Source organism: Methylocystis sp. IM3, from assembly GCF_038070105.1.
GTDB lineage: Bacteria > Pseudomonadota > Alphaproteobacteria > Rhizobiales > Beijerinckiaceae > Methylocystis.
This window is the reverse complement of sequence record NZ_JBBPBZ010000002.1, coordinates 302,501-358,984: the sequence shown is the minus strand read 5'-3', so window position 1 is coordinate 358,984 and position 56,484 is coordinate 302,501. Positions and strand designations below refer to the sequence as shown.

General features: G+C 62.7%; 52 protein-coding genes, 2 tRNA genes and 2 rRNA genes (2 of these 56 only partly in view). 33 read left to right on the top strand and 23 right to left on the bottom strand.

The window, feature by feature from the left end:
• The 4 genes in view from WOC76_RS03490 to WOC76_RS03475 are tightly spaced (at most 20 nt apart) and all read left to right on the top strand, a layout consistent with a single transcriptional unit that may run on beyond the window.
• A protein-coding gene (locus WOC76_RS03490; RefSeq protein ID WP_341103860.1) for a cytochrome c oxidase subunit I crosses the window boundary here: on the top strand, positions 1-848 show its end. It extends 919 nt beyond the left edge of the window; 848 of the gene's 1,767 nt are visible here — the last part of the coding sequence; the start codon falls outside the window, past its left edge; its stop codon occupies positions 846-848.
• Entirely contained in the window at positions 845-1,546 is a 702-nt protein-coding gene (locus WOC76_RS03485) for a cytochrome c oxidase subunit 3 (RefSeq protein ID WP_341389642.1), read from the top strand. The genes WOC76_RS03490 and WOC76_RS03485 overlap by 4 nt, the downstream gene beginning before the upstream one ends.
• A gap of 20 nt (positions 1,547-1,566) precedes the next feature.
• A complete protein-coding gene (locus tag WOC76_RS03480) occupies positions 1,567-2,286 on the top strand; it encodes a heme-copper oxidase subunit III family protein (protein WP_341103862.1) in 720 nt (239 codons plus the stop codon).
• A gap of 10 nt (positions 2,287-2,296) precedes the next feature.
• Positions 2,297-2,704, top strand: coding sequence for a cytochrome C oxidase subunit IV family protein (locus tag WOC76_RS03475; protein WP_341431271.1), 408 nt, complete (start codon positions 2,297-2,299; stop codon positions 2,702-2,704).
• A gap of 16 nt (positions 2,705-2,720) precedes the next feature.
• Here the strand turns inward: WOC76_RS03475 and WOC76_RS03470 are convergent, their stop codons facing one another.
• From WOC76_RS03470 to WOC76_RS03450, 5 genes are all read right to left on the bottom strand, one after another.
• A complete protein-coding gene (locus WOC76_RS03470) occupies positions 2,721-3,143 on the bottom strand; it encodes a universal stress protein (RefSeq protein ID WP_341431546.1) in 423 nt (140 codons plus the stop codon).
• An 89-nt stretch (positions 3,144-3,232) separates the two neighbouring features.
• The gene (locus WOC76_RS03465) at positions 3,233-5,809 is read right to left on the bottom strand and encodes a PAS domain S-box protein (protein WP_341103864.1); all 2,577 of its coding nucleotides are present in this window, start codon (positions 5,807-5,809) and stop codon (positions 3,233-3,235) included.
• 2 nt (positions 5,810-5,811) lie between these two features.
• On the bottom strand, positions 5,812-9,141 hold the full coding sequence (locus WOC76_RS03460) for an NAD-glutamate dehydrogenase domain-containing protein (protein ID WP_341431270.1): 3,330 nt from the start codon (positions 9,139-9,141) through the stop codon (positions 5,812-5,814).
• 34 nt (positions 9,142-9,175) lie between these two features.
• Complete coding sequence (locus tag WOC76_RS03455; RefSeq protein WP_341103867.1) at positions 9,176-9,586, bottom strand: ATP-binding protein; 411 nt, start codon at positions 9,584-9,586, stop codon at positions 9,176-9,178.
• A gap of 24 nt (positions 9,587-9,610) precedes the next feature.
• Positions 9,611-9,961, bottom strand: coding sequence for an STAS domain-containing protein (locus WOC76_RS03450; protein ID WP_341103868.1), 351 nt, complete (start codon positions 9,959-9,961; stop codon positions 9,611-9,613).
• 334 nt (positions 9,962-10,295) lie between these two features.
• On the opposite strand from WOC76_RS03450, the gene WOC76_RS03445 reads away from it, so the two are divergent.
• Positions 10,296-11,273: a metallophosphoesterase gene (locus tag WOC76_RS03445; RefSeq protein WP_341103869.1), complete on the top strand. Its 978-nt coding sequence runs from the start codon at positions 10,296-10,298 to the stop codon at positions 11,271-11,273.
• Here the strand turns inward: WOC76_RS03445 and WOC76_RS03440 are convergent.
• A complete protein-coding gene (locus WOC76_RS03440; protein ID WP_341103870.1) occupies positions 11,267-11,755 on the bottom strand; it encodes a CDP-archaeol synthase in 489 nt (162 codons plus the stop codon). The two genes, WOC76_RS03445 and WOC76_RS03440, sit on opposite strands and share 7 nt — an antisense overlap.
• An 85-nt stretch (positions 11,756-11,840) precedes the next feature.
• Positions 11,841-12,653 (bottom strand): aspartyl protease family protein, encoded by an 813-nt coding sequence (locus tag WOC76_RS03435; RefSeq protein WP_341431269.1) that lies wholly within the window; start codon positions 12,651-12,653, stop codon positions 11,841-11,843.
• An 80-nt stretch (positions 12,654-12,733) separates the two neighbouring features.
• Between WOC76_RS03435 and WOC76_RS03430 the strand changes: the two genes are divergently transcribed.
• Entirely contained in the window at positions 12,734-12,886 is a 153-nt protein-coding gene (locus WOC76_RS03430) for a hypothetical protein (protein WP_341103872.1), read from the top strand.
• Positions 12,883-13,392 (top strand): GNAT family N-acetyltransferase, encoded by a 510-nt coding sequence (locus tag WOC76_RS03425; protein WP_341103874.1) that lies wholly within the window; start codon positions 12,883-12,885, stop codon positions 13,390-13,392. The genes WOC76_RS03430 and WOC76_RS03425 overlap by 4 nt, the downstream gene beginning before the upstream one ends.
• Before the next feature lie 466 nt (positions 13,393-13,858).
• On the opposite strand, the gene WOC76_RS03420 is transcribed toward WOC76_RS03425, so the two are convergent.
• Positions 13,859-14,239 (bottom strand): HU family DNA-binding protein, encoded by a 381-nt coding sequence (locus WOC76_RS03420; protein WP_341103875.1) that lies wholly within the window; start codon positions 14,237-14,239, stop codon positions 13,859-13,861.
• A gap of 128 nt (positions 14,240-14,367) precedes the next feature.
• Complete coding sequence (locus WOC76_RS03415) at positions 14,368-15,402, bottom strand: helix-turn-helix domain-containing protein (RefSeq protein WP_341103876.1); 1,035 nt, start codon at positions 15,400-15,402, stop codon at positions 14,368-14,370.
• A gap of 159 nt (positions 15,403-15,561) precedes the next feature.
• Between WOC76_RS03415 and WOC76_RS03410 the strand changes: the two genes are divergently transcribed.
• On the top strand, positions 15,562-15,762 hold the full coding sequence (locus WOC76_RS03410) for a hypothetical protein (RefSeq protein WP_341103877.1): 201 nt from the start codon (positions 15,562-15,564) through the stop codon (positions 15,760-15,762).
• A 9-nt stretch (positions 15,763-15,771) separates the two neighbouring features.
• On the opposite strand, the gene WOC76_RS03405 is transcribed toward WOC76_RS03410, so the two are convergent.
• Positions 15,772-16,236, bottom strand: a complete 465-nt coding sequence (locus WOC76_RS03405; protein ID WP_341103879.1) for an NUDIX domain-containing protein — start codon at positions 16,234-16,236, stop codon at positions 15,772-15,774.
• Positions 16,237-16,367: 131 nt separating this feature from the next.
• Between WOC76_RS03405 and WOC76_RS03400 the strand changes: the two genes are divergently transcribed.
• Positions 16,368-16,940: a L,D-transpeptidase gene (locus WOC76_RS03400; RefSeq protein ID WP_341103881.1), complete on the top strand. Its 573-nt coding sequence runs from the start codon at positions 16,368-16,370 to the stop codon at positions 16,938-16,940.
• A 12-nt stretch (positions 16,941-16,952) separates the two neighbouring features.
• Here the strand turns inward: WOC76_RS03400 and WOC76_RS03395 are convergent, their stop codons facing one another.
• Positions 16,953-18,011 carry a S1C family serine protease gene (locus WOC76_RS03395; RefSeq protein WP_341389632.1) on the bottom strand — a complete coding sequence of 353 codons (1,059 nt, stop codon included), beginning with the start codon at positions 18,009-18,011 and terminating at the stop codon, positions 16,953-16,955.
• A 290-nt stretch (positions 18,012-18,301) separates the two neighbouring features.
• Between WOC76_RS03395 and WOC76_RS03390 the strand changes: the two genes are divergently transcribed.
• Both WOC76_RS03390 and bufA2 read left to right on the top strand, forming a co-directional pair.
• A complete protein-coding gene (locus tag WOC76_RS03390) occupies positions 18,302-18,571 on the top strand; it encodes an usg protein (RefSeq protein WP_341103886.1) in 270 nt (89 codons plus the stop codon).
• A 211-nt stretch (positions 18,572-18,782) separates the two neighbouring features.
• Complete coding sequence (gene bufA2 / locus WOC76_RS03385; protein WP_341103887.1) at positions 18,783-19,043, top strand: BufA2 family periplasmic bufferin-type metallophore; 261 nt, start codon at positions 18,783-18,785, stop codon at positions 19,041-19,043.
• A gap of 60 nt (positions 19,044-19,103) precedes the next feature.
• Here bufA2 and WOC76_RS03380 read toward each other — a convergent pair whose 3' ends face one another.
• The 4 genes from WOC76_RS03380 to WOC76_RS03365 form a co-directional block, all read right to left on the bottom strand.
• Positions 19,104-19,373, bottom strand: coding sequence for a hypothetical protein (locus WOC76_RS03380; RefSeq protein WP_341103888.1), 270 nt, complete (start codon positions 19,371-19,373; stop codon positions 19,104-19,106).
• Positions 19,374-19,517: 144 nt separating this feature from the next.
• Positions 19,518-19,766, bottom strand: a complete 249-nt coding sequence (locus WOC76_RS03375) for a hypothetical protein (protein WP_341103889.1) — start codon at positions 19,764-19,766, stop codon at positions 19,518-19,520.
• A gap of 110 nt (positions 19,767-19,876) precedes the next feature.
• A complete protein-coding gene (locus tag WOC76_RS03370; RefSeq protein WP_341103890.1) occupies positions 19,877-20,107 on the bottom strand; it encodes a hypothetical protein in 231 nt (76 codons plus the stop codon).
• Positions 20,108-20,243: 136 nt separating this feature from the next.
• The gene (locus WOC76_RS03365) at positions 20,244-20,660 is read right to left on the bottom strand and encodes an Lrp/AsnC family transcriptional regulator (RefSeq protein ID WP_341103891.1); all 417 of its coding nucleotides are present in this window, start codon (positions 20,658-20,660) and stop codon (positions 20,244-20,246) included.
• 135 nt (positions 20,661-20,795) lie between these two features.
• On the opposite strand from WOC76_RS03365, the gene WOC76_RS03360 reads away from it, so the two are divergent.
• Both WOC76_RS03360 and WOC76_RS03355 read left to right on the top strand, forming a co-directional pair.
• Positions 20,796-21,860: an ornithine cyclodeaminase gene (locus tag WOC76_RS03360; protein WP_341103892.1), complete on the top strand. Its 1,065-nt coding sequence runs from the start codon at positions 20,796-20,798 to the stop codon at positions 21,858-21,860.
• A gap of 25 nt (positions 21,861-21,885) precedes the next feature.
• Complete coding sequence (locus WOC76_RS03355) at positions 21,886-22,770, top strand: dimethylarginine dimethylaminohydrolase family protein (protein ID WP_341103893.1); 885 nt, start codon at positions 21,886-21,888, stop codon at positions 22,768-22,770.
• Between the two features lie 29 nt (positions 22,771-22,799).
• On the opposite strand, the gene WOC76_RS03350 is transcribed toward WOC76_RS03355, so the two are convergent.
• A complete protein-coding gene (locus WOC76_RS03350; protein ID WP_341389626.1) occupies positions 22,800-22,940 on the bottom strand; it encodes a hypothetical protein in 141 nt (46 codons plus the stop codon).
• Between the two features lie 183 nt (positions 22,941-23,123).
• On the opposite strand from WOC76_RS03350, the gene WOC76_RS03345 reads away from it, so the two are divergent.
• The 3 genes from WOC76_RS03345 (at position 23,124) to WOC76_RS03335 (ending at position 26,925) form a co-directional block, all read left to right on the top strand.
• Positions 23,124-23,399 carry a hypothetical protein gene (locus WOC76_RS03345; protein WP_341103894.1) on the top strand — a complete coding sequence of 92 codons (276 nt, stop codon included), beginning with the start codon at positions 23,124-23,126 and terminating at the stop codon, positions 23,397-23,399.
• A 254-nt stretch (positions 23,400-23,653) separates the two neighbouring features.
• Positions 23,654-25,483 carry a methyl-accepting chemotaxis protein gene (locus WOC76_RS03340; protein ID WP_341103895.1) on the top strand — a complete coding sequence of 610 codons (1,830 nt, stop codon included), beginning with the start codon at positions 23,654-23,656 and terminating at the stop codon, positions 25,481-25,483.
• A gap of 167 nt (positions 25,484-25,650) precedes the next feature.
• The gene (locus WOC76_RS03335) at positions 25,651-26,925 is read left to right on the top strand and encodes a dicarboxylate/amino acid:cation symporter (RefSeq protein WP_341103896.1); all 1,275 of its coding nucleotides are present in this window, start codon (positions 25,651-25,653) and stop codon (positions 26,923-26,925) included.
• Positions 26,926-26,938: 13 nt separating this feature from the next.
• Here the strand turns inward: WOC76_RS03335 and WOC76_RS03330 are convergent, their stop codons facing one another.
• Together WOC76_RS03330 and WOC76_RS03325 are read right to left on the bottom strand one after the other, a co-directional pair.
• Entirely contained in the window at positions 26,939-29,188 is a 2,250-nt protein-coding gene (locus tag WOC76_RS03330; protein ID WP_341103897.1) for a SulP family inorganic anion transporter, read from the bottom strand.
• A 63-nt stretch (positions 29,189-29,251) separates the two neighbouring features.
• A complete protein-coding gene (locus WOC76_RS03325) occupies positions 29,252-31,084 on the bottom strand; it encodes a M3 family oligoendopeptidase (protein WP_341103899.1) in 1,833 nt (610 codons plus the stop codon).
• A gap of 259 nt (positions 31,085-31,343) precedes the next feature.
• Here WOC76_RS03325 and WOC76_RS03320 point away from each other — a divergent pair, with 259 nt between their 5' ends.
• From WOC76_RS03320 to WOC76_RS03310, 3 genes are all read left to right on the top strand, one after another.
• Entirely contained in the window at positions 31,344-32,840 is a 1,497-nt protein-coding gene (locus tag WOC76_RS03320) for a sigma-54-dependent transcriptional regulator (RefSeq protein WP_341103900.1), read from the top strand.
• Positions 32,841-32,913: 73 nt separating this feature from the next.
• Positions 32,914-33,390, top strand: coding sequence for a glutathione peroxidase (locus WOC76_RS03315; RefSeq protein ID WP_341103901.1), 477 nt, complete (start codon positions 32,914-32,916; stop codon positions 33,388-33,390).
• Positions 33,387-33,671 carry a hypothetical protein gene (locus WOC76_RS03310; RefSeq protein WP_341103902.1) on the top strand — a complete coding sequence of 95 codons (285 nt, stop codon included), beginning with the start codon at positions 33,387-33,389 and terminating at the stop codon, positions 33,669-33,671. Before WOC76_RS03315 ends, WOC76_RS03310 begins: the two co-directional genes overlap by 4 nt.
• Before the next feature lie 3 nt (positions 33,672-33,674).
• Here the strand turns inward: WOC76_RS03310 and WOC76_RS03305 are convergent, their stop codons facing one another.
• Positions 33,675-35,810 carry a carbohydrate porin gene (locus WOC76_RS03305; protein WP_445928471.1) on the bottom strand — a complete coding sequence of 712 codons (2,136 nt, stop codon included), beginning with the start codon at positions 35,808-35,810 and terminating at the stop codon, positions 33,675-33,677.
• 207 nt (positions 35,811-36,017) lie between these two features.
• On the opposite strand from WOC76_RS03305, the gene WOC76_RS03300 reads away from it, so the two are divergent.
• The 3 genes from WOC76_RS03300 (at position 36,018) to WOC76_RS03290 (ending at position 39,427) form a co-directional block, all read left to right on the top strand.
• Positions 36,018-37,460: a circularly permuted type 2 ATP-grasp protein gene (locus tag WOC76_RS03300; RefSeq protein WP_341431267.1), complete on the top strand. Its 1,443-nt coding sequence runs from the start codon at positions 36,018-36,020 to the stop codon at positions 37,458-37,460.
• 140 nt (positions 37,461-37,600) lie between these two features.
• Positions 37,601-38,548 carry an alpha-E domain-containing protein gene (locus WOC76_RS03295; protein WP_341108704.1) on the top strand — a complete coding sequence of 316 codons (948 nt, stop codon included), beginning with the start codon at positions 37,601-37,603 and terminating at the stop codon, positions 38,546-38,548.
• 33 nt (positions 38,549-38,581) lie between these two features.
• Positions 38,582-39,427 (top strand): transglutaminase family protein, encoded by an 846-nt coding sequence (locus tag WOC76_RS03290; protein WP_341103905.1) that lies wholly within the window; start codon positions 38,582-38,584, stop codon positions 39,425-39,427.
• Positions 39,428-39,437: 10 nt separating this feature from the next.
• Here the strand turns inward: WOC76_RS03290 and WOC76_RS03285 are convergent, their stop codons facing one another.
• A complete protein-coding gene (locus WOC76_RS03285) occupies positions 39,438-39,791 on the bottom strand; it encodes a transposase (RefSeq protein ID WP_341103906.1) in 354 nt (117 codons plus the stop codon).
• 254 nt (positions 39,792-40,045) lie between these two features.
• On the opposite strand from WOC76_RS03285, the gene WOC76_RS03280 reads away from it, so the two are divergent.
• The 11 genes from WOC76_RS03280 (at position 40,046) to rfbD (ending at position 53,606) form a co-directional block, all read left to right on the top strand.
• A tRNA-Thr gene (locus tag WOC76_RS03280) sits at positions 40,046-40,120 on the top strand.
• A 165-nt stretch (positions 40,121-40,285) separates the two neighbouring features.
• Positions 40,286-40,858, top strand: a complete 573-nt coding sequence (locus tag WOC76_RS03275) for an ANTAR domain-containing response regulator (RefSeq protein ID WP_341103907.1) — start codon at positions 40,286-40,288, stop codon at positions 40,856-40,858.
• A complete protein-coding gene (locus tag WOC76_RS03270; RefSeq protein WP_341103909.1) occupies positions 40,855-42,009 on the top strand; it encodes a CmpA/NrtA family ABC transporter substrate-binding protein in 1,155 nt (384 codons plus the stop codon). The genes WOC76_RS03275 and WOC76_RS03270 overlap by 4 nt, the downstream gene beginning before the upstream one ends.
• Positions 42,010-42,312: 303 nt before the next feature.
• A complete protein-coding gene (locus WOC76_RS03265; RefSeq protein WP_341103910.1) occupies positions 42,313-43,623 on the top strand; it encodes a CmpA/NrtA family ABC transporter substrate-binding protein in 1,311 nt (436 codons plus the stop codon).
• Between the two features lie 19 nt (positions 43,624-43,642).
• The gene (gene ntrB / locus WOC76_RS03260; RefSeq protein WP_341103912.1) at positions 43,643-44,533 is read left to right on the top strand and encodes a nitrate ABC transporter permease; all 891 of its coding nucleotides are present in this window, start codon (positions 43,643-43,645) and stop codon (positions 44,531-44,533) included.
• A gap of 11 nt (positions 44,534-44,544) precedes the next feature.
• Complete coding sequence (locus WOC76_RS03255) at positions 44,545-45,339, top strand: ABC transporter ATP-binding protein (protein ID WP_341103913.1); 795 nt, start codon at positions 44,545-44,547, stop codon at positions 45,337-45,339.
• Complete coding sequence (locus WOC76_RS03250) at positions 45,339-46,565, top strand: NAD(P)/FAD-dependent oxidoreductase (protein ID WP_341389614.1); 1,227 nt, start codon at positions 45,339-45,341, stop codon at positions 46,563-46,565. The genes WOC76_RS03255 and WOC76_RS03250 overlap by 1 nt, the downstream gene beginning before the upstream one ends.
• A 1-nt stretch (position 46,566) precedes the next feature.
• Entirely contained in the window at positions 46,567-48,321 is a 1,755-nt protein-coding gene (locus WOC76_RS03245) for a NirA family protein (RefSeq protein WP_341103915.1), read from the top strand.
• Positions 48,318-49,916 (top strand): sulfite reductase subunit alpha, encoded by a 1,599-nt coding sequence (locus tag WOC76_RS03240; RefSeq protein WP_341103916.1) that lies wholly within the window; start codon positions 48,318-48,320, stop codon positions 49,914-49,916. Before WOC76_RS03245 ends, WOC76_RS03240 begins: the two co-directional genes overlap by 4 nt.
• Before the next feature lie 10 nt (positions 49,917-49,926).
• Positions 49,927-52,623 carry a nitrate reductase gene (locus WOC76_RS03235; protein WP_341389613.1) on the top strand — a complete coding sequence of 899 codons (2,697 nt, stop codon included), beginning with the start codon at positions 49,927-49,929 and terminating at the stop codon, positions 52,621-52,623.
• Positions 52,624-52,721: 98 nt separating this feature from the next.
• Positions 52,722-53,606: a dTDP-4-dehydrorhamnose reductase gene (gene rfbD, locus WOC76_RS03230; RefSeq protein WP_341108705.1), complete on the top strand. Its 885-nt coding sequence runs from the start codon at positions 52,722-52,724 to the stop codon at positions 53,604-53,606.
• A gap of 154 nt (positions 53,607-53,760) precedes the next feature.
• On the opposite strand, the gene WOC76_RS03225 is transcribed toward rfbD, so the two are convergent.
• From WOC76_RS03225 to WOC76_RS03215, 3 genes are all read right to left on the bottom strand, one after another.
• Positions 53,761-53,837 (bottom strand) — tRNA-Met (locus WOC76_RS03225).
• Between the two features lie 86 nt (positions 53,838-53,923).
• Positions 53,924-54,039, bottom strand: a 5S ribosomal RNA gene (rrf, locus tag WOC76_RS03220).
• Between the two features lie 76 nt (positions 54,040-54,115).
• Positions 54,116-56,484: ribosomal RNA gene (locus tag WOC76_RS03215) — 23S ribosomal RNA — on the bottom strand (it continues 482 nt past the right edge of the window).

The window sequence follows — 56,484 nt, the reverse complement described above, 5'->3', positions numbered from 1 at the left end:
TCGGCTATCGGATGATGGTTTGGGCGATCCTGGCAATAGGCGTCCTCAGTATGGTGGTATGGGGTCACCATATGTATGTCAGTGGAATGGACCCGATCTTCGGATTCTTTTTCGCAATCACCACGCTTGCCATAGCTGTGCCCACCGCCATCAAGGTCTACAACTGGGTTCTCACTCTCTGGCGAAGCAACTTGCACTTGACAACGCCAATGCTTTTCGCGCTCGGCTTTCTGGTCACATTCGTCAATGGCGGCATAACCGGACTCTATCTGGGTAATGTGATCGTGGATGTGCCTCTCTCGGGGACGCTCTTCGTAGTGGCGCATTTCCATATGGTCATGGGGATAGCGCCTATTCTCGTGATTTTTGGCGCAATCTATCACTGGTTCCCGAAGATAACCGGGCGGATGTTGGACGAGCGCCTTGGAAAAATCCATTTCTGGATCACATTCCTCGGCGCTTACGCCGTTTTTTTTCCAATGCACTACCTTGGTTTGGTAGGAGTTCCCAGACGTTTCTACGAAATCGGCGATACGGCCTTCGTGCCCCACTCTGTGGTTGGCCTCAATATTTTCATAACTACAATGGCGCTTATCGTTGGTTTTTCGCAGGCAATCTTCTTTTATAATGTCTTTCGCAGCATAAGACATGGCCCCCATGCCGGCGGAAATCCCTGGAGAGCAGCCTCGCTCGAATGGCAAACACCTGAGACGCCGCCGGGTCACGGCAATTGGGGCGAAGAGCTCCCAATCGTCTATCGCTGGCCGTACGCCTATAGCGTTCCAGGAGCGCCAGACGATTTCCTGCCTCAAAATGCTCCCCCGCTAGACGAAGAAGATGCGACATGAGTATCATGGGACCGATCTTCCTGCTATACGCTTCAATAGCATTTTTATGGCTGTGGCGCGAAGGAATTGCACACGCCCCTTGGGTGCAGGAAGGAGAGGTCCTAACTTCTCACAGGCGCAGTGGACGTACTGGAGCGGGAAAGACTGGGCTCATTGTATTTCTTGCCGTCGCGCTATGCCTTTTCTCCTTGATGTGCGCCGCTTTTTTCATGCGCATGGAAGAACCCGATTGGCAATTGCCCCCGACGCCACTCATATTATGGACAAACACTCTCTCCCTCATCGTCAGCTCTGCTGCCCTGCAAATCGCATATTCTGCGGCAAGGCGTGGCCAGATCGCGCGCACCAGAGCCTTTCTTGTGGCTTGTATGCTCGCGAGCCTCGTCTTCCTGCTCGGGCAGATCTGGGCCTGGCGCGAACTCGTATCTCGAGGCTTGTACGCTTCCGAAAATCCCGCTAACGCCTTCTTCTTTTTATTGACAGGCGCACACGGTCTGCACTTCATCGGCGGCTTTGTCGCGCTCGTCGGCGTAACAGGGCCCACGCTTCACCGTATCGAGAGTGAGATAATGACTGCGCGCCTCGGTCTCTGCGCCATCTACTGGCACTTTCTTTTAGTCGTCTGGCTTCTGTTATTCATGCTCATTTCCGGTTTTACGGATAACGTCGGCGTCATATGCCGCCGCCTGCTCTACTGAAACCACGAGAAGAGGCCGCCATGAATTCTCCCTTCCAGAGCTCGCAGATCGGCGGAGTCCGGCCAAGTGGCCTGCCAGGTCTCCTAGCAGACTGGTCCTCGGATCAGCGCGCGTTCAAGAGCGCATCCTGGGGAAAGGGCATGATGTGGATTTTTCTTGTCAGCGACACATTCATCTTCAGCTGTTTCCTTATCTCCTACATGACTGTACGGATGTCGACGACAGTCCCATGGCCAAACACGAGCGAGCTATTCTCTCTGGACATCGCAGGAAGAAGCATACCCCTCATACTCATCGCCATCATGACATTCGACCTTATTACTAGCTCTGGCACAATGGCGATGGCGGTCAATTTTGCCTACGCGCGCAAGCGAAAGACAGCGGCCGCGTTGATGTTTGTGACCGCCTTTTTCGGCGCAGCATTTGTAGGGATGCAGGCCTTTGAATGGACCAAACTTATCCATGAGGGCGTTAGGCCGTGGAGCAATCCTTTTGGCGCATCCCAGTTCGGAGCCTGCTTCTTTATGATCACCGGCTTCCATGGCTTTCACGTCTCTGTGGGCGTCGTTTTTCTGCTGATTCTCGCGGCCGCTGTCTGGCGTGGGGACTACGAGACTGGCAAACGTGGCTTCTTCACGAGCCGACGAGGGCGTTACGAAATTGTCGAGATCATGGGTCTTTACTGGCACTTCGTCGACCTCGTTTGGGTGTTCATTTTTGCATTTTTCTACCTCTGGTAAGGATATGGCCATGACCCCGGATGCCGAATACAGAAACAACTTAGCGGCTCGAGCCATAAAGAATCCGCTGGCGTCTGATCAGCGGCAAGCTCATATCCCAGCCGACAAGCATGGTGAACAGCACCCGATTGCGCTCTATCTACTCGTGTGGGTGCTGCTGTTTTTTCTGAGCGCCTGCTCCTATATGGTCGATTACCTCGACTTCCACGGCCCCCTTCGGTGGGGACTTATTGTGCTCTTTATGTTGCTGAAGGCGGGTCTTATTGTCGCCGTGTTCATGCATATGGCCTGGGAACGCCTTGCACTTGTCAGCGCAATCCTCATTCCACCTCTTGCCGTCCTGGTCTTCGCCGGCACTATGGCGTTCGAGGGGGACTATACGAATATCACCAGACTTTTTTTCTTCGGTTTTGGTTAGCTATGGAAAGAGTCTGTCAACGCAAGACAATTACGGAACAATTTGCGTGTCGAACGATTGCGCTCGCGTTCGAGCCGATCAAAAATCGCTCCATCTCGGGTCGGTGAGAACAGAGCAAAACGACATCGCTTCCCCAGCTTTCAGCTTCGCTCAAAACCTTCTGGTAAACGGGACCGAAGAGGAGAGACGTTGAAATCCGCTCGGGCGCCCGGTCGATATCAGCGGCAATCGACGCCAATTCGTCCTCTAGGCCACGTCGAACCGACTCGTCGAAATCTTCGGGGACGTAGTCAAGGAAAGGCAAAGGAACAAGAGACTGGACATTTACCAGCCTTATATCTGCATCAAAAGCTTTTGCAAGAGCCTCCGCGTAACGGACAGCGTAGTTGCTCATCTGAGGCTCTGACAGATCGAGTGGAACGAGAATTTTTGAAAACATGGCGAACGTCCATAACTGATCAGCTTTGTTAGGAACTCCAATCAGAAGCATCTGTTCCGAATTTCGTAGAGCATTCTAAAGAACCCTTGTCATTTTATGTCGGCGACGACGATAGCGATGTCATCGCTCAGCTGCACTTGGCCGCAAAACTTCTTCACGTCGCGCAGGAGAGCCTTCATGACGCCTTCCGGCCCGAGCGATCTGTTGTTTCGGAAACTCTCACACAACCGATCTAGCCCGAAGAACTCCCCCGACGCGTCTTGCGCCTCAGTTACGCCGTCCGTATAGAAGAGAAGCTTGTCGCCCGGTTCAAGTCGCGCGATTTTTTCTTCGAAAGTGACAGACCGCTTGGCGCCGATCACGAGACCCTCTCCATCCAGTTGAGCACATTCGCAGCTCCCTGCGTGTAAGAGCAAGGCTGGATTGTGCCCCCCGTTTGCATATTTGAGCTTGAGCGTTTCCGGTTCGAATCGGCAGCAAAACATAGTAATGAATAGTTCGGCCTTGGTAAGATCATCGTGCAACAGTTCGTTCAGGTCGTGCAGAATCTCACTCGGATGTGCGCTCGCACTCTGCCGACACCGCGCGCGTACCATGCTCCTGACCTCCGTCATAATCAAAGCCGCTCCGACATTGTGTCCTGAGACATCTGCTATGACGAGATCCGCGCCGTCTGCATTCTCAAAATAATCAAAATAATCTCCTCCGACATGAGTCGCCGGAAGACAAAAACCTGCTACCTCTGCCCGCCGCATTCTCAGTGGACGACTTGGAAGCAAAGAGAGCTGGATTTGCTTAGCAATTTCCAAGTCGCGGCGATTCTGTTCGGCTCGCCGCCTTTCTGTCACGTCCGTCTGAACGCTCACATAATGCGTGATCAATCCAGATTCGTCCGGTACTGGGGAAATCAGTATTTCATTCCAAAATAGCTCGCCGTTCTTGCGTCGATTCTGCAACGTGATTTCATAGCTTTGTCCGCCTGTGAGGATGCGACGGAACTGGGGGAATGCCTTCGAATCGGCGCCGGGTCCATACAATAGCTGAACCCCTGCCTTGAGTAACTCATCGCGCGAATACCCGGTGATATCTGAAAGCGCGGGGTTCACGTAAATATTCGGATGTTTAGGATCCCGAGCGTCAGATATGACGACTCCAACCCGGACTGCCTCCATCGCTCTGTTTCGCACACGGAGAGCGTCTTCGAAATTTTTCTGCGCAGTTATATCGCGATCGACTCCACGCCATTTTACAAGTCCTCCCTGCTGGTCAAATATGGGAGCGCCTGTCGACTCCGTGTAAACGGACGCGCCGTCGCGGCGACGATAGCAGTTGATCACCCGATGGAATGGCTGCGCAGGCATTTTCGTTGTATCTAGACCGGATTTATCCGCAAATAACTCAAGGTAGGTCTTTCCTATGAGCGCCTCGGGATCAATACCAAGTATATCGCGCACAGCATCGCTGCTATAGATATAACGTCCATTGGCGTCCTGCTCCCAAAGCCACTCGCCGACCATCTCTGCAACCTTGCGAAAGCGTTCCTCGCTGAGAGCGAGAGCTTCCTTGTCGTGCCGTTGCTCGGTCACGTCCTGCTGGAGCGCAAGGTAGTGAACAATATCCCCGTCGGCGTTTCTAAGAGGCGTAATTATCTCGAAAGCCCAGTAATTCTCGCCATTTTTCTTGCGGTCCTGAATTTCACCTCGCCACTCTCCACCTTCTCCTATGGTCGCCCAAAGGCGTTCATACTGATTTGTGGGTGTTTCAGATCGCAAAAGGCGAGGATTTTTCCCGATCAACTCATCCTCGGCATAGCCGGTTAGTCCAACAAAACGACTATTGACATATTCTATACGGCCATCTCTGTCTGTGATCATGACCGCGACGGGGCTTTGCTCCACGGCTGCGGACAGCATCCATAGTCGTCCCTCGACGATCTTCGCGCGCGTCAGGTCATGGGTGACCCCGACAAAATAGCGGCGTCCTTGCAGCCAAACTTCTCCAACAGATAGATACATGGGAAAGATCGATCCGTCTTTCCGCCTCCCAGAAACTTCTCGCCCGATGCCGATTATCCTGGGAATTCCACTCTGGCGATAGGCTGCAAGGTAAGCATCATGATTTTCCTGATACGGAGACGGCATGAGACATTTCACATTTTCGCCAATGACCTCCTCGGCTCTAAAGCCGAACAACCTCTCCGCGCCGGCGCTGAAGAGCTGAACTGTTCCCTTTTCATCAATGAGGACAAGTCCGTCCGCCATTCCCCCGAAGATTGCTTCGAGCTTTATTTTCATGTCTTCCAGATCGGCGTTCATGCCTTCCGGACGATTCTCCGGACGTAGCTTTATCAATATCCCAGACGCAGCGTTAGGGCCGAGTCGACGGGCAAAGCAAAGGGCGTCAAATTCCTTATTGTCTCTGAGCTCGAGGCGTATGCCTATCCATTGCCGGTCGGGCGCGTGTTTCCACAGGTGAGTGTTATCACTCGCATCGGCTGATATTTGCAGCTTTCCCGGAAATGGTCGCCCGAGCAGATCGATCTCTTGATACCCTGTCATCTTCTCCGCAAGTTCGTTCATCGCCTGGACTCGCCCGTCTGCGTCCAGAACGCAAGCTCCGTCGCTGCTTGCCTCAAGAAGCAGGTGAACAAGCGACTTTTCCGCCAAGCTCAACTCTTAGCTCCAGATGAATCGCCTTGGAAAGTTTGGGTTTCGATGGCTTCGATGAAGCCCTCGAGCTCAATTACGAACAAAGCAATCGGGGCGACAATTTTTGGGGTCGCTTCAATGACTTCTCGCCGCAACCGCCCAAGGCGAGCAAGATGCGGACTTGCCACAACACTTTCGAAAAAGATTCGCGGATCGTCGAAGTTGATTTGCAGCATCATCGCTGTGATCTTCGCTGTGGCCGCTCGGAGGCGCTGTTCGATCTCCTGTTGCAAGAGGGCCTCCCATGTATCTCGGGGATTCGTTTGAGCTGTAAGCCTACCAAGCTCGCTAAGCCCAAGATGCTTCGCAACTGCGTCAAAGGCTCGAGCGACTACAACGATATTTTTGCCGGAACCGCGCGCCAGATCGACCATAAACGGAAACGCCCGCATTTGTCCCTCGAAAAGTTCCTTAAATCGCCCGCCCCCCTCGTGAATGGCAGCTTCGACAATCTGGGGGAACTCCGTGAAATATTCTCGCAGATACCTCTGCCACTCTCCAACGATCTGCTTGCTTGGCTCCAATCTGCGCCCACGCTGAAGCGCCCATCGACACAGGTATGCTAGAATTTCTTCAACTTGCTGAAGATATTCATAGCTTTGCTCTATGGCCATCCTGTTTTCTGAATTACGTACGGCCTGCCGCCACTTATCCGCCTCCATAATCTCATCGAAAGCCAGGTAGGTTTTCACGGCGTCGATCAACACATGGGGCGCAGCTATTTCATCGAACAGCAGGAATCGGGTGCCTGCTCGGTCTATGATCTTATTGGAGATGACGGTTAGCGCGATCTCTTTGGCGAGCGGGTGATGCAGGATTTCGTCCAGGAAGCAGGATCGCATTGATATTGGAAAATATTGGATGAGACAGTTTTTGACCCATTCCGGCTCGAGTATATGCGGCTCGTCCAGAAGCGCGCGTTTCATCGATAATTTCGCATTGGCCATCAGCAGAGCCAGCTCTGGCCTCGTGAGACCGCTCTCGGTCCTCGAGAGAATATCCTTGCGAGATGGAAATGCGTCGTTCTCCCGGTTTAGAATACCTGCGGCCTCGAAGCGGTCAGCGATGTTCATAAAGCTCTCGACATCAATCGAGGCGCGTCGCTGATCGAGTGACAAACACAGGCTCTGGTTATAACTATCCTCCAGAACGGCGGCACATACGTCTTTGGTCATGTCCGCCAGCAGCCGGCGCGCCTGCTCCGTCGTGAGGCTCGTTGAGCGTAGAGACGATTGATGCAGAGCAATCTTAAGGTTCACTTCGTGATCGGAGAGATCTACGCCAGCTGAGTTGTCGACCGCATCGCTGTTGATTTTCCCTCCCTTCAGCGAGTATTCGACGCGCCCGCGACGCGTGAAGGCAAGGTTGGCGCCCTCTCCAACCACTTTTGCACGCAGCTGATTGGCGTTGACGCGCGCACCGTCGTTCGCCCTGTCGCCGACGCTTTCGTCTGTTTCGAAACTCGCTTTGACATAAGTCCCTATTCCACCCATCCAGAGGAGATCGACTGGCGCCGTGAGCAGCAGCCGGATCAACGCCTCCCCGTCAATCAAGCGGTTCCGCGCCTGCAGCAGTGACCGGGCCTGGGGACTGAGTTCGATGTCCTTTTCATCTCGCCGATACACTCCGCCGCCTTGGGAGATCGTCTCCTTATCATAGTCCTGCCAGCTCGAACGGGGCATTTGAAAAAGGCGCCGCCGCTCGGCGTAGGAGATCGCAGGATCCGGCTCTGGATCGATGAAAATGTGGTCGCCGCTGAATGCGCCGACCAACCGGATATTATTCGATTCGAGCATGCCGTTACCGAAAACGTCGCCATCCATGGAACCCACGCCGACGACGGTGATTGGCTCCTTTTCAAGGTCGTGGTCGAGTTCGCGGAAATGACGGCGCACGCAGACCCAAGCTCCCCGCGCTGTGATGCCCAGACGCTTATGATGGAAGCCGTTCGACCCGCCGGTGGCAAAGGCATCCCCAAGCCAGAAGCAGTGCGACTCCGATAATTGATTTGCGAGATCGGACCATGTCGCCGTGCCTTTGTCCGCCGCGACAACGAGATAGGGATCGTAATCGTCATAGGCGACCACGCCGGGAGCGCGATCCCCGCCAGTGGTTTGGGGATTATCTGTCAGTGTAAGAAGAGAATTTATGAAGTCGCGATAAGCCTCTCTCCCCTTGGCCTCCCGCTCCAGAGAATCGGAGCCGGACTGCTTGATGACAAATCCGCCTTTGGCGCCTTGCGGCACAATCAACGCATTCTTGATCATCTGCGTCTGCATCAGATCGAGTATTTCTGTGCGCAGGTCATGCGCACGGTCGGACCAGCGAATGCCCCCGCGAGCCACCTTGGCGCCGCGCAGGTGCACGCCTTCCAGCAAGGGAGAATGCACATAGATTTCGATGGCAGGTTTCGGCGTCGGCGCACTGATCACTCCCATGCTGTCGATCTTGAGCGCGATCGTGTTTCTATGCGAGCTCTTGTCTTCCAAATAGAAATTGGTTCGAAGGGTAGCATCAATGATGTTGAAGAGATCACGAAGGATGCGATCGTCGCTGACGTCAGATACTGTGTCGAAAGCATCAGAAATGCGTTGGCGAATTTCAGCGAGAGCGTCGAGCGAACGCTCTTCTGTATCGTCGGGGCGAAAGCGAGCTTCGAAATAAGAGAACAGAATTTTGGTGACGGCCGTCTCACTGAGGAGCGCCTGGTACAGACGGGATCGACCGAAGCGTCCGCCAAGCTGCAAATAATAGTTGCAGTAAGCGCGCAAGAGATCGACGTCTCTCCAGCCAAACCCTACGCGAACGATGAGCTGGTTGAGAGAGTCGTCCTCTACGTCTCCATGCAGAAGCGCGACGAATGCAGCGAGAACGCTTTTCTTGTTGGTGGGCGGCGAGTTTTCTACGGAAAAAATCACGCGGAAACTACGCAGGAATCGTGGCTCTCCCTTTACGGCGATTATAAACTGCATCTGATCGAGAACAATCAAGCCCAAATTGTGCAAGAGCGGTATGAGTCTGTCCAGAGGATGCATTTGCAGACTGCAAATTCGGAAGTCATAAGCTCTTGATTGGCTTGCCACAATGCGGTCTCTCGTCAAATCGGCGGCGTCGCCTGTATCTGTTGCGAGGCTCAGCAACAGCAGATCTCGCGCGGCGCGGTGAGTGGAAGTGGCGTCGTGGTAATGGAGTGGAAACTGCACATCTGTGAGACGCGGAGGATCGGCGGCGATGCGCAACCGTTGCGCCGCTCGTCTCAGAAATTTGCGAAAATAGGCTTCCCGATCCATTCGGAACGCTTCCCCTCGCCGCCCAGCGGGGCTTTCATTTCAGCGTCTTGCGCATTTCGAGGACGTTGCCCTCTTCGCTCATGCGATAGGCGACCGAGTCCATGAGGTTTCTGATGAAAAATATTCCGCGTCCGCGTTCACTGAGCTGATCAAGGTCCGGCGTGGGCAGGTTCGAAATGTCAAAACCCTGCCCATGGTCATAGACCTCGATCCGTAGCTCCCTGTCCTCGATCGACAGACAGACTTTCACGGTGTTGTCCGGCCGTTTGTCGCCGCCGTATTCAATAGCGTTGGCGACTGCCTCGGTGAGGACGAGGTTGAGGTGATAGGCGAGCGTATCCGGGTCGTAGTCTTTCGTCTCGAGTTCTTTGGCAATCTGTTCCGCAATGTTGCCGATCAATCGCAAATAGCGCGTCTGATTTGGAACGACGATGTCAACGTTCATGCTCGTCTCGGACATTGGGGACCGCTACGTGACAATGGGAGAGCCGCTGCTGATTGCTTCCTGCAAGCGCGGATAGATCTCAAAAACGCGGTTCAGCCGGGTAAGCTCGAACATGGAGCGCACACGTGGCTGCAGGCCGGAAAGAATGAATGCTCCCGACCGCTGGTTCGCATTCTTGTAGCCCGAAAGGAGCGCGCCCAAGCCCGAGCTGTCGATGAATTTGACGTCGCTGAGATCGACGACGAGGCGACGGCCGCCTTCCTCCAGGATACGCAGGATGCGGTCTTTCAGCTCGTTTGAATTATGCGCGTCGAGGCGTTCTTCCTTTACGGCGATGACAACCTGGCCGCTCTGCGTCTGGGTTTCGATGTGCATGACGGGGCCGATCGAAGCCGATTGGTTTGATTGCAGGGTAAGCGTTTAGCTAGAACGCTCTCCGGCGACGTCAATGCGGGCGCGATCTACAGGCCGGGACTGCGCGCATGCGCGGGCCATCATCTCTCAGCCATTCGCCTCTTCGCCTGTCCGCGTCGGGAGCGCCCAATCTGTCGGCGGGCGAGCAAGTCTCCGCACCATCGGCGGAAGCTCGGAGGGAGCTCAAGGGTGATTTCGAGGCGGACTGGCGCATTGACCAGCTGTCGGGGGTGAACTTTGCCGTTCGATCGGGGTAGAATGAGAATGGATCCATTCGCACTCACCCGCTTGACACATGAATTCAACACGTTTTCTGGACTGTGACGAAATCAGGAGAAGGCTCGACGCGCGGCTTGGTCCCGTGCATGCGAGACAGCGCATCGGGATTGAAAGAGAGCATGAGGCCCAGGCCTTCGGGCAGGGTCTGACCCTGCTCCACATGGAGAATCTGCCTTTCTCCAACGCGATCATCGAGGCCGTTCTGCGCCTGAGCGGCATGTACTGGATTGGCCGGCACAACGCCGGCAAGGTCCGCGTCCTGACGCACGACGTCGTGGCCGACTGCCTTCCCGATCGTTTCGATGGCTACACAATTCTCCACCTGACCGATCTCCATTGCGACATGAACTCTCGCGCCATGGCCAATATGACGCGTCTGATCGAAGCGCTCGATTACGATCTTTGTGTCTGGACGGGAGACTATCGCGGCCAGACCTTCGGGGATTTTCGGCCCTGCCTCAAAGGATTGGCCCGCATTCGCGAGGCAATCAGGACCGATGTCTATGCCGTGCTCGGCAATCACGACACCATTTTGATGACGCCGGACATGGAGCAGATGGGCGTCAAGCTTTTGCTCAACGAGCAGGCTATACTCGAACACGAGGGCCAGAGAATTTATCTTGCCGGCGTAGATGACGCTCACTTTTTTCGCGTCGACAATATCGAGAAGGCGGCGGCGGATATTCCGGAAAGTTGTTTTTCCATCCTGCTGTCACACACGCCGGAGATCTACAGGCAGGCGGCGCATGCCGGCTTCAAGCTCATGCTCTGCGGGCATACGCACGGCGGTCAAATTTGCCTTCCAGGAGGCATTCCGGTGACGCTGGACGCCGCCATTCCCCGGCGCATGGGCCGCGGCGCCTGGGAATTCTGTGGCATGGCCGGCTACACGAGCGTCGGCGCCGGCTCATCGATCGTGCCCGTCCGTTTCAATTGCCCGCCGGAGATAACATTGCACCGTCTCTTGCGCGCTGAAACGTCGCCCGCTCAATAGGGTCGATCCTTGATCTTGAGCGCAAAGAGCAGGCGCGAGCCGACGAGCTCCGCAATGAAGAAAAGGACGACGACGACCAGAACATCCAAGATCGAAAGCCCCATCGCCCAGGCGGCGAACAGAGCGGGCAGAATGGCTTCCGGTATCTGGTCGACGCCGAGCATCTGGTCGCTGGGGGCTGCCCCGCAGCGCCGTTTGGCGAAACTCGAAAGAAGATCTCCGGCCATGGAGAGCGCCGCGACGATCGCGCCAAAGACCCAGCTCAGCCGCGCCAGTTCAGCCGCCGCCATCGTGGCCAGAAGGCTGGTGGCCACGCCGCGATAGGTCTTTGAGGAACCGAAGAGCGCGCGTCCGTCCGAGAGGCGCGCGGAGCCGTCGATCGGCCAATCGAAGCGGCCGCCAATGAGCCACTTCGCCAGAACCGGCGCGCCATTGGCGACGCCCAGAAGAAACAGCACCTGCCCGATGGCGATGAGATTCATGCGAGGCTCTCCGAAAGGATCACGCTCCCAGCCTGGCGGGCGCCGGGCTCCGTGAAGACGGCGCCTACGGGGAGGCCCCGGCAGGTTACGGCTTTCTTGGGCGCGCGACCCAGCTTGCCTGAGCGGGCTTGGTGAAATCGAGCTCCCAGTTGAACCGGCTGAGGACGTTGTAGCCCAGCACGACGGACGCCCGAGGGCCAATCGCTTCGCGCAGGGCGCCGAAATCATAAGCGAGCGCATAGACCCCGTGCAAAACATGTCCGTCTCCAAGATCGAGCGTCCTGATCTTGTAGAGCCGCGACACAAGGCCGCCGCCGCTGGCCTCGCTTGCTCTGGTCTTCCCTTTGACGGGTGTGAAGAGGGCTTTATGATGATCGATGAAACGCTGATCGACGGCGGATATCTCGGCGCCGGTATCGAGCAGGCCGAGAGTTGTCGCGCTTCCGATCCGTAACGGGATCCCGAGAAGGCGCTTTTCTGGCCCCAGCGGCTGGAAGGGGACCGGCCGCCAGTCGGGCCGTGTATCGCTGAAAAAGACCATTTGGCTGTGATCGAAATCCAGCGTGAACCGGGCTCCCTTGAAGAAATCGAGTCCGAGAAGGTCGTCGCCATCGCTCGCGGCGCAGCGCGTGACCTCATATCCGGCTCTGCCGACGTTGTTCCCCTGCGTGGCCGCCAGCTCGACGTTTTTCGCTTCCACGTCGTCGCAGCGGGTCACCCTACCGAAAGCGCCTGTCGAATCGCTTTGACCCAGGACCGGCAAATCCTTATTCCAGGGCGCAAGTGTAATACGGCTGGTCGAGGCGCCGGTATCGAGCCGCATTTTGCCCATGACATTACCGAAGCGGACTGGGACATAGATGCGGCCACCGTCATACCCCCCTGACGCGAGCGTCATCGTGACGGTCGAAGGACTGCCAGCGCCGTGCGCAAGGGATGGGGCCGCAAAGATAAAGAGGAGAAAGGCGAGGCGTTTCAATGATCTCGTCTCTGGTTGCAATGGCGGCGGGCGCGAGCTTCATCGTCTCGAATGCGACTCTTAACGGCCTTGTGGCCCACCGCAAGCCCGAGATCGCCAAGCGTAGTGTCCATCCGCTGCATTCGAGCGGGAAACCCTGGAAATTGATTTGAAAAAACGGCAAGAGGCGCCCTCCTGGCGACATTTGCGGCCATCCGACCTTCCTGCGCTCGTCCGTCTCGCCGATGAAATGCATCCTGACGCTCGCGAGCGGGCGGAAGTGTTCGAGGAGAAGCTCGATCTTTTTCCTGACGGCTGTTTCGCCTTCGAGGGAGGCGGCGGCCTCCTCGGATATGCGATCTCCCACCCATGGGTGGACAACGACATTCCGTCGCTCGACGCTTTCTTGGATCAGCTCCCCGACGCGCCGGATTGCCTCTTCCTGCACGACGTGGCGATTGCCGCGGAAAGGAGAGGCCGCGGGGCGACCGCGACCTTGATCGAGCAATTGACCGACATTGCGAAGCGCGAGCGACTTCCGTCTCTCGCTTTGGTCTCCATGTATGGAACAGAGCCCTTATGGCGCCGGCGGGGCTTCGATTGCTTTCGTAGCGACGCCCTCTCAGTTCAATTGGCAAAGTATGGAGCGGCCGCCGTCTACATGAAAAAAATCATTTGAAAGTCCGGCGCAGCCTCCGAGGAAATCCCGCGCAAAGGGAATGCACCCAGCAACCGAAGCGGAATGGCGCGGCGTTCTGGAATGGAGGCGACGTCCATGAGCTGCGCGCCGAAAGCCGCGGCTCTTTCGCTCAATCGCGCGCCGTATCCGAGGCAGAGGCCGCCCCCGCGACAAACAGCCAGCCAAAAACGGACAAGCCGACCCATAGCGCCAGGAACGGATGTCCTGTCTCGAAGAGCGCAATCAGACAAAGCCCAATTGAAGCGAGAAAGGTGGCCGCCATCGCCCGATGGGAGATCGCTCTCGGAGAAAAGCGATTTCCGGGACTGTTTACAATATAGGCCATTTCGTCCCCCTGACGCGCCGCCAAGCTTCAGCATGCTTGGAAACATCTTGTTAACGCATGACGCTCCGAAACGTTCCCCAGTCGGCTGGCGCCAAAGCCAGCCAGCCGAGCGGCGGCCGATCAGAGCTCGTCTGTCGGATTGCCTTCCGAGACCGCCGCCTTCAGATATTTCGAAGCCCGGAAACTCACGACCTTGCGCGGCTTTACGAGGGCGAAATCGCCTGTTCGGGGGTTGCGGCCCTTTCTCTCCTTCTTTTCGACGATCACGAACTTGCCGAAATTGCAGAGGGTCACGCTCTCCCCGCTGACGAGAGTTTCGAAGATTTCCTCCAGAACCTGATCCACAAGAGCCGCAGCCTGCCGGTGCGCGAGCCGGTCGCACGCCACGAAAAGCGATCGCGCGAGCTCCCGCCTGGTGACCGTGTGTCGGTCCGACGGCTTTTCATACTCCCTCGGAGCATAATGCAGGCGGCCATAGACCTGTTGCACATCATCCAGCATCGACGTCCACCCTGTTTGCAGCGCCCCATCCTCAAGAATGGCGCCTGCGCCGAACCCTGCCTGCCCGAATGGAAGGATACCTCAGTAAATTCAGGCCTGTCCTTATCCATTTTGCGTAAAGTGAAGCTTTAGCATAAGCCCCCGCCCATATGGGCTTGCTCCTTCGGGCAAGCCATGGCGCCCGCCCGCGAGCCCGCGCCGCCGGGAAGATCGACGGACGGCAGGACGCCGAACATCTCCCGGTAATGTCCGGCGAATCTCCCCAGGTGATTGAACTCGTGCGCTTTTGCGATGCGGCCGACGCCGTATGGGCCGCATCGCTCCCGTCGCAGGGCGGCGTGGACCTGGTGCAGGCGGATGGCGCGCTTGAGCTCGACAAAGCCGAGGCCGAACTCCTCCTGCACGGCGAGCTGGATGCTGCGCCGGGAGCACCTCAGCCGGCGGGCGGCGTCCTCGAGGGAGAGCCGGCGCGATTCGCCGGCGTGCGGCGCCTCCCAGAGAAGATTTTCGATCGTGAGCGCCAGCCTGCGCCGGCGTCTCGCGCCCCGCGGCGCCGGCGTGCGGCCGACCGCGTCGGCTTCACGGAGCAGATCGGCGCTCAGCCCGACCATCGCGTCCCACTCGGGCGGCGGCGGCCGGCGGGCCAAGTTTTCTTCCCCAGATTCGCCCCCCGCGAGCAGGCGCCGCGCGCTCTTCTCGAGCGCGCGGGCGCTCGGCGTGACGCAAGAAAGCAGCGGTTCGAAATCGAGAGGAGCCTCCAAACGCCGCCGCAGCTCGGGCGTCGTCGCTTGCGCGACGATGCGCTGCACGGCTGCAGGGCTGAAGTGAATGCTCAATGCGGAGGCGGGAAGATTCGCCGCGAGGTGCAGGGCGCCGCCGCCGCAGGCGAGGGCCACGGCCTCTCCGCTGACGCGAGCGCCGAGAAGCCGAATCTCCTCCGCCTTCACGAAGACGATCTTGAGCGCGCCGGCGGCGATCCGCCCGTCGATTCTGAGCCCCCCGCCGAGCAACCGAATCTCCTGAATGGAGACGCCGCATCCGAACGCCAGACAGGCGCGCGCCAGATGCAGCGCGCCGCCCTTCAGCCGGTAGAGGCGCGGCCGCCGGGAATTCAGGAGCGCCGGCGCTCCCGCCTGATCCGTCAGGAATGTCAGCTCGTCCACTTTTTCGGTTTCCGTAGAGGCTCTCGGCGAAGCTCTGTCTTGACCATATGGTAGCGGTCCACTGACTTGAGCGCAACAGTTGGCGGGCGCGGCGACGCTTTGCTTCAGGCCTGTGCGCGCCAGATGGCTTCTGAGCCGCTCGGAACAGGGAGAATGGCCATGCCTCGGCCTCGGGTTTGGCGTAACGCCGTTCTGGCGCTCATCGGGATCGCCCTCGCCTTCGCGGCCTGGACCAATCGCTACGAGCCCGCGGCGTCCCCCTATTTCCACCGCAACCGCTTCACGGGGGCGGAATGCCACCGCGGGCAGGAGTGCTGGACCCCGCGTCCGCCGAGGGTCTGGCCAGAACCAACCCGGTAGCGCGGCCGTTCAGCGGATTTCCAGCCTGCGCGCCAACGCCTCCAGCGCGCCCCGCTGGCCTTTGACGATTTTGCCCATCGCTTCCGGCAGGGAGAACCAGGCCGCACGGTCGATCTCGGGAATGTCGATCAGGCGGCCGGTCTTGGGCGGCCATTCGATCTGGCAGAAGTTGCTGGAGAGTTCCGAGGGATCCACGTCGCCCTCGAGGGCGTAGGCGAGAACGCGCTTGCCGCTGGGCTGCCTGAACTCCCCGAGCGCGGTCAGCTCGCCTTTGAGGGAAAAGCCGGTCTCTTCGAAAAACTCGCGCCGCGCCGCCTCTTCGGCGCACTCCCCCTCGTCGATCTCGCCCTTGGGGATGGACCAGGCGCCCTCGTCCTTTCTCGCCCAGAACGGCCCGCCCGGATGCGCCAGCAGCACCTCGGGCACTCCCGCCCTGAGACGGTACAGCAGGACGCCGGCGCTACGCTTCGCCATCGCTCGAGCTTCCTTGTTTCCGATCGCCGCCCGTCGGACTGCGGCCGCAATTCTCTCCGCAAAGTAAACGGGGGAAAGCGGGGGCGGCGTTAAGCGGCGCAATGGCGCGGCAATGAAAAGGCGTATACGGCATGGCGCAGGCGCGCGTGATTTTTCTGTCTGTCTCTCTTGTCGTCTCGGCGGGCTTCCCCGCCGCGGCGCTGGGCGGTCCCCTGGACCGCGGGCCGATCGCCGATTTCCTGACGATCTTTCGCGAGCAGTCCATCCCCCGGCAGATCGTGGCCTGGCGCCATCCGGAGTATAAGGCGGGCGCGGTGGTGGTCTCGACCCGCGAGCGGCGGCTCTATTACTTGCTCGGCGGCGGCCGCGCCATCGAATATGGCGTCGGCGTCGGCCGCGAGGGCTTCACCTGGTCGGGCGTGAAGACGGTTTCGCGCAAACGCGAATGGCCGGACTGGCGTCCGCCGGCGCCCATGCTGAAGCGGCGCCCGGATCTTCCCCGCTACATGCCGGGGGGCATGGAAAATCCGCTCGGGGCGCGGGCGCTCTATCTCGGCTCCAGCGACTATCGCATCCATGGCTCGAACGAACCCGACACCATCGGCGCGGCAGTCTCATCGGGCTGCATCCGCATGACCAACAACGACGTCATCGACCTTTACTCCCGCGTGAAGGTCGGAACGAAGGTCGTCGTGCTCAAATAGGACGAAGGCCCGTCAGCGCGTGCGGACGAGGTCCGTTTCCGCAGCCTTCTGGCGCCCCGCCTCGATTCGCAGCCGCGCCTGCATCGCGGCGTCGCCCCGGCGGAAACGAACCTCGATTTCGGTCCCCGCCGGCAGGATCGCGAGGAGCGTGCGCAATTGCGCCGGCGACGAGATCGTGCGGCCGTCGACGGCTGCGATGACATCGCCTTTCGCAAGCCCCGCGAGCGCCGCCGGCGAAGAGGGCTCGATGGCGACGATTTCCGCGCCGGGGCGCCCGCCAAGAGGTGCCCGAATCGACACGCCGATCTGGCCGCGACGCACTTCGCCCGTCTCGACGAGCTGCGTCATGATGCGACGGGCCATATCGATGGGAATGGCGAAGCCGATCCCGTGGCTCGCGCCCGACTTCGAGAAGATCGCCGTGTTCAGCCCGACGAGCCGCCCGTCGAGCGTCACCAGCGCCCCGCCGGAATTGCCGGGATTGATCGACGCGTCGGTCTGGATGAAATCCTCGTAGCCCTCGATGCCGAGGCCGGTGCGGCCCATGGCGGAGACGATGCCGGAGGTGACCGTCTGGCCGAGGCCGAAGGGATTGCCCACGGCGAGAACGAAATCCCCGACCTCCAGCGCGCGGCTGTCGCCCATGGGCACGGCGGAAAGATTGCTTCCCCTGATTCGCAGGACAGCGACGTCCGTCGCCTTGTCTCGCCCGATGAGCTGCGCGCGGAAACGCCGATCGTCCTTGGTCGTGACCTCGATCACCGACGCGTCGCGAACGACATGCTCATTGGTGAGGATGAGGCCGCGCTCGGCGTCGACGATCACGCCCGAGCCGGCGGACGTCGTCTCTCGCTTGAGACGCGCATTGGGAATGTCGAAGAACTCCTGCAACACAGGATCGACGGCGGCCGGGACTTCGACGGATTCGATCCGCTTCGTCGCAATGTTCACCACGCCCGGCGTCACCGCGCGCACGACCGCGGCGACGGACGCCTTCTGGCCAGGCGGCAGGGCGCCCGCGAAAAGCGGCGCCGGGATGAGCAGGAAGAGCAGAACGAGGCGTAAAATCATGGGCGTCGAGCTTCCGGCGCGCCTTGGCCAAAAGATGGCGCCCGCAGACTTGCGCAGAGTGTGATCTGATCATGGTTAGAAATCCGTTCCGAGGAGACCGCGCCTTCGGGAAAAAAGCAGCGCGCCGGCGAGGCGGAACGGGCCGCCGCGCGCGTCAGGAGGGCGGCGCCAATGAAATCAGCACTCCGCCGCTCTGCTGATAAAACATTGTTATGCAATAAAGTTCTGGCGCAGGAGTTGCTTCTCGTCCCAGGCCGCCACAAGATTTCGAAGAGAGGGAGGAGCGGGACATGGCGTCCAGAGCGTTCCATTTGCAGATGCAGGGTTATGGGCTCACCACCGCCAATATTTTCTATCGTCTGCCCGATCACCCGAAGATCATCCAGTCCTACATCTGGCAAGATTACGATCTTCACCCGCATTTTCCCGAGTTGAAGAAATTCCTCGACTTCTGGACCCGCAGCCTCGACGGGCCGCTCCACGCCGTCACGGTGGCGCACGCGCAGCTGATCAGGCCCGCTGAACTGCGCCTCGTGAACGGCGAATTCAGCGTGCATTGAGTCGGCGGCCTTTACGAAAGCTTGATGGACGCCGCCCCGCGCCTGTCCCGGACCGGGACTTTCGAGACATCGCGAAGACAAAGGCGGCACGAATCGGGCACGGACAAAATGCCGCGCCTATTCCTTCAAGAATCCTTTCGCCGGGAAGCTGGCGCAAGCGCCGCCTGTGCGCCAGAATGAAGCGCCATTTTTGGCCCAGGGAAGGACAAGAATGAAAAAGGAAACGATCAACGGGGCGACTCTCGCCGTAGCGGCGGTCTCCCTTGCGCTCGCCGGCGTCGCCCCGGCGGCGAAAGCCGAGACGACGGCGGCCCGCGTGCACTGCCTCGGCGTCAATGGCTGTCAGGGCAAGAGCGACTGCCATACGCCAAAAAACGCCTGCAAGGGAAAGAACGCCTGCAAGGGCCAAGGTTGGCTCTACAAGGAATCAGCGCAAGCCTGCCTGGACGCTGGCGGCAAGGTTCTGGACTGAAAAAGCAGGAACAGCCCGCGTGGGCTGTTCCTGTCTCCAATTGCGGGGATCGCGCTCTTCCTAGATGCCGCCGCCGCTCTTGCCGCTGGAGCTCGTCGAGCCCTGGTCCGTGCTCGAGGGCCCGCTGGTCCCCTGATTCATGTTCTGGGAATTCTGCGAGCCGGTGCGGCTGCCCTTGTTCATCGACTTGCTGCTGCCATAGCTCCCGGTCTCGGCGTTGCGCGCATGGTGATGGCGGGAGCTCTTCGAACAATGGTGCGCCCAGGCCGACGCCGGCGCGAGGGCGATGATGGGCGCCACGAGCGCCGCTGCGAGGATCCTTTTATGCATGGCATTCTCCCGAAAGACTGTCCGGTGCGCCGGATCAGGGGGAATTAATCAGGCCCGCCCCTGCGGCAAGCCGGCGATATGTCCGGATTATTGCTGGGCGGATGTGAAGGCGGCGCGGGCCCGACGAAGCCCGCGCGAAAATGCTCAGCGGCAGAGCGTGCGATATCGCTGGCAGTTGCCGCGGCCGACCTCGCCGAGGTCTTCCTTGAACAGGCAGGCGCGCCTCAGCTCCCGGCAGTCCGGCCCATAGCCCCAGTGTCCCCTGCCCCACTCGCCGCGATAATAGTCGCGAACCTGCACGACGCCCGCGCTGGCGCCCGGGTCGATCGGCGCGGCCGTCACGGGAAGCGTGAACACGCCGGCCAGGCAGGCCGCAAGGATATATGCGCGCATCTGTTCCTCCATTGTCCCCAGCCCCGTCAGCCTCAGCGCGGAGAACGGCTTGCCCGCGTGCGGCGTCGCCATGTAACGGCGCGAGCGCCGTCCTGTTCCTGAAAGGTCTCTCAGCGGCGCGCCCTGAACTGGCGCTGGCAGGCTTTCGAGAGCGCGCCCATGTGCTCACGCAGGCATTTCTCGACCGCGATGGCGTCCGGCTCCGCAGCGGCGCAGAATCTATGCGAATCCCGCTCACAGGCGGTTCGCTGCCTGGCCGTCCCAGCCGTTCCTTGCGCGGCCGCCGGTTCGAGAACGCCGAGGCCGAGCACAGCCGCGACGACGAGAAAAAGCTTGCCCATGGCGACTCTCCGAAAAAACCGCCGCGGGCCCCGGCAGCCATCCGAGGCACATGGAGCGATCCGAGGCACATGCCGCAACTGGAACGGGATGCGGGGAGATCAAGCTCAGCGGGGATCGGGAGAACGTCGGAGACGCTCAGGCCGGGGCGAGCAGCAGGCTCGTCTCGCTTCGCTCGACGCCCTCGATCTGCCGCACCTTGGTCAGCACGCCGTCGAACTCCGCCAGATTGGCCGTCTCGATTTCGGCGATGAGGTCGAAGGCGCCGTTCGTGCTGTGGATCGTATGGATCTGGGGCAGGCCGCGAAGCGCCTGCGCGACGCGGCGCGTGTTCTTGCCAGACACCTCGATCATCATGATCGCACGAATACGGTCGCTTTGCGCGCTGCTTTTCAGCCGAACGGTGAAGCCGAGGATCACCTGCGAGTCGATGAGCCGGTTGAGCCTGTTCTGAACCGTGCCGCGCGAGACGCCGAGCCGCTTGGCGAGTTCGGAAAGAGACGCCCGCGCGTTGGTCCTCAAGGCCGAAATCAGCCGGTGATCGAGTTCGTCCATGGCCAGCTCTGTCACTTCGTCAGAAAGATAGGCCGATTTGCGCAAAGAACTAACGTTTTCCAGACAGGTTTGCGATTTCGGTCAGCGCTGCGTGCGCCTAGCATCCTGGAAAGTCAACAAGCCGGGAAGCGGGGAATGGTCACTTTTCTGAGCGCGCGGGACATCGCCCGGATCGTCGATCGGGTGGGAACGGACGCGTTTTGGCCGCGCCTCGTCGACTATCTGCGGGAAGACTTCGCCGCCTGGGACTCCTTCGACAAGTCGCCGCGTTTCGCCAGTCATTCGCAGGGCGGCGTGATCGAGCTCATGCCCGCAGGCGACAGCCAGACCTTCGCGTTCAAATATGTCAACGGGCACCCCGGCAACACGCAGCTCTGCCTGCAAACCGTCGTGGCCTTCGGCGCCCTTGCGGATGTTGCGACAGGCTATCCGATCTTGCTCTCGGACATGACGCTCGCGACGGCGCTGCGAACCGCGGCGACCTCCGCGCTCGCCGCGCGCAGCCTTGCGCGGCCCGAGAGCCGAACGATGGCCCTCATCGGTCTCGGCGCGCAGTCGGAGTTTCAGGCTCACGCCTTCAACGTCATCCTCGGCGTCGATCGCCTGCGCATTTTCGACATAGACGCGGAGGCGTTCGACAAGTTCGAGCGCAACATGGCGGGCGCCGGCGTGGCGCTCACCCGCTGCGCAAGCGCGCGCGAGGCCGTCCAGGGCGCGGATATCGTGACGACCATCACCGCCGACAAGAAGCGCGCGACGATCCTGACCGCCGACATGGCGGCGCCGGGCATGCACATCAATGCGGTGGGCGGCGACTGTCCGGGCAAGACGGAACTCTCCCGCGATCTGCTCCTGCGCGGCGAGGTGTTCGTGGAATATGCGCCGCAGACCCGCATCGAGGGCGAGATCCAGCAGCTTCCCGCCGATCATCCGGTCACGGAGCTTCACGACGTCGTCGCCGGACGCAAGAGAGGCCGCGCGTCTTCCAAGGCGATCACCATCTTCGACAGCGTCGGCTTTGCAATCGAGGACTTCTCGATTCTGCGGCTGCTGCGCGATCTCGCAAGCGAGACAGGCATAGGCGGCGAGATCGAGTTGATCGCCGCGCCGGTCGATCCCAAGGATCTTTTCTCCCTCCTGCGGCCCGCCGGGGAGCCCCGGCGCAGAGAACCCGCGCGCCGGGAAATCGCCGAAATCTGAACTCAACGCCAGGATCGCGAACACGATGAACGTCCACGTCAAGACCCAGGAGAAAGACGCGCGGCCGCAGGCGGCCCTTGCGACGATCCTGATGTGCGCGCCGCATCATTTCGGCGTCGATTATGTCATCAATCCCTGGATGGAGCGGCAGGTCGGGCGGACCGATAACGCCCGCGCGCGCGCCCAGTGGGAGAATTTGCGCCGCCATCTCTCGGACTGCGCCGACCTCGCCTTCGTGACGGCGGAGCCGGGCTTGCCGGACATGGTCTTCACCGCCAATGCGGGGCTCGTCGTCGATGGCGCCGTGATCGTCTCGCGCTTTCACGCCAGGGAACGCCAGCCCGAGGAAAACCTGTTTCGCCGGTGGTTCGAGGATCAGGGATACGACATTGCGCCCTGGCCCGAGGACGTCGCTTTCGAAGGCGCCGGCGACGCGCTGACGGATCGCGCCCGGCGGCTGATCTGGTGCGGCCACGGCTGGCGCTCCAGCAAGCTGGCGCCCGCTCTCATCGAAGCGGTCTCGGGCTGGCCGACGGTCGGCCTGAAGCTCGTCGATCCGCGCTTCTATCATCTCGACACATGCCTCTGTCCGCTTCCGGACGGCTCGCTGATGTATTATCCCGCGGCCTTCGACGGAGCGTCGCTGGAAACGATCCGCGCGCTTGTCCCGGCGGAAAAGCGCATCGAAGTCGGTGAGGCGGATGCGCTCGCCTTCGCCTGCAATGCGGTCGCGGTCGGCGGACGGATATTCATGAACGCCTGCTCTGCCGAACTCGGAGCGCGTCTGACGACGGCCGGATTCGCTCCAGTCGTCACGCCGCTTTCGGAATTCCTCAAAGCGGGCGGCGCCGCGAAATGTCTGACGCTGGAATTGAAACGCAGCTCTCTTCGATCCAGCCCGGCCCCGTAATGCGCGCGGCCGCCGCTTGTGCAACCGCGCTATTTTCCAGTCCCGTGCTGTTCCATCAAATTCACGAGCATCGTGGGAAGTTGCAGAAAACCCCGCAAAAGCGCCATCGGCAAGACAAGAACGGCTTTTGACAAGCGGGCGCCGCTGCGCCCGATTTCATGCGAGTTCATGCGCTTCTCCCTTCATTTGCGTGGGCGGCCATCGCGAGGAACATGCAAAATGCGTGCGCGTCTTTCGGTTTTCTGCGCGCAGAAACCGTCGAGACATGAAAGCGAAAAGATAGGCCGCTTTAATGATCCAGCGACAGCTTCCGCGGCGTGCGCGTCGCGCAGAATTTCAGGAGCGAGGGCCACTTGTCCACGGAATGGCGAATAGAGGCCGCCAACAGTGAAATGGCCGCGATTGCCGACATCGAGACGCCGCCGCACGACCGCCGGGACCGGATGCGCGCCATCTGGCAGCCGATCGTCCAGGCCCTCGCGGACGCCTCCCGCGCCGCGCCCGAGCAGGAGGAAGCCGACCCAAATTACGTCGGATTCACATCGGATACGGGGCGCCCCGTTTTTCTCGCCAAAGTCACGTCGCCGGGCGGCCTTGTCTATCGCAAGTTCGTCGTACGGCGCTCCTGACGTCTCCGGACATCGGGCGGGCGCGGCGTTTCCCGCCTCGTTTCGAACATAAGAAAATTTAAATCCGTTCGCGATTACGCTGACATCGATTCGATTTGATGCGTCTCGGCGGTCTGGCCGACGCAGAGGCATGACGCCGCCAAATCGTTGCCCGACATGACGTCGCTTCCCAAAAAGGAAAAACGCCGGGGCGATCCATCAGCCGCGGGCGCAGCATCCTTTTTCCCAAATCCGCCTGCTTCACGGAAGCCGCCATGCGACTCGATCTCGACAACATGAAACTCGGCGTCAAGACGCTCATCCCGCTCGGGGTGATCGCGGCGCTGTTCACGATCGTTCTTTGTCTCAGCGTTTACCGCTCGCACAAAACGAGCAGCGAATACGGCGCCCTCGTCGAGCGCGCAAACATCGCCCTCGTCAAGGTGATGCGCGCCAACCGCCTCGCGACGGACATCGGCTACGCCGCCCATGTCATTCTCGATTTGCAGCCGACGAGCCCGGAGTGGCTTGCCGCGCAGGACTCCTTGCGCGTGTCGCCGGCGCTCGCGCAATCCTTGTTGAAGGAAGCGGCCGGCCTCCAGCCGCAATATTCTGCCGAGTTGCAGGGGTTCGCCGAAAGGATCCGCACGATCGCGGAAGAAGCGAAGCGCGCGAGCGCGTTCGCCGCCTCTGAGAACGATCAGCAGACACGGGCGGCGAAGGCCCTCGGTGGGATCGACGCCCGCGTACAGAAGATCAACGCGGAGATCGCCGCCTTCAACGATCTTCGGCTTGCCGAAAACACACAGACGAGCGTGGAGCTGCGCAGCCGGGCCGACAATACGATCCTGATGACCCTTGCAGCCTTTATCATCGCGGTCGGCGCCGGCTTCGGCGTCTCGCGCTGGCTGACCCGCACCGCCATCGTTTCGCCCATTCTCGCGCTTTCGAGGCAGATGCGGCAGATCGCCGACAATGATCTGGCTGTTTCCGTCGCCGGGCTCAATCGCGCCGACGAAGTCGGCGACATGGCGCGCGCATTACAGAATTTCAAGCAGAAAGGCCTCGAACACAGGGCGGCCGAAGAGCGCACCGCGGAGGAGCGCCGGCGCATCGAGGCGGAATATCGCGAGCTCGAGGAGAGCAGCCTGCAAAAGGAACGCGATACGGTGGCGCAATCGATCGGCCGCGGTCTCGAGCGCCTCTCCGCAAAGGATCTCACGCATCGCATCGACGACAATCTGCCCGACGCCTATCGTCGCCTCCAGAATGATTTCAACGCCGCGCTGAGTCAGCTCGACGGCGCGATTCAGCATGTCGCAGGCGGCGCCAATCTCATTGGCACGGCCACGATGGAAATCACCAGCGCCGCCGACGATCTCTCGCGGCGCACGGAGCAGCAGGCGGCGAGCCTCGAGGAAACGGTGGCCGCGATTTCGGAAATCGCGACCACCGTCGCGAAGACCGCGACCGGCGCCAAACACGCGAGCGAAGTGGTCTCCGCGACCAAGGCGGACGCCGAGAAGAGCGGCGTCGTCGTGCAGCAGGCCATGGAGGCGATCAACCGCATCGAGAAATCCTCCAACAACATCGCCCAGATCATCGGCGTCATCGACGAGATCGCCTTCCAGACCAATCTCCTTGCGCTCAATGCGGGCGTCGAGGCGGCGAAGGAGATCAAGGGACTGATCTCCGCCTCGACCGACGAGGTCGGCGAAGGCGTGACGCTCGTCGTCGAAGCCGGCAAGGCGCTCGCCCGCATCGTCGAGGCGGTCGGAGAAATCGACGGCATCGTCTCGGGCATCGCCATCGGCGCGAGCGAGCAGTCGACCTCGCTGCAACAGGTCAACTCCGCCATTTCGCAGATGGACCAGGACGTTCAGAAGAACGCCGCGATGGTCGAGGAGACGACGGGGGCCACGCATAATCTCAGGCGGGAGACGGAGGCGCTGATCTCCTCCATCTCGAGCTTCAGATTATCCGAGACGGCCGCCGCCGCCCCGCCGCAAAGAAAGGCGCCGAGGCCTCGGGCCGCCCTGAGGTCGCTTGGCGGCGAGGCCACCGCGCGAAAGATCGACGCCGAAGGAGAATGGATGGAGTTCTAGACCGACGGTCAGAGTCGTTGGACAGGCCCGGGATCGGGGCAGGATTCCCGGGAGCCAGACGCGGCCGTTTTCTTGCCCGGCGCCTTGGGCTATTGACATCGGGGCCGTGAAAAAACGGTCCCGACGCCTCCTCGCCGGGAGGCGCCCCTCATCTCGAAAGGGCGCAAATGCAGTCTTCCGAAGAGAAGCGCCTGGACGGTGGCCCGCGCTGGCTCGTCTGGTGGCGCTCGACCCCGCTCTATGCGCGCATTCTCGCCGCCGTGCTTCTCGGCGCGCTCGCCGGCGTCGCGCTCGGCGACAACGCCGCCGCGCTCGCCATTCCGGCCAAGCTCGTGCTGCGCGTCCTGGGGGCCCTCGCGCCGCCCCTCATCCTCTTCGCCATCGTTCAGGCGCTGATGAGCGCGCCGCTCGGCGGCCGTCAATCCCTGCGGCTCGTGGTCCTGCTCGTCACGAACACACTCGTCGCCATCGGGGTCGGACTGGGCGTCGCCAATGTCTTGAAGCCTGGAGAATGGGTGAAGGCGGGGCCGCCGCCCGATATGGCCAAGGCTGCGGCCACGGGGCCCGACCCGATCACCCAGTTTCTCGACAGCGTGCCGCGCAGCGTCGCTGGCCCCTTCGCGGACGACGGCAAGGTGATCGGCGTCATCCTGCTCGCCATCGCCTTCGGGATCGCCCTGCGGCGGCTGAGGCATCATCCCATTCGCACGGTCGAGGATCTGGTCCATGTCGGGCTGACGAGTTTCGTGACCATTCTCGAAGCCGTCGTCGAAGTGGTGCCGCTCGCGGTTTTCGGCGTCGTCGCCAGCATCGTCGGCGTCAAGGGTTTCGGCGACTTCGCCGCGCTCGGCGGCTTCGTCGTCGCCGTGATCTTCGGGCTTCTCCTGCAGGCCGGCTATTATCTCCTGCGGGTGCGGTTCGAATCCTGGGTGCGTCCGGCGGCGCTGCTGCGCGGCGTGCGCGACGCGCTGGTGATGGCCTTCTCGACGGCGAGCTCCACGGCCACCATGCCGGTCACCTATCGCTGCCTGCGCGTCAATGTCGGCCTGCGCGAGCACTCGGCGAGCCTCGGCGCGCTGGTCGGCTCCAATTTCAACAATGACGGCACCGCGCTCTACGAGGCCATGTCGGCGCTCTTCGTCGCACAGCTCCTCGGCCTGCAACTGACGCTGACCCAGCAATTGGCCGTGGTGCTGACGTCGATCGTCGCCTCGGTCGGCGCGGCCGGCATTCCGGAGGCGGGCCTCGTCACCATGACGCTCGTATTCAAGTCGGTGGGCCTGCCCACCGAATATATCGCCATGCTGCTGACCGTGGACTGGTTCCTCGACCGCTGCCGCACGGCGATCAACGTCATGGGCGACGTGACGGTGAGCTGCCTGCTCGACGGCCGCGCCCGCCAGGACGAGGAAGAAGAGGCCAGGGAGCTCGTAGACGTTTGAACCCGCCCGCCGGTCAGCGTTGCAGGCCGGCGACCTCGCGATTGGCGAAATCGAGACGCGAGGCCAGCGTCCGGACGACGAAGCGGTGGAAGGCGTGGGCGAGCTCCGGCTCCTCACGCTCCATCCGCGCGATCGCGTCCCGGGTGAAGCGATAGACGACGGTCGGCTCGTCGACGAGAACCGAGGCGCCGCGCGGCATGTCGCGATAGAGCCCCATCTCGCCCAGCAGCGTGTGGCCGACCATGGAGCGCAGGCGCAGGTCATGCCCGTCGGGCGCCGTGAACAGGATGGTGACGCGGCCCGAGGAGAGGAGAAAGATGCTCTCGCCCGCCTCCCCCTGCCGGAAGACGAAGTCGCCGGGCCCGAGCTCCATCACCTCGAAATAATCGCTCAGCCGCGCGAAGAGGCTCTCGCCGCCGAGCTCGGCCTTCAGCCATTCCTCGGTCGAGCGCCGGCCCTCCTCGACGGCGGCCGCATGCGCCAGCAGCCGGTCCTCGCACCATTCCAGAGCCGCGTCGAGATTTTGAAAGATGCGACAAATTCGGTCGCCGTCCTCGCGGATCAGGCCGCCCTTGACGAGCGAGCGCGCCACATTGGGCGGAAGGCCCGCGAAGACGAGGTCGAAGCCCTCCCGCTCGGCGAAGTGACGCAGTTTGTGGAGCGTCATCACCGCCGAATAATCGATCCCCAGAACCTGCCGAAAGTCGAGGATGAGGCTGCGGCACGGCGTCGCCTCGCGCCGCAGGGTCTCCTTGATGTGCATCAGCAGGTTATGGGCGCTACCGAAGAAGATGAAGCCGTGCAGCCACATGATCTGAATGCCCGCGCCGTGCCGCCGCAGCGCCTCGGCGTGGTAATTGGGCCGGTCGACGCGGCTGGCGAAATTGCTGCGGTCCATGCCGTGCTTGACGAGGCGGATGCGGCTCGTATTGACCGCGAAGGTGATGCAGGCGGCGATGACGCCGACCCCGACGCCCGCGACGAAGTCGAAGAGCGCGATGGTCAGGAAGATCACGACGAGCTGGAGATAGTCGGCGCGCTGCATGGCGCGCCAGCCGCGGATCAGCCATTCGTCGAGCATGCCGGCGCCGAGCTGGAGCAGGAGCCCCGCCAGAATGGGCACGGGCACGAAGCCGAGCGGCGCCGGGCCGAGCGCGAGGGGGAGAAGGCAGAGAAGCCCCGCGAGCGCGCCGCCGCCGCGGGAGCGGGCGCCGGTCTTGTAGCCAAAGAGCGTGCGGCTGACCGAAAGCGTCGTCGCCACGCCGGCGCCTATGGCCGCGACGGCGTTGGCCGCCCCGTTCACCTTCAGCTCGTAATCGAGATCGACCTCGGCCTGGGTCTCGACCTCGAGCGCCATGATGCTGAGAAGCAGCGTCGCCACCACCACGGTGATGAGCGCCACATAGTCGCCCGAGCGGCGCAGGATCTCCCGCCAGTCGATCGCAGAGGCGACGTCATGGAGCCATAAGACCGGCAAAGGCGCGGAGGAGGAGGGCGGCAGATCGAGGAGCCAGCCCGCCGCGCGCGCCTCCTGCGCCGGAACGCCCAGCAGGAAAAGAGCGAGCGGCAGGACCATGGTCCCGAGCACCAGAAGCGCCGGAAAGGCCAGCTGATTGCGGGCGCGCTGCGCCAGGGCGAGAAGGCCCGCGAACAGGACGCCGCAGGCGAGCTGCGCCACATGCCGGCCGGCGGCGATGTCCGAAAGGAGCTTGAGGGACAAGGGCTCGCGCGCCAGAATCCGGATCGCGCCGCTCGTGAGGAACCAGCCCGACGCGGCCATGAAGCCGCCGATCACCGGATAGGGCAGGAAGCGGATCCACCGCCCGAGCTTCAAGACGCCGAAGAGATAGGAGGTCGCGCCGACAATGGCGGAGCCCGCGACCACCGCCGCGAAGGCGGTCGCCCCCGCCTCGTCGGCGCGGCCCTGCCGGGAAAGATCCGTCGCGATGAGCCCCGCCATGGAGGCGAGGACGGCGATCGCCTTGGAGTCCGGCGCCGCAATGGCGAAAGGCAGCCCGCTCAGCGCCGCGAAAACGATGGCGCCGAGCCCCGCGCCGATCAGGCCGGCGCCGATGCCCATCGGCAGATAGTCGGCGAGCGGACCGGAGAAGATCAGCGCCGAATAGCTCAACGAGGTGACGATGATCACGACCGGCGCCACCAGACCGGAGACGACGTCGCGCAGCGTCATGGAGAGACGTGGCGCGCCCGCGCCCGGCCATGGGCGGTTCGGCGAGGAAGACATGCGGACAGGGCGGTTCATCCCCCCTGTCTAGTCGATTTGCGCACAGGCGTCGCCGTTGGAAATGGGTGGGCCGCCGCCGGCTCAGGCCTCCTCCATCGCCTCCAGCTCGCTGATCAGCCCGTCGATCATGTCGAGGCCGATGTTCCAGAAGGCCGGATCGCGGGCGTCGAGGCCGAAGGGCGCGAGCAGCTCGTTGTAGGGCCTGGCGCCGCCCGCCTCGAGAAGCGCGAAATAGCGTTCGGCGAAGCCCTCGTGCGCCTGGCTGTAGACCCCGTAGAGAGAATTCACCAGGCAGTCGCCGAAAGCGTAGGCGTAGACATAGAAGGGCGAATGGATGAAATGCGGGATATAGGCCCAGAAGGTCTCGTATCCCGGCCCGAGGCGGATCGAGGGGCCGAGGCTGTCGCCCTGCACGCTCATCCAGATGTCGCAGACCTGGTCGGCGGTGAGCTCGCCGTTGCGGCGCTCGATATGCACCTTCCGCTCGAAGGCGTAGAAGGCCATCTGCCGCACGACCGTATTGATCATGTCCTCGACCTTGGAGGCGAGCAGCGCACGGCGCTGGACCTTGTCCGTCGCCTGGGCGAGCAGCGCGCGGAAGGTGAGCATCTCCCCGAAGACCGAAGCGGTTTCGGCGAGCGTCAGCGGCGTCGGCGCCATCAGCGCGCCCTGCCGGGCCGCGAGCACCTGATGCACGCCATGGCCGAGCTCATGGGCGAGCGTCATCACGTCGCGCGTCTTGCCCTGATAGTTGAGCAGCACATAAGGGTGGGCGGAGGGCACGGTCGGATGCGCGAAGGCGCCGGGCGCCTTGCCGGGGCGCACCGGCGCGTCGATCCATCTCTTGTCGAAGAAATCATTGGCGATCTCGGCCATGCGCGGCGCGAAGCCCTTATAGGCCGAGAGCACGATGCCGCGCGCCTCCTCCCATGAATAGCGTCGGGAAGGCGTCTCGGGCAGCGGCGCGCTGCGGTCCCAGTAGTCGAGCGCGTCCTTGCCGAACCATTTGGCCTTGAGCTTGTAATAGCGGTGCGAGAGGCGCGGATGGGCCGCCGTGACCGCCTTGGCCAGCGCCTCGACCACTTCGGGCTCGACGCGGTTCGAGAGATGGCGCGAATCGGCGACATCCTTGAATCCGCGCCAGCGATCGGAGATTTCCTTGTCCTTGGCGAGCGTGTTGGTGATGAGCGAGAAGGTGCGCAGATTGGCCTTCAGCGTCTGGCCGATCGCCTGCGCCGCCTCCCGGCGCTTTTCCTCGCGCGGGTCCTGCATCAGATTGAGAACCGGCTCGATCGCGAGCTCCTCGGTCCCGACCCTGAAGCGCAGGGAGGCGATGGTCTCGTCGAAGAGGCGGTTCCAGGCGGCCGCGCCGGAAATGTATTTCTCGTGGAAGAGCTCCTCGAGCCGGTCGTCGAGCTCATAGGGCTTTTCCTTGCGAATGTCCTCGAGCCACGGTTTCCAGCGCGAAAGCGGCGCGGTCGCGGCCGCCGCCATCAGCGTCGCGTCGTCGAGGCGATTGAGCTCGAGCTGGAAGAAGAGGAGCTGCGCGGAGGCGCTCGTCACCTTTTCCTGCACGTCGCCATAGAATTTCGCCCGCGCCGGATCGGTCGTGTCGCCGCTGTAGAGAAGCCCGGCATAGGACATCAGCCGGCCGACGAGATCCTGTAACGCCTCGTAGCGCGCGACCGCCTCGCCGATTTTCGCGCTGGCGTCGGAGGCCGCCGCGAGCGCGGCGAGCTTGCCGCGATACTCCGCGCCGAAGCGCGCCACCTCCTCGGCCATGCGGGCGAGGTCCGTCTTCAGACGCGGCGAATCGGTCCCCTCGTAGAGATCGGCGAGATTCCATTCGGGAAGGGTTTCGGCGAGACCCGCCGCGGTTTCGGCCGGCGAATGGACACTCGAAAAATAGCGCATGGCAAAGACCATCTCGTTTCGTGGCGGACCTCCTCCATATGGGCAAAGCCCAAGGGGGATCAACCCGAGAGCGCCGCGCCGGGGCTCTCTTCAAACTGTAAAGCTCAAGCATAAAATTCTCAACGCCGAAAAAGCCTTGCGTTTCATTTCGAGGCAGAAATCGACGGCCGGTTAACCCGGTTTTTACCCTGTGCGGCGAAGGATGACGCCTGACACAACCGCCGGGCGGCCATCGCCGGACCGGGACCGCGGGAGCGCCATGACCCCCACGATTCTGATTGCTGACGACGATCCGGTGCAACGCCGCCTGCTCGAGGCCATGGTGAGGCGCTTCGGCTACGACGCCGAGACGGCAGAGGGGGGCGAAGAGGCGCTGGCGCGGCTCGCGCGGCCCGGCGCGGCGCCGATCGGGCTTCTCATCCTCGATCTCGTAATGCCCGATCTCGATGGCATGGGCGTGCTGACCCGCATGCGCGACCGCAAGATCGAGACGCCGGTCATCGTGCAGACCGCGCATGGCTCGATCGAGGCGGTGATCTCCGCCATGCGCGCCGGCGCCCGGGATTTCGTCGTGAAGCCCGTCGGCGCCGAGCGCCTGCAAATCTCCATCAAGAACGCGCTTGCGGCGGACGCGCTCGCAGGCGAAGTGCGCCGCATCGGCCGGCGCGCCCAGGGTCATCTCACCTTCAAGGACCTCGTTTCGCGCAGCCCCGACATGGCGCGGGTGATCCGGCTCGGCGAGCGCGCGGCGCATTCCAGCATTCCGGTGCTGATCGAGGGCGAGTCGGGCGTCGGCAAGGAGCTGGTCGCGCGCGCCATACAGGGCGGCTCGGATCGCAAGGGCAAGCCCTTCGTGACGGTGAACTGCGGCGCCCTGCCCGCCAATCTCGTGGAATCGATTCTCTTCGGCCACGAGAAGGGCGCCTTCACCGGCGCCACCGAGAAGCACACGGGCAAGTTTCAGGAAGCCAACGGCGGGACGCTGTTTCTCGACGAGATCGGCGAATTGCCGCTCGACATTCAGGTCAAGCTTCTGCGCGCCCTCCAGGAGGGCGAAATCGACCCGGTGGGCGCGCGCCGCCCCGTGCGCGTCGATATCCGCCTCATCTCCGCGACCAACCAGAACCTCATCGAGCTCGTGAAGCGCGGCCTCTTCCGCGAGGATCTCTTCTACCGGCTCAACGTCTTCCCGATCAGCATTCCGCCGCTGCGCTCGCGCCGCGAGGACATCGCCGATCTCGCGCGCCGCTTCGCAGCGCGTTTCGCGGCGGAAGAAGGCCGCAACATTCGCGGCCTCACCGCCGAGGCGCTGTCGCTGCTCGCGAGCTACCCCTGGCCCGGCAATGTGCGCCAGCTCGAAAACGCCGTGTTTCGCGCCGTGGTTCTGGCCGACGGGGACGAGCTGACGGTCGTCGAATTCCCCCAGATCGCCGCGCATGTCGACGGCTTCGACGTGCGCGTGCCGCCGGTTCCGGCGCTGGCGCCCGCGGAGCCGCCGCGCGAACGCGAGATCATCCGCGTCGAGACCCGCGACCCGCATGTTCTGCCGCTCCTCTCCAGCAATGGCGAAATGCGCAAGCTCGACGACCTGGAGAAGGAGACGATCCGTTTCGCTTTGACCCACTACCGCGGACAAATGTCGGAGATCGCGCGCCGCCTCGGCATCGGCCGCTCGACGCTTTATCGCAAGATGAAGGAATATGGGCTCGAGGAAGGGCCGCTTCAGACGGTCGCGTCGGACACGATGGTGGCGTAGGGCGAGGGTGGCGTAGGGCGAGGGTGGCGTAGGCGGTTAAATTGTGCGAGCCTTTCCAGCAAAGGAGAGGCGCATGACGCTCTACGACATCGAGGTCCGCGCCATCGACGGCGCCACGAAAAGCCTGCGGGATTATGAAGGAAAGACGCTGCTCGTCGTCAATGTGGCGAGCAAATGCGGCTTCACCCCGCAATACAAGGGGCTCGAAGCCCTCTATCGCAAATATGCCGGCCGGGGCTTCGTCGTGCTGGGCTTTCCCTGCAACCAATTCGGCGCGCAGGAGCCGGGCTCCGAGAGCGAGATCGCGTCCTTCTGCTCGACGGCCTATGACGTGAGCTTTCCGATGTTCGCCAAGATCGACGTCAATGGCGAACAGACGCACCCGCTCTACAAACTGCTCAAGCGCGAGGCGCCGGGCCTACTCGGCTCCGAGGCGATCAAGTGGAACTTCACCAAGTTCCTCGTCGATCGCAGCGGCAAGGTCGTGCGGCGCTATGCGCCGACCGACACGCCCCAATCGCTCGAAAAGGACATAGAGGCGGCGCTGTGAGCGCGACGATCGAGGTGAACAAGAGCGCCGGCGGCGACCCGATGACCTTCGCGGTCGCCGTGCGCGAGGACGAGAGCGAGACGCGCCACGACGTGACGCTGTCGCGGGCTTATCTTGCGCGCGTCGCGCCCGGCGCTTCCGCCGAGCAGGCGATCGAGGCCGCCTTCCGCTTCCTGCTCGATCGAGAGCCGAAGGAAGCGATTCTGGCGCGTTTCGACGTGAGCGTGATCTCGCGCTATTTTCCACAATTCGAGACGCGCCTGCCGGATTATCTGCGCTGACCGTCAGAAGGCGGCGCGCAGTCTCAGGCCGAAGACGTTCACCGGCCCGCGCGCGCTGTTGTGCGCCGGATTGATCAAAAGCTGATAATCGAAGGTCGCGTCGAAATTCTTTCCAAACCCCACCTTGTAATAGGCTTCCATATTCTTCTCGCCGCCATAGGTCAGGGCGCCGTCGCCGATATAGACGCTCAATCCCCCGAGCCCGAAATAGCGGACCCGATCTCCATGAAGTCCGCTGAAGGCCACTGCGGCGCCGATCTCGTCGTCATCGCGCCCCCATAAGGCGCCGCCGCCGACAAGTCCGAAGGCGATGCTGCGGTCGATGTCGGTGTAATCGACAGTCTCGAAACGCCCGTCCGCCATGCTCGCGCGCAGGAAGAACCCCAGATGCGGCATGAGCTGCTGCTTGATATTGACGCCGCCGCCTGTTTTGACGGCGCGCCGGCGCGAAGACTCGACGGTCGGCGGGAATTCGCCGGTGATGAAGGCGTAGCGGATGGCGTCGTCCGCCCTGGTGAGGAAGCCATTGTCGCCGAAGCCGAGAAATTTGATGGCGCCCGGCTGTCCGAGTAGCTCGTAACGCGCCTCGAACTCCGCAACGGCCATGAACTGCCGAAACAGCACGGGCTCGATGTCGTCGCTATTGGGAACCGTCGAGAGCTGAAAGACGCCGCCGCGCGCGGTCCACCAGTCCTGTTTCCACTCCAGCGCCAGACCATGCGTATAGCCCCAGGCGTCAGCCGCATAATCGAAGGCGCCCATGTTGTTGAAGGCGAAATTCAGGAAGCCTGTGGTCGGATCATGCGCATAGACGTTGTCGTCGAAGACGTCGCCGACCGCGAATTTGCCCAGCGTGACGATGATCCGGTCCTTGTCGACCCGCCCCGAAATCTGGTTCTGCGTCGACTCCAGCACCTCGCTTCGCGAGCCTTCGTCGGAGGCGCTCTCCGTCTGCGAGCCGTCGAGGCCGATGATCTGCCGCAGGAAGTAGCGCTGGAAGCGCATATAGGGAGCCGCCCGGCCGACTTTTGCGACGGCGCCGTCCACATAGGACGCGGCGCCGACGGAGTTCGCAAGCCCGTAGCCGGCGTCGATCTCGGGATTGAGATAGGCCGCGCCGCCCGGCCAGAGTCTGAGACCCATGTAAAGATTGGATGTCGAACCCAGATTCGCCTTGCCCTGCGAGGGAAGGCTGTTCGGGCCGTCATAGGCGGCAGGAAACTTCGGATAGGCCTGCCCGACATTGGTCGTCTGGCCGTGGACGCTGTAAAGCTCCTCGCTCACGCCTCCGGCCGCCTCGTCAGGGGCATGGCCGCTGCGATCCCCGTTACGGCCGCCATATCGAATGGGCCCCGGAATGCGGTCCTCCTCACCGAAGTGATAGTTGAGGCCGAATCTGAGGATGTGATTCTCGTTTTTCACCCGTGAGACATAGGCGAGGCCGCTCCCGTCATCGAAAGTCTGCGTGTTCAGCGACTGGCTGAGGAAGAGATATTCGCCGCGCGCCGACCACTCTTCAGAAAGCGCATATTCGAGACCGGCGCCGAGCGCGAATTTCATCCGCGAGGACTGCGACCATCCGGCCGGCAATCGGGCGCCGTCGACCGACAATGTCGCCGGCCCGCGCGCGCCCCCAGCCGCGACGCCGCCCGTGAGATAGAAAAGCGCGCTGCCGACGGCGAGGCCGGCGCGACCGCGAAGGCTGGCGAAGAAATTGGCGCTGGGCCCCGCGTCGAGTGAAAAAAGCGGCGGATATGGATAGGCCCCAAAACTAGGGTAAGCGCCGATGGGGGCGCGGCGGCCGTCGAGAAGGCTGAGATCCGTCTCGAAACCCCATACCCAGGGGCCGCTTTGCCAATTGTAGCCGGCCTGCGCGCCGACCGAGACGCCGAGGCGTGCAAAAGACGGCGGATAGAGATCGGGCCGGGGGAAATCGACGCCGCCCACCGCCTGGAGACGTTCTCCGCCATGGACTGGCCGCGCGGCGCCGAGACTGGCGCCGAGGTAAAGACCCGCCCAGTTGAAAGGCGGCGCGCCAGCGGCCGAAGCCGGCGTCGACGCCCCCAGCGCGGCCAGCAAGGCGGCGACGCAGGAGGAGGCGCGGAGCAGGCAGGCGGCAAACCGTCGCACGGCTTTCATATCCCTCGCAGTAACGCAGAAGCCCGCGATTTGGAACCATTCCGCGTCGATTCTCGCCTCGCGATAAAGCTTCACTGTGCAGTCCGAATGACAGGCGGAGGCGGTTCATGGCTCCTGCAAGTGGCACGCTTCTTGTCTCCTCTCCATCCGGCAGCATGTCTGCGTCGCGCCCGCAAACAGAGGCGCGCGGCAAGGAGAGGAGCGTCGATGGACCTTCGTGTGACGCAATTCGATGAAATGGCGGGTTCGGACGGCGCGACCCGCGCCCCCTATCTGAAGCTCGCGCAATGGCTCGACGGCGCGCCTTCCGACCTGCTGGCCTCCCGGCGCGAACAGGCGGAATTGCTGTTTCGCCGCATCGGCATCACCTTCGCCGTCTATGGCGCGCAAGAGGCGACCGAGCGGCTCATTCCCTTCGACATTCTGCCGCGCATCATCGCGCGCAGCGAATGGGCGGCGCTGGAGCGCGGCCTCGCGCAGCGCGTCACCGCCCTCAACATGTTCCTCAAGGACATTTACGGGGCGGGCGACATTCTCAGGGCCGGCAAGGTGCCGAGCGAACTCGTCTATCGCAATCCCGGCTACTGTCCTGAGATGGCGGGACGGCGCGCGCCGCATGACATCTTTGTCCATATCGCCGGCGTCGACATCGTACGCACCGACGATCACGGCTTCTATGTGCTCGAGGACAACGCCCGCACCCCGTCCGGCGTCTCCTACATGCTGGAGAACCGCGAGGTGATGATGCGGCTCTTCCCCGATCTCTTCGCCATGCATCGCGTGGCGCCGATCGAGGACTACCCCGACAAGCTGCTCGCGACACTGCGCTCGGTTGCGCCGCCACGCGCGGCGAGCGACCCGACCATCGCGCTGATGACGCCGGGCTCCTTCAACTCCGCCTATTACGAACACTCTTTCTTGGCCGACAAGTTGGGCGTGGAGCTCGTCGAAGGCCGCGACCTCTTCGTCAAGGACGACGTCGTCTATATGCGGACCACGGAAGGACCGCGCCGCGTCGACGTGATCTACCGACGCATCGACGACGACTTCCTCGATCCGCTGACGTTCCGGCCCGATTCGGCGCTGGGCGTCGCCGGGCTGATCGGCGCCTATCATGCGGGCAATGTGACGCTCGCCAATGCAGTGGGCACGGGCGTCGCCGACGACAAGGCGATTTATACTTACATGCCCGACATCATCCGCTTCTATCTCGGGGAAGAGCCGCTGCTCCAGAACGTGCCCACCTGGCGCTGCCGCGAACCCGAGGCCCTCGCCTATGTGCTCGACCATCTGGACGAGCTTGTGGTCAAGGAAGTGAACGGCTCGGGTGGCTACGGCATGCTCGTCGGGCCGCACGCCTCGCGGGGTCAGATCGAGGAATTCCGCGCCAAGCTGAAAGCGCAGCCCGACAATTTCATCGCGCAGCCGACGCTTGCCCTGTCCACCTGTCCGATCTCCGTCGCGCAGGGCGTTGCGCCGCGCCATGTCGATCTGCGGCCTTTCGTCCTGCAAGGCGCGAATGGCGTGTGCGTCGTGCCGGGAGGCCTCACGCGCGTCGCCATGACCGAGAAGTCTCTCGTCGTGAATTCGAGCCAGGGGGGCGGAACCAAGGACACATGGGTGATCGACGACGCAGCGGGAGCTGCATGATGCTGGACGGTCTTCACGCCTTCGAGGATTTCGAGCGGCGCATGTATGGCGAAGCCGGCGACGCCGCGCCCCGCCTCCCCGCGCCGCTCTCGACGATCAGAAAAGACATCAGGCGCGAGCGCGCGCAGACGGAACGACACATGCTTTCGAGCACAGCCGACAATCTCTACTGGCTCGCCCGCTATATGGAGCGCGCAGATTTCCTGGCCCGCGCGATCGAAGCGTCGCGCCGACTCGCCGCCTTGCCGAAAACCTATGGCGGCGCCGACACGGAATGGGGAAGCGTGCTCTTGTCCTCCGGGGCCGCGCAGGCTTTCGAAGCCGCCGGCCAGCCGCTCAGCGAGGCCAATGTCATCGAGTTTCTCACCTTTTCACGCGAGAATCCGAGTTCGATTCGCAATTGCATCGAATGCGCGCGCACCAATGCGCGCGCCGTGCGCACGGCGCTCACCGTCGAAATGTGGGAGGCCATCAACGGCGCCTATCTCGAGATGAAGGCGATGGAGGCGCGCCGCGGCGCCTATTCGTCGGACGAACTGGGCCGCTTCCTCGAATTCGTGAAGCAGACGTCCCTCACCTATGACGGCGGCGCCTATCGGACCATGCTGCGCAACGACGCCTATTGGTTCTCGCGCGTCGGCCTCTTCGTCGAGCGCGCGGACAACACCGCCCGTCTGCTGGACGTGAAATATCACGTGCTGCTGCCGGAGAAGGAGATCGTCGGCGGCTCGCTGGATTATTTTCAATGGTCGGCGATCCTGCGCGCGGTCTCCGCGCATACGGCGTACCACTGGGTTTATCGCACCAGCATGAAACCCTGGCTTGTGGCCGATCTTCTCATCCTGCGTCCCGAGATGCCGCGTTCGCTCATTTCCTGCTATGAAAGCATCGTGCGCAACCTCGACAATCTCGCCCGCGCCCATGGTCGGCAGGGCGGCGCGCAGCGCCAGGCGCGCAGCACATATGGCAAGCTCGAAGCGCTCACCATGGAAAGCGTCTTCCAGGGCGGCCTTCACGAATTCGTCCAGGGATTCCTCAGCGAGAACAACCGCCTCGGGGCGCTCATAACGGAACAATATCTCTTCTGACTCTCGAGAGCGCGTTCTCACCGGAGTTTCAAGATGCGCATCCGCATCCGCCACGAAACCACCTATCGTTACCTCAAGCCGGCCAAGTCCGTCATCCAGCATCTGCGGCTGACGCCCCGCAATTTTGACGGCCAGCATGTCAAGAACTGGCGCATCGAGGTCGACCGCGATTGCCGGCTGACCAGCGCCGAGGACGCCTTTGGCAACATCCTCCATCGTTTCACGGCCGATGGGCCGCTCGACTCGATCACGACCACGGTCGAGGGGGAAATCGCCACTTTCGACACGGCCGGCGTCGCCTCGGGCGCGCTCGAACGCTTTCCGCCGGCGCTCTACATGCGGCAGACGCCACTGACCGCGCCCAGCGCCGAAATCCTCGATTTCGCACGGGAGACCGCACGCGGCGGCGACGATCTGTCCCGGCTCCATGCGCTTTTGGCGGCGATTTACGCGGAGATGAACTTCGACACGGACGCGACCCACGCCGCGACGACCGCGGTCGAAGCCTTCGACGCGCGCAAGGGCGTGTGTCAGGACTTCGCACATCTTTTCATCGCCTGCGCGCGGGCGATCGACGCGCCGGCGCGCTATGTCAGCGGCTATTATCTGAGAAGCGACGGCGACGCGCAGGTCGCGGGCCACGCCTGGGCGGAAGCCCATGTCGCGGGCCTCGGCTGGGTCGGCTTCGATCCAGCCCATGGCCTTTCGCCCGGCGAGCGCCATCTGCGCCTGGCGACCGGGCTCGACTATCTGGGCGCCGCCCCCGTTCGGGGCGCCCGCGCGGGGGGCGCGGGCGAGACGATGGGGGTGAAGGTGCGCGTGGCGCCGAGCGTCGCCCAAAGCCCAAGTCCAAGCCAAAGTCAGAGCCAGGCCCAGTAGGATAAGGCCTTCAGGCCGCCACCCTGTCCGGCCCGGCCTCGCATTCGATCGCCGGCGCCAGTTCGGCCCAGCGCAGGCCCGCCTCGTCATAACGAAGCCCGGCGGCTCCCTGCCGCTGGAGCGCCTCGACGACCTTGGGCCAGACGCCCTTTTTCTCCCAGCGGTGGTAACGCGTATAGGTTGTGTACCACTTCCCGAATTCCGGGGGCAGGCCACGCCAGGGCGACCCCGTGCGCGCGACCCAGAACACGCCCTCCAGGAACAGCCGGTTATCGCGCCCGTGGCAGCCGGGATCCCCTTCTTTCCCCGGAAGAAGCGGCGCAACCGCCGTCCAAAGCTCGTCCGTCAAGATTTTGTCGTCCACCCCAGCCTCCGTCATTGACCGAGCAAGGCCAGCCCCTGGCCCCAAATCACAGTCAAGCTTATGCTACCGGAGGTTGCATTCTTGTCAACATAAGCTTTGCCGTAAATTTTTCGTTAACGCCGCGGACAGACCACGACGCAGCCGCGTGGGAGGCGCCAGCCGACGCCCCCGTCACCACGCTTGCGACTCGCGCCGGGCTGTGGCACAAGGCGCTTGTCCGCGCGGCCGAAGGCTGCGAGGTACGAAAACCCAGCGCTGCAGTAGCTCAGTGGTAGAGCACTCCCTTGGTAAGGGAGAGGTCGAGAGTTCAATCCTCTCTTGCAGCACCATTCTCTCATCGAAGCCGCTGCGCGAGCGTCTTCCCGGAATGGGCAAGGGCGTCTGCCGCCGCGCAGGGCCATCGACCCGGTAATTCATCCGATTTTTCCAACACATGCCTGCGCGGTTGGACCGCTTCTTGCAGCGCCGCACGCGAAGATGTTACGGGCGCAAAATTGAAAATTGTTATCGTCGATGAAAGTCCGATCCGGGCCGCGATCCTCGAGGAGGGTTTGCGGGAAGCGGGGTTTGTCGAAGTCGAGCGCATCGCGCAGACGCACAATCTGCTCAAGCGCGTCTACGCCATCGACCCCGACGTCATTCTGATCGATCTGGAAAACCCCTCCCGCGACGAACTCGAACAGATGTTCCAGGTCAGCCGCGCCGTCCGGCGGCCGGTCGCCATGTTCGTCGATCAGTCGGACGCAGCCTCGATTCAGGCGTCGGTGGACGCCGGCGTCTCCGCCTATATCGTCGACGGCCTGAAGAAAGAACGGATCAGGTCGATCCTCGACCTCTGCATCTCGCGATTCAACGCCTTCGCGAGCCTGCAAAGCGAACTCGAGCGTGCGAAATCGGATTTGCTGGCGCGCAAGACGATCGACCGCGCCAAGGGGATTTTGATGAAGTCCAAAAACCTGTCGGAGGACGAGGCCTATCGGCTGCTGCGCGGCGTCGCCATGCGCGAGAACAAGAGAATCGCCGATATCGCACAGTCCGTCATTACGGCGTCGGAGTTGCTGAAATGATGTCCCGCCGTCCGATCAAGATCGGATTCATGCCGCTTGTCGATGCGGCCAGTCTCTTCATTGCGGTCGACAAGGGTTTTGCGGCGGTCGAGGGCCTCGACGTCGAGCTCGTGCGCGAGGTGTCCTGGTCCAACATTCGCGATCGTCTCGCCATCGGCCATTATGACGCAGCGCATCTCCTTGCGCCGATGGCCATCGCCGCGACGCTCGGCCTCAACCAGGCGAGAGTCGCGCTCGTGGCGCCCTTCAATCTGGCCTTCAACGGCAACGCCATAACAGTCTCGCGCGATCTCCATGCCCGCCTGCTTGCGGCCGCGGACGGCGATATCGCCGACCCGTCCGTCAGCGCCCGCGCCCTGGAAAAAATCATCCACGAAGGCGAGCGGCGTGGCGCTGAGCCGCTGACCTTCGGCATGACGTTTCCCTTCTCTGCGCATAATTACCAGTTGCGCTACTGGATGGCTCAAGGAGGCGTCGATCCTGATCGGGATCTTCGCCTTGTCGTGCTGCCGCCGCCCTTCATGGCGGAAAATCTCGCCAAGGGACAGGTCGACGGCTTCTGCGTCGGCGCTCCCTGGAGCGAGGTCGCCGCGGAAGCCGGCGTCGGCGTCATTCTCCACTCCGCAAGCAGGATCTTCAGCCCGACCCCGGAGAAGACCCTGGCGATGCGGGAGCGCATGGCCAAAGACGAGCCCTCGCTCGTCGTCGCGCTCATCAACGCCTGTCTGAAAGCTTCGGATTTCATCGCATCGCCACAGAATGACGAGGAAGTCGCGTCGATACTCGCACGCCCGAACCGGGTTGGCGTCGAGGCGCGGATACTCCGTCGCATCCTCTACGACCGCCGGAATGCATCGACTCCCGGCGCCGACGGCGATCTGATGCTTGGCGACCGTGTCCTCGGCCGTCCCTTTCCCTATCAGGCGGCCTGGCTCTATGCGCAGATGGCGCGCTGGGGGCAGGCGCGCTTGTCGATCGACGCCCTTGGCGCGTCGAAACGCGTGTTCGATCCTTGCTTTTTCGACAGGGCCGAGGGCTGCGCGCATAAAACCGCGCCGCGTCCCATCACGGCCTTCGCCGGTCCTTCCTTCGACGCCGGCGACATCCCGGCCTATGTCGCGGGCTTCGCAATTGGCGCGAAGCCCGAGTGACTTTTTTGAAGTCGTTCGGCCTCATGGTTTGGCGCCCTACGCCCAGCGCCGCGGCGCCGAACAAGGCGCGCCCGGACGCCCCCGTTCAAGCCCGCCCCCTTGTTTTGAGTGGCGTTCGCCGCATGAGCCCGACTTGGCGCCGCTATTGCAATTGAGTTCTTGAACGCGCCGCTCGTGGCGCGGAGCCCATCGAAGGGCTCATGCAGCAACGCCGCTGTGACGAAAACGTCCGAAGCTTTCGGACTTTTCGCGCAGCGGCTTTTTTTTCGCCACACGCGCGGCGCGCAGGATCGGAGGTAATCGATGTCGACGAGATCAGGCGGTCTTTCAGCAGGGGCGATGCTCGATCGAAGAAGCGTGCTGAAAGGCGCGGCGGCCACTGTGGCGGCGGCCGCGACCGGCGCGCCGCGCGGCGTGTTCGCCGAGTCGGCGGGTCCCGAGACGACGAAAGCGGTCCTTGGCTACATCGCCCTCACGGACGCAGCGCCGCTCATTGTCGCGAAGGAAAAGGGACTCTTCGCAAAATACGGGATGCCCGATGTCGAGGTCGTCAAACAGGCGTCGTGGGGCGCGACCCGCGACAATCTCGTTCTCGGCGGCGCGTCCAACGGCGTCGACGGCGCCCATATTCTGACGCCCATGCCCTTCCTCATCGCCACGGGCAAGGTGACGCAGAACAACACGCCGACGCCGATGTATATCCTCGCGTGGCTCAACCTCGATTGCCAGGGGATTTCGGTCTCCAACGAATATGTGGATCTCAAGGCGACCGTAAAGGCGGATGCGCTGAAAGCCGCTTTCGCGCAAAAGAAAGCCCAGGGAAAAGAGGTCAAGGTCGCCATGACCTTCCCCGGCGGCACGCATGATCTCTGGCTTCGTTACTGGCTCGCGGCGGCGGGCATAGACCCCGACAAGGACGTCTCCACCATCGTGGTTCCGCCGCCGCAAATGGTCGCGAATATGAAGGTCGGCAATATGGACGCCTTCTGCGTCGGCGAGCCCTGGAACGAGCAGCTCGTCACGCAGGGCGTCGGCTACTCGGCCTGCACGACGAGCGAGCTGTGGCAAAAACATCCCGAGAAGGCGCTCGGCATGCGCGCGGAATGGGTCGACAGGAATCCAAAAGCCGCTCGGGCGCTCGTCGCCGCCGTGATCGAGGCGCAGCAATGGTGCGACAGGAATGAAAACAAAGCCGAAGTCGCGACGATCATCGGACGCCGGCAATGGCTCAATGCGCCGGCCTCCGACATTGCGGGCCGCCTGAAAGGCGACATCAATTACGGCGCGGGCCGCGCGGAGAAAGGCACGACATACGGGATGAAATTCTGGCGCGACAACGCCTCATATCCTTTCAAGAGCCATGACGCCTGGTTCGTTACAGAGGAAATCCGCTGGGGAAAGCTGGATCCGAAGACCGACATCAAGGGCCTCGTCGCCAAGGTCAATCGCGAAGACATATGGCGCGAAGCGGCAAAGACCGCCGGAGTCTCGCAAAGGGACATTCCCTCCTCGACGTCGCGCGGGAAGGAGACCTTCTTCGACGGGAAGGTCTTCGATCCCGAAAGACCGCTCGATTATCTGAAAAGCCAATCCATCAAGCGCGCCGTGGCCTGAAAAAGGAAAAGAGAGCAGCATGACGATGCCCCTCACGCGCGATGAGCGCACGCCAGCCATCTACGACGACGAAATCGAGGAAGCCTTCCGACGCCGCCGCACGCCGTTGCTGATCAAATACAAGGAACCGATCAAGGCGTTCTTCGCCGCGCTCCTGCCCCCGCTGATCACGCTCGCGCTGCTTCTTCTCGTCTGGCAGCTTCTCTGCGCCAGGCCGACTGCGGCGCTTCCCTCGCCCGCGCGCATCTGGTCAGAGGCGTCCGACCTCATTCTGCATCCTTTCTACCAGGCAGGCTCGCAGGACATGGGATTGGGGTGGCGCGTCGTCACATCCCTGCGGCGCGTTGCGGTCGGTTTCGGGCTTGCGAGCGTCGCGGGGGTGCTTCTCGGCGCCTTTGTCGGTCAGTCACAGTGGGCGACGCGCGGTCTCGATCCGATTTTTCAGGTGTTGCGCACCGTGCCTCCGCTCGCGTGGCTGCCGATCTCGCTCGCCGCCTTCCGCGATAGCCAGCCGTCGGCCATCTTCGTGATCTTCATCACCTCGATCTGGCCGATCATCATCAACACCGCCGTCGGCATCAGGAACATTCCGCAAGATTACCGCAACGTCGCGGCGGTGCTGCGTCTCAACCAGCTCGAGTTCTTCTGGAAGATCATGATCCCCTCCGCGGCTCCCTATATCTTCACGGGCCTGCGCATCGGCATTGGCCTCTCCTGGCTCGCCATCGTCGCCGCCGAAATGCTCACGGGCGGCGTCGGCGTCGGCTTCTTCATCTGGGATGCCTGGAACTCATCGCGACTGCCCGACATCTTCGTTGCGCTCGCCTATATCGGCGTCACGGGATTCATCCTCGATCGTCTCGTCGCTCTTCTCGGCTATCTCGCGACGCGCGGCATGCAGACGAACTAGGGAGGCGAACAATGCCCGGTTATCTCAAGATCGAAAACGTCGACAAAATCTTCACGAGCGGCGGGAAGACCGCCAGGGTTCTCGAAAATGTCTCGCTGCGGGTCGAAAAGGGAGAGTTCATCTCCATCATCGGCCATTCCGGCTGCGGTAAATCCACGCTTCTCAATATCGTCGCCGGATTGACGCGCGCGACGAACGGCGTCGTCCTGCTCGAGGAACAGGAAGTCGACGCGCCCGGTCCGGACCGCGCCGTCGTGTTCCAGAACCACTCGCTTCTTCCCTGGCTCTCCGCCTACGACAATGTGCGGCTGGCCGTGGACAAGGTCTTTGGCTCCTCGGCGAGCCGCGCCGAGCGGCGCGACTGGACCCTGCGGAATCTGGAGCTCGTGCGCATGCTCGAGGCGAAGGACAAGCGGCCAGGTGAAATCTCGGGCGGCATGAAACAACGCGTCGGCATTGCGCGCGCCCTTGCGATGCAGCCGAAAGTCCTGCTGCTCGACGAGCCTTTCGGCGCACTCGACGCTCTGACGCGGGCGCATTTGCAGGACCAGGTGATGGCGCTACAGGACAGCCTCGGCAATACGGTGATGATGGTCACGCACGACGTCGACGAGGCGGTTCTCCTGTCCGACCGTATCGTGATGATGACGAATGGGCCGCAGGCGACCATCGGCGAGGTGCTCGACGTTGCGCTGCCCCGCCCGCGCGACCGCATCGCGCTCGCAACGGATCCGGTCTATCTCGCCTGCCGCCAGCGCGTGTTGCAGTTCCTCTACGAACGTCATCGCTACGTGGAGGCGGCGTGATGGAAAATCGCGGGAACCCGGAAAGACTCGTCGTCGTTGGCGGCGGCATGGCCGCGACGCGGCTCATCGAAGAGGTGACGGCGGCGGCGCCCGGACGCTATCGCATCACCGTGGTGGGGGAGGAGCCGCAACCTGCCTATAATCGCGTCCTGCTCTCCTGTGTGCTTGCGGGCGAGGCCGACATTGCCGACATCGCGCTGAAGCCCGAGCAGTGGTGGCGCTCGGCCGGCGTCGAGTTTCTGCGTGGGCGCCGGGCGGTGGAGATCGACCGCGTCGCGCGCAAGGTGCGGCTCGACGACGGCGCCCGCCTTTCCTATTGCAAACTCGTGCTCGCCACAGGGTCGCGGGCCCTGCGATTGGATATCGACGGCGCCAGGCTTCCGGGCGTCCATACGTTTCGCGACCTTGCGGATGTCGAAGCGCTGTCGCGGCTCGGCGCCAACGGCAAGAATGTCCTCGTCATTGGCGGCGGCCTGCTTGGGCTCGAGGCCGCGCATGGGCTCGTACGGCGCGGCGCTAGAGTGACGCTCGCCCATGTGATGGACCGGCTGATGGAGCGCCAGCTCGACGCCGACGGCGGTGCGCTCCTGAAAACTCTCGTCGAAACGACCGGCGTCCGCGTCCTGCTCGGCGCCGACACGAAGCGCATCGCCGGCGCGGGGCGGGTCGAGCAAGTCGAATTCGCCGACGGATCGGCCCTCGAGGCCGACGCTGTCGTCTTCGCCGTCGGCGTTTGCGCCAATGCCGAGCTCGCCCATGACGCAGGCCTCGCCGTAAACCGTGGCGTCATCGTGAACGACGGCCTCGTGACCGACGACCCGGACATATTCGCACTGGGCGAATGCGCCGAACATCGGGGCGTCTGTTACGGGCTGGTGGAGCCGGCCTATGAACAGGCGCGGGTTCTTGCCGCGCGCCTTGCCGGCCATGAGGCGCAGTATGGAGGGAGCGTCGTCTCCACCAATCTCAAAGTCTCGGGGGTGCGGGTCTTTTCCGCCGGCGACCATCTCGGGCGGCCGGGCGCGGACGTCTTGTACTGCAAGGACCCGCGCATGGGCGTCTACAGGAAGCTCGTCGTCGAGGGCGACAGGCTGACCGGCGCCATTCTTTTGGGCGAGACGAGCGGCGCCCGCGATTGTCTTGATCTCATCCGCTCCGGCCGAAGCGTTGCAAACGTGCGCGATCAGCTGATGTTCGGCGCGCCGCGCCTTCAGGAGGCCGCCTGACATGACTATTGACTTCACACTCGATCAGAAACGCTATCTCGAGGGCTTCGCGGCCGGCCTCGCGGCGCGCGGCCGCGGCGTCTCTCCCGCAACGCAGGGCAGGACGCCGGGTCCGGAGGCCGCGCTGCTGGAAGCGCAGGATCGCGCCGCCGCCTCGGGCGCGAAGCTTTGCGATCAGGAGAAGTGGAAGCGCGAGGAACATCCTTTCGACGCCTATCCGCGTCTCGTCACACAGGCGCGGGAGAACCGCCCGCCCAAGCCCGCGGACAATTTTCGCTGGCGTTATTACGGCCTCTTCTATGTCGCTCCGGCGCAGGACGCCTATATGTGCCGGCTGCGCATTCCCAATGGCGCGCTGACGCATTGGCAGCTGGCTGGACTTGCCGGTCTTTCGGAAAATTTCGGCGGCGGCTATCTGCATGTGACAACGCGCGCCAATGTTCAGATCCGCGAGATCGCGCCGTCGGACGCCGTCAATGTCGTGGAGGCGGTGCAGGATCTCGGCCTCTGGTCGAAAGGCGCCGGCGCCGACAATATCCGCAATATCACGGGAACCCCGACCGCGGGCGTCGATCCGCAGGAGCTGATCGACACGCGCCCTTATGCGCGCGCGATGCACCATCACATCCTCAATGACCGCTCGCTCTTCGGTCTGCCTCGCAAATTCAACATCGCCTTCGACGGGGCGGGCCTGATCGGCGCGCTGGAAGACACGAACGACATCGGCTTTCAGGCCGTTGAGATCGCGGCGGGCCATGACGCGCCTCCCGGCGTCTATTTCCGGCTGACGCTCGGCGGCGTCACGGGGCACAAGGATTTCGCGCGCGACACGGGCGTGATCGTGCGGCCCGACGAGGCGATCGAGGTCGCGGACAGAATTCTCCGCGTCTTCATCGACCACGGCGACCGCGCCAACCGCGCCAGGGCGCGGCTGAAGTATCTGCTGGACGCCTGGGGTTTCGAAAAATTCCTGGCGGCCGTCGAGGAAAAACTCCAACGCAGGCTCTTGCGCAGCCCGGCTGGCGCGATCCTTCCGCGCCCGCGACAGGACCGCGGCGCCCATATCGGCGTGCACGAGCAAAAGCAGCCGGGCCTGCGGTGGATTGGCGTCGGCCTGCCGGCCGGCCGGCTGACCCCCGCGCAGGCCAGGGGATTGGCCGATGTGGCGGCGAAATATGGCGACGGCGGCGTGCGGCTCACCGTCTGGCAGAATTTGCTGCTGACGGGCGTCGGCGCGGAAAAGGTCGCGCAGGCGGAGGCGGCGATCGAGGCGCTCGGTCTCTACACGCGCGCGTCGCCTATCCGGGCCGGCCTCGTCGCCTGCACGGGCAGTTCCGGCTGCCGTTTCGCCGCCGCGGACACGAAACGCCACGCCGTGGAAATCGCCGACTGCTGCGAGCGCGCGGCGCCCGTCGATACGCCGGTGAACATACATCTCACGGGCTGCCATCACTCCTGCGCGCAGCATTACATCGGCGACATCGGCCTGATCGGCGCACGCGTTCCGATCAATGACGAAGGCGATGCGGTGGAAGGGTATCATATCGTCGTCGGCGGCGGCTTCGCCGATAACGCCGCAATCGGCCGGGAACTCTATCGCAACATCCGCGCGGAGGACGCCCCACGCGTCGTCGCAAGCCTCCTTCGCGCCTATCGGAAAAATCGCGAGAGCGAGGCCGAGGATTTCGCCGCCTTCGCGCGACGCGTCGAAACGGAGACCATTCGTCGTCTCGCCGATGCAGAGGAGACCGCATGAATCATACTGCGCCGCCGGCCCTTCTCATTCCTGAAACCGCGCCTTTCTCCACCGAACAGCGCGCCTGGCTCAACGGCTTTTTCGCCGGCTTCGCGGCGCCGGAAGGCGCCGCCGTCACCCCGCTCAGCCCGGAAGGCGCAAAGGCCATCATGGCTGGCGCCGCCGCTGACGATGACGACGGCGAGGCGCCCTGGCGCGATCCCACGCTTGCCCTCGACAAACGCATGCAGCTCGCCGACGGCCGGCCCTTGCGCAGGCGTCTGATGGCCGCGATGGCGCAGCAGGACTGCGGCCAATGCGGTTACAATTGCGAGGCCTACGCCGAGGCGATCGTGTCGCGGAAAGAGGCGCGCCTCAATCTCTGCGCGCCGGGCGGCAAGGAGACTGCGCGCATGTTGAAAACGCTCGCGGAAGAAATGCGCGACGCGCCCGCCACGACGACCGCCCCCGCCGTCGAGCCGGACGCCGCGCCGGTCTGCGCGCCCGGGCGCTCGCGCGGCGTGCCCGTCGCCGCGACGTTCCTCGCCCGGCGGCGGCTGAACAAGGGGGGCTCCGAGAAAGAGACCTGGCATCTCGACTTCGACATATCGGAGAGCGGGCTGGATTACGCCGCGGGCGACAGCTTCGGCGTCTTCGTGAAAAACAATCTGGGCCTGGTCGATCAGATCATCGCCATGCTCGGCGCCTCGCATGTGACGCCCGTGCGCGGCAAGACCCTGCGCGAGACATTGCAGACCGATCTGTCGCTTTCGCCTGCGCCGGACGCGCTGTTCGACCTCATTTCCTTCGTCACCGGCGGCGCGGAGCGCGAGAAGGCCCGGCGTCTGGCGCAGGGCGAGGATCCCGACGGCGACGCCGCGACGCTCGACGTGCTCGCGGCGCTGCAAAAATTTCCCGGCGCGCGGCCGCATCCCGAAGCCTTCGTCGAGGCGCTCGAACCGCTGCAGCCGCGCCTCTATTCGATCTCGTCGTCTCCGAAAGCCGCGCCGGGGCGTCTGTCGCTCACGGTCGACGCCGTTCGTTACGTTGTCGGCAAGCGCAAGCGGCTGGGCGTCGCCTCCACTTTCCTCGCCGAACGGATCGCGCCCGGCGAGACGCTGCCGGTCTATGTGCAGGCGGCGCACGGCTTCGCGCTGCCCGGCGAGGGATCCAGGCCGATCATCATGGTGGGTCCCGGAACGGGCGTCGCGCCGTTTCGCGCCTTTCTGCAGGAGCGCGCAGCGACTGGCGCGACAGGACGGAACTGGCTGTTTTTCGGCCATCAGCGCGCCGCCCATGATTTCTTCTACGCCGAGGAGTTCGACGCGATGAAGGCGACTGGCCTGCTGACGCGGCTGTCACTCGCCTGGTCGCGCGACGGCGGAGAAAAATTCTACGTCCAGGATCGCATGCGCCAGGCGGGCCGCGAGCTTTGGGCCTGGCTCGCCGAGGGCGCGCATTTCTATGTCTGCGGCGATGCGCAACGCATGGCCAAGGACGTGGAGCGGGCGCTCGTCGACATCGTCGCCGAATATGGCGCGCGCAGCGTGGACGAGGCGATCGCTTTCGTGGCGGGACTGAAGAAATCCGGCCGCTACCAACAGGACGTTTATTGAGGGAAGTCCGATGCTCGACGTAGTTTCAATCTCCAGCGCCGGCGCGGAGCCCGCTGCGCTCTCGCCCCGCGCGACGGCGACGCGAACGACCTGCCCTTATTGCGGCGTGGGATGCGGCGTCCTTGCATCCGCCAATGACGCGGGCGGCGGCGACGTCTCCGGCGATCCGTCCCATCCGTCGAATTTCGGGCGCCTGTGTTCCAAAGGGGCCGCTCTGGGGGAAACGCTCGGCCTCGAGGGTCGCCTGCTGCATCCCATGCGGCGGCTTGGGGATGGGCGTTTCGAGCGGGTGTCCTGGGAGAGCGCTCTCGACGCCGCAGCCGGGGGATTCAGGCGCATCATCGATCGCCATGGGCCCGACGCCGTCGCCTTTTATCTCTCCGGTCAACTGCTCACGGAAGATTACTATGTCGCCAACAAGCTGATGAAAGGCTTCATCGGTTCGGCGAATGTCGACACCAATTCGAGACTCTGCATGGCGTCCGCGGTCGCGGGACAAAAGCGCGCCTTTGGCGCGGACGCCGTGCCCGCCTGCTACGAGGATCTCGACGCTGCGGATCTGATCGTGCTCGTGGGGTCGAACGCCGCGTGGTGCCACCCCGTCCTCTTCCAACGAATGTTGCGAAATCGCGACGCGCGGGGCGCCCGCCTCGTCGTCATCGACACACGCCGAACGGCGACGGCGGAAAGCGCCGATCTTTTTCTTCAGATCGCGCCGGGCGCGGATCAGGCGCTGTTTTGCGGCCTGCTTGTCCATCTTGCGAAAAACGGAGCCCTCGACGAGGATTTCATCGAGCGGCGCACCGACGGCTTCCAGGCGGTTCTCGAGCAGGCGCGAGGCATCTCTCCGACGGTCGCGGCGACAGCGGCCGCGGCCGGCCTGCACGAAACCGACGTTGCGGTCTTTTTCGAAATGTTCGCGCAGACGTCGCGCGTGGTCACCGCCTTCTCTCAGGGCGTGAACCAGTCGGCGCAGGGAACAGACAAGGTCAACGCCATCGTCAATTGCCACCTCGCCGCCGGCCGCATCGGAAAAGTCGGAGCGTCGCCCTTTTCGCTCACGGGTCAGCCGAACGCCATGGGCGGTCGCGAGGTGGGCGGCCTCGCGAACAGCCTCGCGGCCCATATGGGGTTCGAGCCCGAGAGCGTCGACCGGGTTCGACGGTTCTGGCGGGCGCCACGGATGGCCGAACGGGAGGGACGCAAGGCCGTCGAGATGTTCGAGGCGATCGCGCGGCGAGAGATCAAGGCGCTTTGGATCGCGGGCGCAAATCCGGCGGCCTCGCTGCCGGACGCAGACGCCGCGCGCGCGGCATTGGGAACGCTCGATCTCCTCGTCGTTTCCGACAATGTGGCGTCCAACGACACGATCAACAGCGGCGCGCATATTCTGCTCCCCGCCCACGCCTGGGGCGAGAAAAATGGAACGGTGACGAATTCGGAGCGCCGGATTTCCCGGCAGCGCCCCTTCCTTTCCGCGCCCGGAGAGACGCGAGCCGATTGGGCGATCTTCGCCGGTTTTGCCCGCAGGCTCGGTTTTCCGGGCTTCGACTTTCACTCGGCGGCGCACGTCTTTCGCGAACATGCCGCCCTTTCCGCTTTCGAGAACGAGGGGGCGCGCGACTTCGACATCGGCGCCCTCGCCCATTTGAGCGACGACGCCTACGATACTTTGGAGCCGACGCAATGGCCCATCGGGCCGGGCGAAACGGTCGGGCGCGCGCGGCTTTTCGACAAGGGCCCGTTTTATACCCCCGATGGGCGCGCGCGGTTCGTCACGCTCGCGCCCCCCGCGCTGGCCTCTGCGCCAAGCCCCGAATTTCCGATGCGGCTCAACACCGGGCGCGTGCGCGACCAATGGCATACGATGACCCGCACGGGGAGGAGTCCTCGCCTCGCCCGCCACGCCCCCGAGCCCTTCGTCGAAATCAATCCGGGCGACGCACGGCTTCTCGGCGTCGAAGATCACGGCTTTGCGCGCGTCTCCACTGAGCATGGTTCCTGCGTTTTGCGGGCGATCGTGACCGAGCGCCAGCCCAGCGGGCAGATATTTGCGCCGATTCACTGGACCGACGAAACATCCGCTCAGGCGCGGATCGGCGCGCTCGTGCGGCCGTGCGTCGATCCTTTTTCCGGACAGCCCGAATCGAAAGCGACGCCGGCGGCGGTCGCCCCCGGCGCATTTGCGCGCCAGGGCGTCCTGCTGGCGCGGCAGCCGCTGGCGCTGCCTCGAAATATCTGGTGGGCGCGCATCGCCGTGGCGGGGGGCGTCGGTTACCGTGTCGCAGGCGACGAAGACTGCGCCTTCTGGCTCGCCTTCATGCGAAGCAATTGCTCCCGGGACGTTATCGAATATAGCGATGAGGCCAGGGGAATTTTGCGCGCCGCGGCCTTTCTGGCCGACCGCGCCGAATTGTTCCTGTCACTTGGACCCTCGGCGCCGGCAGCGGACGCGGGGTTTGATTTGAACGCGATCGAGAGGATGAGCGCCTCGCAGCGTTTCATGCTGCTGTCCGATGGTCAGGAGCCGCGCGACGCGCCGGGAGGTCACGCCGTCTGCGCCTGCTTTGGCGTGAGCGAAAAAGAAATCAAAGCCGCCATAGCCACGGGCTGCAAGAGCGCCGCAGAGATCGGCCGGATGCTGCGCGCGGGAACGAATTGCGGCTCCTGTCTTCCGGAGATCGGGCGCATGCTCATGAAGCAATAGGCTGGCGGCCAGGCTTAATCGCGCGCGCCTTGCCGCGACCAAGCGGCAAGGGATAGACTTTGCCCCAGTCGTCATCCGGACAAAGGCGCGTCATGACTTTGCGAATCGCCGTCACCGGCCTCACCGGCCAGGTCGTCAGCGCCCTGATCGAGCGCGCGGCGAAGGACATTGAAATCACGGCGCTGGGACGCCCTCAGCTGGATCTCGGCCTGCGGAACGCCGTTCTCGCGGGCCTGCGTCATGCCCGCTGCGACGCCATCGTCAATGCGGCCGCCTATACGGCCGTGGACAAGGCTGAGAGCGAAGCGGAGATCGCCATGCGCATCAATGGCGCGGGCGCCGCTCACGTCGCCGAGGCGGCGGCCGAGCTGAATGTGCCGCTGCTTCATCTGTCGACCGATTACGTTTTCGATGGCACCTTGGACCGCCCCTATCGCGAGGACGACCCCACGGGGCCGACGAGCGCCTACGGGCGCTCCAAGCTGGCGGGCGAGCAAGGGATCGCCGCAGCCCATGACAATCACGTCATTTTGCGAACGGCCTGGGTCTACAGCCCTTTCGGAGTGAATTTCGTCAAAACCATGCTGCGCCTCGGAGAAACGCGCGACGAAATCTCGGTCGTCGCCGACCAGATCGGCAATCCCACGAGCGCGATCGACATCGCCGATGCGATTTTCATCCTCGCCCGTCGCCTGGTCGACGACCCTGCGCCGGATTTGCGGGGCGTTTTTCATCTCTCCGGCGCAGGCGAGGCGAGTTGGGCCGACGTCGCGGAGGCGACCTTCGCCGAGGCGGAGCGGCGCGGACGCCGTCCCGTCCACGTCAAGCACATCACCACAGCCGATTACCCGACGCCCGCACGACGGCCGGCGAATTCGCGGCTGGACAATGGAAAGCTCATCGCGCGCTACGGGCTACGATTACCGCCGTGGCGCCCATCGCTGGGAAGCTGCGTCGCGCGTCTCCTTGGAAGCGCAGGATGAATTTCATCCTGCGCGGTTGGGAGCGTGCGAACACTGGTCAATAATTGAAGCGCGGGAAGCCTCGCATGGGAAACATGCTTTCGCGCGCGCTGCGGCGATGCCTAGCGGATGCTCCGCCGTCTATTTTCGATTTTTTGCTAATTTTTGAAGTCCTTGGATGCGGGGGCAGGATTTGAACCTGCGACCTTCAGGTTATGAGCCTGACGAGCTACCGGGCTGCTCCACCCCGCGCCGAGGGACTGACGCTAAAAAGCGCCGCGGAAGTGGGCGGCGCTTTTATGTTTGGATCGGAAGAGGCTGATTTATGTGTTTGGCAGGCCTGGCGACGACCTACTCTCCCAGGTCTTGAGACATAGTACCATTGGCGCGGAAGCGTTTGACGGCCGAGTTCGGGATGGGATCGGGTCTGATCGCTTCGCCGAAGGCCACCAGGCCGGCGAAACACATATTGAAGCAAGGGTCTTTCCAGCCGTCCTCACTGTTATGAGGATGGGCGTTGATAAATGAGAGCGATCAAGCCGATCGAGCTATTAGTACCGGTAAGCTACGCGCGTCGCCGCGCTTCCACACCCGGCCTATCAACGTGGTCGTCTTCCACGGCTCTCGAGGGAGAACTCGTTTTGAGGTGGGTTTCCCGCTTAGATGCATTCAGCGGTTATCCCGTCCATACATAGCTACCCTGCACTGCGGCTGGCGCCACAACAGGTCCACCAGAGGTATGTTCATCCCGGTCCTCTCGTACTAGGGACAAATCCTCTCAATTCTCCTACACCCACGGCAGATAGGGACCGAACTGTCTCACGACGTTCTGAACCCAGCTCACGTACCACTTTAATCGGCGAACAGCCGAACCCTTGGGACCTTCTCCAGCCCCAGGATGTGATGAGCCGACATCGAGGTGCCAAACAACCCCGTCGATATGGACTCTTGGGGTTATCAGCCTGTTATCCCCGGCGTACCTTTTATCCGTTGAGCGATGGCCCTTCCACGAGGGACCACCGGATCACTATGACCGACTTTCGTCTCTGCTCGACTTGTCTGTCTCGCAGTCAGGCAGGCTTATGCCATTGCACTCGACGAGCGATTTCCGACCGCTCTGAGCCCACCATCGCGCGCCTCCGTTACTCTTTGGGAGGCGACCGCCCCAGTCAAACTGCCTACCATGCATTGTCCCGGACCCGGATGACGGGCCTCGGTTAGACATCCATGACGATAAGGGTGGTATTTCAAGGGTGGCTCCACACGAGCTGGCGCCCATGCTTCAAAGCCTACCACCTATCCTACACATGCCGACACGAATGCCAATGCAAAGTTACAGTAAAGGTGCACGGGGTCTTTCCGTCTGACCGCAGGAACCCCGCATCTTCACGGGGAATTCAATTTCACTGAGCTGACGTTGGAGACAGCGGGGAAGTCATTACGCCATTCGTGCAGGTCGGAACTTACCCGACAAGGAATTTCGCTACCTTAGGACCGTTATATTTACGGCCGCCGTTTACCGGGGCTTCAATTCAAGGCTTGCACCTCTCCTCTTAACCTTCCGGCACCGGGCAGGCGTCAGACCCTATACGTCATCTTGCGATTTCGCAGAGCCCTGTGTTTTTGTTAAACAGTTGCCACCCCCTGGTCTGTGCCCCTCCGATCTGGTTGCCCAAACCGAAGGCCTCCTTATCCCGAAGTTACGGAGGTAAATTGCCGAGTTCCTTCAACGTCATTCTCTCAAGCGCCTTGGTATACTCTACCAGTCCACCTGTGTCGGTTTCGGGTACGGTCTGATGTGGAGGCTATTTCCTGGCGCAACCAGGCCGCAAGGACAATCCAGTAAGTCCTCACGACTTTCGTCACGCGTCACCTTCCACTGGCTCACGAATATTAACGTGATTCCCATCGACTACGCCTTTCGGCCTCGCCTTAGGGACCGGCTAACCCTGCGAAGATTAACTTTACGCAGGAACCCTTGGACTTTCGGCGACACTGTCTTTCACAGTGTTTCTCGTTACTCATGTCAGCATTCGCACTTCCGATGCCTCCAGAGCGCCTCACGGCTACTCCTTCACCAGCTTACGGAACGCTCCGCTACCGCTCATCCTTGCGGATGAACCCAAAGCTTCGGCTCGTGGCTTGAGCCCCGTTACATCTTCGGCGCGAGAACCCTTATTTAGACCAGTGAGCTGTTACGCTTTCTTTAAAGGATGGCTGCTTCTAAGCCAACCTCCTGGTTGTTTTGGGATTCTTACATCCTTTCCCACTTAGCCACGAATTAGGGGCCTTAGCTGTTGGTCTGGGTTGTTTCCCTCTCCACGATGGACGTTAGCACCCACCGTGTGTCTCCCGCACACTTCTTCCAGGTATTCGGAGTTTGGTTGGGTTTGGTAAGTCTGTGGGACCCCCTAGCCCATCCAGTGCTCTACCCCCTGGAGAATTCATGCGAGGCGCTACCTAAATAGCTTTCGCGGAGAACCAGCTATTTCCGAGTTTGGTTGGCCTTTCACCCCTAACCACAAGTCATCCGAGTCTATTTCAACAGACACCGGTTCGGTCCTCCAGTGCGTGTTACCGCACCTTCAACCTGCTCATGGCTAGATCACTCGGTTTCGGGTCTAAAGCAACGAACTGAACGCCCTGTTCAGACTCGCTTTCGCTGCGCCTACGCCTACCGGCTTAAGCTTGCTCGTTACTTTAAGTCGCTGACCCATTATACAAAAGGTACGCCGTCACCCAGGACAAACCTTGGGCTCCGACTGTTTGTAGGTATCCGGTTTCAGGGACTGTTTCACTCCCCTCGTCGGGGTGCTTTTCACCTTTCCCTCACGGTACTTGTTCACTATCGGTCGCTGAGGAGTACTTAGGCTTGGAGAGTGGTCTCCCCATGTTCAGA

Coding starts and splice junctions, on each gene's coding strand:
- WOC76_RS03485 (WP_341389642.1), top strand. CDS start 845: ATGAGTATCATGGGACCGATCTTCCTGCTATACGCTTCAATAGCATTT.
- WOC76_RS03480 (WP_341103862.1), top strand. CDS start 1,567: ATGAATTCTCCCTTCCAGAGCTCGCAGATCGGCGGAGTCCGGCCAAGT.
- WOC76_RS03475 (WP_341431271.1), top strand. CDS start 2,297: ATGACCCCGGATGCCGAATACAGAAACAACTTAGCGGCTCGAGCCATA.
- WOC76_RS03470 (WP_341431546.1), bottom strand. CDS start 3,143: ATGTTTTCAAAAATTCTCGTTCCACTCGATCTGTCAGAGCCTCAGATG.
- WOC76_RS03460 (WP_341431270.1), bottom strand. CDS start 9,141: ATGGATCGGGAAGCCTATTTTCGCAAATTTCTGAGACGAGCGGCGCAA.
- WOC76_RS03455 (WP_341103867.1), bottom strand. CDS start 9,586: ATGAACGTTGACATCGTCGTTCCAAATCAGACGCGCTATTTGCGATTG.
- WOC76_RS03450 (WP_341103868.1), bottom strand. CDS start 9,961: ATGCACATCGAAACCCAGACGCAGAGCGGCCAGGTTGTCATCGCCGTA.
- WOC76_RS03445 (WP_341103869.1), top strand. CDS start 10,296: ATGAATTCAACACGTTTTCTGGACTGTGACGAAATCAGGAGAAGGCTC.
- WOC76_RS03440 (WP_341103870.1), bottom strand. CDS start 11,755: ATGAATCTCATCGCCATCGGGCAGGTGCTGTTTCTTCTGGGCGTCGCC.
- WOC76_RS03435 (WP_341431269.1), bottom strand. CDS start 12,653: ATGACGCTCGCGTCAGGGGGGTATGACGGTGGCCGCATCTATGTCCCA.
- WOC76_RS03430 (WP_341103872.1), top strand. CDS start 12,734: ATGATCTCGTCTCTGGTTGCAATGGCGGCGGGCGCGAGCTTCATCGTC.
- WOC76_RS03420 (WP_341103875.1), bottom strand. CDS start 14,239: ATGCTGGATGATGTGCAACAGGTCTATGGCCGCCTGCATTATGCTCCG.
- WOC76_RS03410 (WP_341103877.1), top strand. CDS start 15,562: ATGCCTCGGCCTCGGGTTTGGCGTAACGCCGTTCTGGCGCTCATCGGG.
- WOC76_RS03405 (WP_341103879.1), bottom strand. CDS start 16,236: ATGGCGAAGCGTAGCGCCGGCGTCCTGCTGTACCGTCTCAGGGCGGGA.
- WOC76_RS03400 (WP_341103881.1), top strand. CDS start 16,368: ATGGCGCAGGCGCGCGTGATTTTTCTGTCTGTCTCTCTTGTCGTCTCG.
- WOC76_RS03395 (WP_341389632.1), bottom strand. CDS start 18,011: ATGATTTTACGCCTCGTTCTGCTCTTCCTGCTCATCCCGGCGCCGCTT.
- WOC76_RS03390 (WP_341103886.1), top strand. CDS start 18,302: ATGGCGTCCAGAGCGTTCCATTTGCAGATGCAGGGTTATGGGCTCACC.
- bufA2 (WP_341103887.1), top strand. CDS start 18,783: ATGAAAAAGGAAACGATCAACGGGGCGACTCTCGCCGTAGCGGCGGTC.
- WOC76_RS03380 (WP_341103888.1), bottom strand. CDS start 19,373: ATGCATAAAAGGATCCTCGCAGCGGCGCTCGTGGCGCCCATCATCGCC.
- WOC76_RS03375 (WP_341103889.1), bottom strand. CDS start 19,766: ATGCGCGCATATATCCTTGCGGCCTGCCTGGCCGGCGTGTTCACGCTT.
- WOC76_RS03370 (WP_341103890.1), bottom strand. CDS start 20,107: ATGGGCAAGCTTTTTCTCGTCGTCGCGGCTGTGCTCGGCCTCGGCGTT.
- WOC76_RS03365 (WP_341103891.1), bottom strand. CDS start 20,660: ATGGACGAACTCGATCACCGGCTGATTTCGGCCTTGAGGACCAACGCG.
- WOC76_RS03360 (WP_341103892.1), top strand. CDS start 20,796: ATGGTCACTTTTCTGAGCGCGCGGGACATCGCCCGGATCGTCGATCGG.
- WOC76_RS03355 (WP_341103893.1), top strand. CDS start 21,886: ATGAACGTCCACGTCAAGACCCAGGAGAAAGACGCGCGGCCGCAGGCG.
- WOC76_RS03350 (WP_341389626.1), bottom strand. CDS start 22,940: ATGAACTCGCATGAAATCGGGCGCAGCGGCGCCCGCTTGTCAAAAGCC.
- WOC76_RS03340 (WP_341103895.1), top strand. CDS start 23,654: ATGCGACTCGATCTCGACAACATGAAACTCGGCGTCAAGACGCTCATC.
- WOC76_RS03335 (WP_341103896.1), top strand. CDS start 25,651: ATGCAGTCTTCCGAAGAGAAGCGCCTGGACGGTGGCCCGCGCTGGCTC.
- WOC76_RS03330 (WP_341103897.1), bottom strand. CDS start 29,188: ATGAACCGCCCTGTCCGCATGTCTTCCTCGCCGAACCGCCCATGGCCG.
- WOC76_RS03325 (WP_341103899.1), bottom strand. CDS start 31,084: ATGCGCTATTTTTCGAGTGTCCATTCGCCGGCCGAAACCGCGGCGGGT.
- WOC76_RS03320 (WP_341103900.1), top strand. CDS start 31,344: ATGACCCCCACGATTCTGATTGCTGACGACGATCCGGTGCAACGCCGC.
- WOC76_RS03315 (WP_341103901.1), top strand. CDS start 32,914: ATGACGCTCTACGACATCGAGGTCCGCGCCATCGACGGCGCCACGAAA.
- WOC76_RS03305 (WP_445928471.1), bottom strand. CDS start 35,810: ATGAAAGCCGTGCGACGGTTTGCCGCCTGCCTGCTCCGCGCCTCCTCC.
- WOC76_RS03300 (WP_341431267.1), top strand. CDS start 36,018: ATGGACCTTCGTGTGACGCAATTCGATGAAATGGCGGGTTCGGACGGC.
- WOC76_RS03295 (WP_341108704.1), top strand. CDS start 37,601: ATGCTTTCGAGCACAGCCGACAATCTCTACTGGCTCGCCCGCTATATG.
- WOC76_RS03290 (WP_341103905.1), top strand. CDS start 38,582: ATGCGCATCCGCATCCGCCACGAAACCACCTATCGTTACCTCAAGCCG.
- WOC76_RS03270 (WP_341103909.1), top strand. CDS start 40,855: ATGATGTCCCGCCGTCCGATCAAGATCGGATTCATGCCGCTTGTCGAT.
- WOC76_RS03265 (WP_341103910.1), top strand. CDS start 42,313: ATGTCGACGAGATCAGGCGGTCTTTCAGCAGGGGCGATGCTCGATCGA.
- ntrB (WP_341103912.1), top strand. CDS start 43,643: ATGACGATGCCCCTCACGCGCGATGAGCGCACGCCAGCCATCTACGAC.
- WOC76_RS03255 (WP_341103913.1), top strand. CDS start 44,545: ATGCCCGGTTATCTCAAGATCGAAAACGTCGACAAAATCTTCACGAGC.
- WOC76_RS03250 (WP_341389614.1), top strand. CDS start 45,339: ATGGAAAATCGCGGGAACCCGGAAAGACTCGTCGTCGTTGGCGGCGGC.
- WOC76_RS03245 (WP_341103915.1), top strand. CDS start 46,567: ATGACTATTGACTTCACACTCGATCAGAAACGCTATCTCGAGGGCTTC.
- WOC76_RS03240 (WP_341103916.1), top strand. CDS start 48,318: ATGAATCATACTGCGCCGCCGGCCCTTCTCATTCCTGAAACCGCGCCT.
- WOC76_RS03235 (WP_341389613.1), top strand. CDS start 49,927: ATGCTCGACGTAGTTTCAATCTCCAGCGCCGGCGCGGAGCCCGCTGCG.